We start from the raw sequence: 55,039 nt of genomic DNA on the forward strand, positions 1-55,039 counted from the left end.
CGTTCGCGTACCGAACATGCCGGCGGCGACAAGGGTCAGCGCAGACTCGACAAGCTCGATGTCCTGATTCGCGGTTCGATCCTCAAGCGCGAACAGGTCTTCGTAGCGCTGGCGCTGCGTTTCCAGACCGCGTTGCTTCTTCCGGCAGGGCACGCAGCGCACGCAGTTGGATTCCAGTGGAAACCCCAGCACCTCGTACCAGTACTTCTGCTCGGCGGCGAAGAACAGGAACGAGTCTCGACAGTCGACGCAGCGGCGCCGGCTGTCGAAGTAGTGGGTCACGGCAATCGTCGGCTGGAGCTGGCGCGAGGTGTCCGCGGCGATGGCCGTGTTTGGAACGCGCACCTCGCTGGGGGAGTGCCAGTGCAGGTAGACCTTGCCAGTCCCCGAGTTTTCCTTGGGGTTCAGCCCGGTCAGGCGGGGTTCGTCGCCGTAGCGCGGATGGGGAACGAAGTCATCGCTTTTCTTGCGCGGCATGGAAGGTCGTAAAGGGCCAGGGACGCTGCAGTGTCCACAATGCTGCAAGGCCGCGCAAAGCGCGTCCTTGGCGTTCCACCTCTTTAGGCGCTGAGCCCCAGCCGCGCGCCGTGTCCATCCGGGAGATCCGCCGCCGCCGAGGCGCCGACCGACGGGGCGCGGTCGGCGCGCATCGAGAGTTCCGATGATCCCGATAGACATCGACATATGACACCGGTGGCTATTGGCGAACGTCGGCGAACGTGAGGGATCTCGGGTCCGGGCGTCGAGCGGCCGGGTCGGGGGCATGAACGGTGATGTGACCAAATGTTTCTGCGTGCAGCATGGCGGCGGGGAGAGCGGGCGTGTGTCGCGGCCTGCCTCGCGCAGGGGGCTGCGCATTCCGAGATGTCGAGGCTGGCTGCGCGTGGGTCCTCCGACCTGCGCGGCGTCGGCCTGTGTCGCATCGATCGGGCGGCGCCCCCGGGCCCTTGCTGCGCCGCTGCGTCCGGCGCCTGAACTTCATCGATCGTCTAACGAATTCCGGAGAACTGTCCGCCATGCTTCCACATACGCTCACTGTCGCCCTGCGCCTCGCCATTAGCACCGGCCTGCTGGCCTGCACGCTGACCGCGCCTGCTCTGGCCGCACGCCAGGCTGAATACCTGGACCGCGGTGTGGTCGCCCTGCCTTCTGGTAACGGCATCTTCGTCAGCTGGCGTTTGCTCGGCGACGATCCCAGCGCGATCGGCTTCAACGTCTACCGCAACGGCACCCGCCTGAACGGCTCGCCGATCACGGCCAGTACCAGCTTCTTCGACGCCGCCGGCAGCACCAGCGCGGCCTACACGGTTCGACCGGTGGTGAACGGCGTCGAGCGCGCGGCCAACCCGGCCAAGCCGACCTGGTCCAACCCCTACTGGACGATCAATCTGAGCCGCCCGGCGGCCGGAACGACGCCCAGCGGGGAGGCCTACACCTACTCGCCCAACGATCTCAGCGTGGGCGATCTCGATGGCGACGGGCAGTACGAGGTGGTGGTCAAGTGGGACCCCTCCAATGCCAAGGACAACTCGCAGTCCGGCTACACCGGCAACGTCTTCGTTGACGCCTATCGGATGAACGGAACGCGGCTGTGGCGGATTGATCTCGGCAGGAACATCCGCGCTGGCGCGCACTACACGCAGTTCATCGTCTACGACCTGGACGGCGACGGTAAGGCCGAAGTGGCGATGAAAACCGCACCGGGCACTCGCGATGGCGTGGGTACGGTGCTGGGCGGCAGCAACGCCAACGCCGACTACCGCAACAGCGGCGGCTACGTGCTGACGGGCCCCGAGTATCTGACCGTCTTCAACGGCCAGACCGGCGCGGCGCTGAGCACGGTGGACTATGTGCCCGCGCGCGGCACGGTCAGCAGCTGGGGCGACAGCTACGGCAACCGCGTCGATCGCTTTCTCGCCGGCGTGGCGTATCTGGACGGTGCCCGCCCCAGCCTGATCATGGCTCGCGGCTACTACACCCGCGCCGTCGTTGCCGCCTGGGACTGGCGCGGCGGCAGCCTGAGCCGTCGCTGGACCTTCGACAGCAATGCCAGCGGCAACGGGGCTGCGGCAGGCCAGGGCGCGCACAGCCTGAGCATTGCCGATGTCGACCAGGACGGGCGCGATGAGATCGTCTACGGCGCGGCCACGCTCAACGACAACGGCAGCCTGATGTACTCGACCCGCCTGGGCCACGGCGATGCGCTGCATGTCGGCGACTTCCAGCCGGGTCGGCCGGGCCTTGAAGTGTTCATGATCCACGAGTCGCCGGCGAGCTACGGCAACAACGGCGTGCAGATGCATGACGCCCGCACCGGCCAGATCCTGTGGGGCTTCCAGGGCGGTGGCGACATCGGCCGCGGGGTGATCATGGATATCGACCCGCGCCATCCTGGCGCCGAGAGCTGGGCCAGCGTGGGCGGCATCAACTCGCCGACCGGGCTGGCCATCAGCGCGACCAAGCCGGCCTCCACCAACTTCGCGGTGTGGTGGGACGGCGACCTGCTGCGCGAGCAGCTCAACAACACCATGATCGACAAGTGGGACCACAGCAGCAGCCGCAGCGCGCGACTGCTCAGTGCGCAGGACAGCGGGGCGGCGTCGAACAACAGCACCAAGGCCACACCGGGACTGTCGGCTGACCTGTTCGGCGACTGGCGCGAGGAGGTGATCTGGCGGCACTCGAACAACACCCAGCTGCTGGTGTTCTCGACCACCGCTCCCACCGGCCACCGCCTGCGCACCCTGATGCATGACCTGCAGTACCGCGTGGCCATCGCCTGGCAGAACGTGGGCTACAACCAGCCGCCGCATCCGAGCTTCTTTCTGGGCGACGGGATGACGCAGCCGCCCGCGCCGGCTCTGAGTTTCGTGGGTGTGAATCCGAACGCGGGCCCGGGCTCGGGATCGAGCAGCAGCGCGTCCAGCAGCAGCGCCAGCAGCAGTTCGTCGAGCAGCCTGTCCTCCAGCAGCAGCTCGTCGAGCAGCAGCTCCTCCTCCAGCAGCTCTTCCAGCAGCAGCTCTTCCAGCAGCAGCTCCTCCAGCAGCTCGGCGCCGGCGGCAAGCTGCAGCTACGTGATCACCAACAACTGGGGGGCCGGGTTCACTGGCGCGATCCGCATCACCAATCGCAGCACGCGCGCCATTTCCGGCTGGTCGGTGAGCTGGAGCTATGCGGGCACCACCCGTCTGAGCGGGGCTTGGAACGCCAACTTCAGCGGCAGCAACCCCTACTCGGCCTCGAACCTGAGCTGGAACGCCACCATTGAGCCAGGTCAGACGATGGAGTTCGGCTTCCAGGGCACGCACGGCGCAGCCGAGATTCCCGTGGTGCGCGGCAGCGTGTGCGGCTGAAGGGCGAAGAGCAGCCCGGCCCGCGAGGCCGGGCTGCGGCGGACGGGGGCGACGAAGCAAGCGCCTAGGCGCTTGGCGTGTCGTGAAGCGGTAGCGGCCTGCGCCGTACTGCCGACTCCAGAAACGCCAAGGAAGGGAGCTTTCGACACGCTGCTAGCGGAAGACGAAAAGAAGAAGGCCGCGCAAGCGCGGCCTCCAGGTTCAACCGGACGTCGCGGCGATCTCAGCCGCGCGTCTCGCCCATGAACGGAATCAGCTGCTTCCACTTCGACTGTTCACGCGGGAAGCCGCCGCTGAAGTAGGCGTGGTTCGGGTGGTTCAGCTGCAACACGCGGCGGGCGTCGGCTTCGAGCGTGGTCTGGCCGAGCTGACGATAACTTTCGGCCATCACGGCGACCGCATCACCTGAGAATTCCGACTGCGGGAAGTTCTCCAGGATGTACTCGGCGCGGTTGATCGCACCGACGTAGGCGCGACGCTTCAGGTAGTACGTGGCCACGTTGATCTCGTAGCGGGCCAGCTGGTTGCGCAGATAGATCATGCGCTGGCGGCCGTCTGCCGCGTAGCGGCTGTTCGGGTAGCGCTGGATGAGTTCGGCGAAGTCGTCGAATGCCTGGCGGGGCGCGCCCTGGTCCCGGCGAGTCATGTCGAGGCCGCCGATACGCGACAGGAAGCCCTTCTCGCGATCGAAGTTGATCAGCCCGCGCAGGTAATAGGCGTACTCGATGTGCTCGTGGGTGGGGTAGGTGCGGATGAAGCGGCCTACCGCCGAGGTGGCCTCCTCGGGCTGGTTCGAGCGATACATCGAGTAGGCCAACTCGATCTGCGCCTGTTCGGTGTAGGGGCCGAACGGGAAGCGTGCGATCAGGCGCTTGAAGTGTCGCTGCGCGCGCGCCTGATTGCCGTTCTCAAGCGCCTGCTTGCCCTCAGCGTAGAGCTGATCGACGGGAAGAGTTTCAAGGGGGTCGTCCTTGCCGAAACGGCCGCAGGCCGAAAGCATGAGCAAGGCGAGACACAGGAGGATCAGACGGGACAGTCCGGAATGCCGAATCATTGCGGAGCGCGTTCCTGTTCGAGGAGAGGGTCAGTCGGGCATCATAGCAGCCCGCTTCTGGCGACGGCCCCGATCTGCAAGTTCGGGGTCGGCGTGGGGCGATCACTAAAGCGCGGAACCGATGAACCAATCAGGAACACCCGCTGCCGAGCCCGGCTGCGAAATCCGCGAGCTGCAGCTGCCGGTCCAGTCTGCCGGCCTGCGCTTCGACCAGGCGCTGGCCGAAGCGCTGCCCGAGTTTTCGCGCTCGCGGCTTGCCAACTGGATCAAATCGGGCGATGCCCTGATCGACGGCAAGCCCGGCCGACCCAAGGATGCCGTCAACGGCGGTGAGCACGTGCAGCTGCGGATCCGGCTGGAGACGGTCGAGCGGTCAGCGCCTGAAGCCATCGAGCTCGATCTGCTGTATGTCGACGCAGACGTGCTGGTGGTCAACAAGCCGGCCGGCCTGGTGGTTCATCCGGGCGCTGGCAATCCGGCCGGGACCCTGGTCAATGCGCTGCTGCATTTCGATTCCGAGCTGGCAGCGCTGCCGCGGGCCGGCATCATCCATCGGCTGGACAAGGACACCAGCGGCGCGCTGGTGGTGGCGCGTACGCCGCAGGCGCACAACAGCTTGGTCGAACAGCTGGCGGCACGTGCGATCCAGCGCCAGTACGAATGTGTTGCCTACGGCGTGCTGGTGGCCGGCGGCACGGTCAATGCCGCGCTGGATCGGCATCCGGTGGATCGGCTGCGGCGCGCGGTGGTGGAAAGCGGCAAGCCTGCGGTGACCCACTATCGGGTGCGCCAGCGCTACCGCGCGCACTCCTTGCTGCAGGTCAACCTGGAGACCGGGCGCACCCATCAGATCCGCGTGCACATGGCCTATGTGCGGTATCCGCTGCTCGGCGACCCGCTTTACAGCGGCGGCTTGAAGCTGCCGAAGGCGGCCAGCCCGGAGTTCATCGAAGTGCTGCGCGGCTTTCGTCGGCAGGCCCTGCACGCCGAGCGCATCGCCTTCGCGCATCCGCGGACTGGCGAACCGGTCGAAGTGCTGGCACCGCGGCCGGCCGATTTCGAAGCGCTCATCCAGGCCTTGGCGGACGATCTCGCCGCGGCGCGCTGAGATGTGCTGCCTACGCGACTTGAAGCAGGGCTGGCCATGATCGATCCTCAGATCGGCCTGCCGTTGCAGCGCGCGCTCGATGCGCAGGCGCGCGCATCGGTGCGGTTGGACCCGGACTGGCCCGCGCCGCCGAATGTGCGCGCGTTCAGCACCCTGCGGCGCGGGCTGTCGGTCGGGATCTCGCACCCGCCCTTTGACGACTTCAATCTGGGCGCGCACTGCGGCGATGAGCCCGCCGCGGTGGCCGCCAATCGCGCCGCGCTGGGCTGGGTCGGCGCGCTGCCGAGTTCGCCCTGCTGGCTGCGGCAGGTACATGGCACCCGGGTCTGGCGCTTCGATGCGCCCGCCGTCACGGAGATCGAAGCAGATGCAGCGGTTACGTCGACACCGGGCGTGGTGTTGGCGGTGCTGACCGCCGACTGCCTGCCGGTGTTGTTCTGCGCTGAGGACGGCAGCGAGGTCGGTGCGGCGCATGCCGGTTGGCGTGGACTGTGCAGCGGCGTGCTTGAGAACACGGTGGCCGCGCTGCGAACCCCTGTCTCCCAACTCCTCGCCTGGCTGGGCCCGGCTGCGGGTCCACGCGCCTACGAGGTCGGCACCGAGGTGCGGCAGGCTTTTGTCGATGTCGATCACGCTGCGGCCAATGCCTTCATCGCGACTCGACCCGGCCATTGGCTGTGCGATCTGTATGCCTTGGCGCGCCAGCGTCTTGCTGCGGTCGGCGTTGATCGTGTCTTCGGCGGTGAGCGCTGCACGTTGAGCGAGCCGCTCGCGTTCTTTTCGCATCGCCGCGAGGGCCGTAGCGGACGGATGGCGGCAGTGATCTCGATCGCGGATTCCGACTCGCCTTGGCGTTGTACTCGACGCCCGCGATAGCAAGTTGCTGAGCGCGTTTTCGAGAGCTCCGGCGCAAGACGCGCCTGAAGACCGCAGCGAAACCTGGCGGCTGAACCGGAGCCAACGCGGAGCGCAAGTTAGCGCCGCGCTAACGCAGCCATCGCATGCGATGCCTAAGCTCGTCGACTGCTTCCATCCTGGCGAGATCGCATGCTCCCTTGCTTCAAGTTCTCACGTCTGCTGACGGGCCTCCCCATCCTGCTGCTCGCCATGGTTGCACGCGCAGCCGAGCCCGCTGTTCCGACGCCCTCGCCGCAAACGGATGAAACGGTCCGCCAGCTTGATACCGTCGAGGTGATCGCGAAGATCACCGGGCCTGGCCTGTGGCAGGTCCGCAAGGATGACAAGGTGCTGTGGATTCTCGGCACCCAGTCACCGCTGCCGCGGCGCTTCGAATGGGAATCTGAAGAACTGGTCGAGCGACTTGCCGAATCGCAGCTGTTGATAGCGCCGCCGTCCGTGAAGTTTGAAGGCGTCGGCGCAATCCGCGGGCTGTTCCTGCTGCCCAGCTTGTTCAAGGCCCGGCGCGATCCGGAAGGTCCCAGCCTGGAAGAGTCGGTCGGGCCCGAGCTGTATGCGCAGTGGCAGGTGCTGAAGCAGCGCTACTTTCCGCGCAAACGAAAGACCGACACCTGGCGGCCGATGATCGCGGCACTCGAGCTCTACTCCGAGGCCATCGAGGACGCGCGCATGACCGGCTCCGGCCCGGTCTGGAAGGCGGTGCGCAAGGCGGCGCGCAGGCTGCGCCTGCCGATCGAAGAACCCGCGGTCACCCTGCGAATCGAGGACCCGCGCGGGGCGATTCGCAGCTTCGCCGAGAACCGGCTGGACGACATGGCGTGCTTCCGCCTGACCATCGAGCGGTTGGAAAGCGACATCGCCCTGATGCGCGAGCGTGCCGACGCTTGGGCGGTCGGCGACGTCGAGAGCCTGCGCGCGCTGCCCTTGAGCGATCAGAACGAAGCCTGCCGCGAGGCCTTCCTGCAGGCCGCTGTCAGCAAGGAACAGGGCTTCGACAACTTGCCCGAGCGCGTCCGCGATGCGTGGTTGGAGACGGCGCAGAAGGCGCTGGAAGAGCATCGCTCCAGCGTCGCGGTGCTGCCGATCAGCGTGCTGATCGACCCCAGCAAGGGTGTCGTCGCCGAGCTGCGTGCGCTGGGGTTCGAGGTGACCGAGCCCGAGTAGGCCGTGCAGTGTTCGCGCCCACTGATCGGGCGGGTTGGCGCTGCGCGTTCGGCTCCTGAGCTGTCGGCTGCTGCGGAGCCGATATTGGGGGGAGCGGTTTGCCGGAAGTGAGCGCGGCACTTACTGCGGGCCTTGCACCTGAGCACGCACAGCTTGGACAACAAGCGGGTCGCCGCATCCTTCGCCGCGCGGGCGAAGGATGCGGTGTAGCCCGCTCTTGAGCGGGAAACTCAGCCGCGGCGTGAAGCCTGCTTGCGGTCATTCTCGGTGCGGTGCTTCTTGCGCAGACGGATCTGCACCGGAGTGATCTCGACCAGTTCGTCGTCGTCGATGAATTCCAGCGCCTGCTCCAGCGACAGTTTGATCGGCGGGATCAGGCCTTCGTCGTGATCCTTACCGGAGGCGCGGAAGTTGGTCAGCTGTTTGCCGCGCAGGGCATTGACGGTGAGGTCGTTATCCTTCGAATGGATGCCGACGATCTGGCCTTCGTAGATCTCCTCGCCCGGATCCAGGAACAGACGGCCGCGCTCCTGCATGGCGATCTGCGCGTAGGCCGGCGAGGGGCCAGTGCCGTTGGAGATCAGCACACCGTTCTGGCGCTGACCGATCGAGCCTTCGCCCTTCGGACCATAGTGATCGAACACGTGGAACAGCAGGCCGGTGCCGGCCGTGATCGTGCGGAACTCGGTCTGGAAGCCGATCAGGCCACGCGCCGGGATCATGAAATCAAGACGCACGCGGCCCTTGCCGTCGGGCTCCATGTTCTGCAGCAGGGCGCGACGCTCACCGAGGCGCGCCATCACGCCACCCTGGTACTGCTCTTCGAGGTCGACCACCAGGCTTTCGATCGGCTCCATCATCTGGCCGTCGATCTCGCGGATGATCACTTCCGGGCGCGACACAGCCAGCTCGTAGCCCTCGCGACGCATGGTTTCGATCAGGATCGACAGGTGCAGCTCGCCGCGGCCGGACACCTTGAATTTGTCGGCGTCCTCGGTGTCTTCGACCTTCAGTGCAACGTTGTGCTGGGTCTCACGGATCAGGCGGTCGCGCAGCTGACGGCTGGTCAGGAACTTGCCGCCGGAGCGTTCTTTGACACCGGCGAACGGCGAGTCATTGACCTGGAAGGTCATGCTGATCGTCGGTTCATCGACGGTGAGCACCTCAAGCTGCTCGGGGCTGCCCAGCTCGCAGACGGTCTCGGAAATGCCGAGACCCTCGATACCGGAGATGGCGATGATATCGCCGGCCTGCGCTTCTTTGACTTCGTGCCGCTCCAAGCCGTGGAAGCCCAGTACCTGCAGCACCTTGGCGTTGCGGTTCTTGCCCTCGCGGTCGACCACGGTGACCTGCATGTTGGTGCGGACTTTGCCACGCTGGATGCGGCCGACGCCGATGATGCCGACGTAGCTGTTGTAGTCGAGGCTGGTGACGCGCATCTGGAACGGGCCGTCGATGTTCACCGGCGGCGGCGCCACGTGTTTGATGATCGCTTCGAACAGCGGGATCATGTCGCCGCCGCGAACGTCGTCGGTCAGGCCGGCGTAACCGTTCAGGCCCGAGGCGTAGACCACCGGGAAATCCAGCTGTTCGTCGGTCGCGCCGAGGCGATCGAACAGATCGAAGGTCTGGTTCAGCACCCAGTCCGGACGCGCGCCGGGGCGATCGACCTTGTTGATCACCACGATCGGCTTGAAGCCCATCGCGAACGCCTTCTGGGTGACGAAGCGGGTCTGCGGCATCGGGCCGTCCATCGCGTCGACCAAGATCAGCACCGAGTCGACCATCGACAGCACGCGCTCGACCTCACCGCCGAAGTCGGCATGGCCCGGGGTGTCGACGATGTTGATGCGGAATTCTTCGCCCTGCGGCGACTTCCAGCGGATCGCGGTGTTCTTCGAGAGGATGGTGATGCCACGCTCCTTCTCGAGGTCGTTGCTGTCCATCATCCGCTCGGTGGTCACCGTGCGTTCGCTGAACGTGCCCGACTGCTTCAGCAGCTGGTCGACGAGGGTGGTCTTGCCGTGGTCGACGTGGGCGACGATGGCGATGTTGCGCAGATTCTGGATCATGAGGGCACGGCTCGAAGCGATCCGCGCAGTCGGCGGTTCGCGGGGTGGGTCGGAAGACGATGGACGGATGGCTTCGTCGATGAAGCACGCCGCAGGTCGGGCAAGGGCTGGGCCGGACGCTTGGCCCGGGCCCCGGATCACATCACCCGGAGTTGACGCAGCGCGGCATTATACCGGGCTTGCGCCCGCAAGCCAGTTCGGCTTGCGGGGTTTGCCGTATCCTTGCCGGCTTCGCCCCTGGAGTAGATCCCCATGTCCGAACTGACTGCACACTTCGACACCTCGAAAGGCCTGATCCGCGTGCGTTTGCGCGCCGACAAGGCACCGTTGACCGTCGCCAACTTCGTCAACCTCGCCCAGCGCGGGTTCTACAACGGCCTGTCCTTCCATCGCGTGATCAAGGACTTCATGATCCAGGGCGGCTGCCCACTCGGCACCGGCACCGGTGGCCCCGGCTATCGCTTCGAGGATGAATGCAGCCCGGAGCTGCGCCATGAACGCGGCGTCCTGTCGATGGCCAATGCCGGCCCCGGCACCAATGGCAGCCAGTTCTTCATCACCCATGTGCCCTGCGGCTGGCTCGACGGCAAGCACACCGTGTTCGGTGCGGTGGTCAGCGCCGACGATCAGAAGGTTGTCGATGCGATCGCCGGCGGCGATGCGCTGAACAGCATCACCATCGAGGGCGATGCCACGGCTCTGCTGGCCGCGCAGGCCGAGCGGATCAGCCAGTGGAATGCCGTGCTGGACGCGCGCCGGCCCTGAAGCTGGGCCGAAGCCATTGGCTTCGGCCAGAGCATCCCCGCCGCCGATGATGCACGCCTGTGCATCGTCGGCGGCTCGCTGATGCGAGCGTCCGATTCTGTAGGTTGCAGCGCTGCGCGGCGTGCCCGCATGAGCGGGGTGCCAACCTGTGGATGGATAGCGCGTCCAAGCTCGGGTGCCCACTCAACGCAGCGGCGACTGCGAGCTCGCGATGGGCGCGTTTTCCGGTGCAGAAGGATGGTGGGTCGTGATGGATTCGAACCATCGACCTACGGATTAAAAGTCCGCAGCTCTACCGCTGAGCTAACGACCCGGATTTGAATTCCGGCGATGCGTGGATGCTGCCGGCTGGAACCATGGAGGTTCGTTGATCGGTGCCCGCAGAGCTGCGGGGGCGCGCAGTTTAGTCAGTGCGCCGGGCTTGCACAAGCTGCGATGTGTGCAGCGCCAGTGAGTGTTCAGCCCACATAGTTCGTGGGGTCGGGCACTCCGGCCGCGACGAAGCCCGCGGTACGCAGCCGGCACGCGTCGCAGTGTCCACAGGCGCGACCGTCTGCATCGGCCTGATAGCAGGACACGGTGCTGCCGAAGTCAACGCCGAGCTCGATGCCGCGACGCACGATGTCGGCCTTGCTCAGGTCGATCAGCGGCGCACGCACACGCAGGCGGTTGCCCTCGACAGCCGCCTTCGTGGCCAGGTTGCCCAGCCGTTCGAACGCCTCGATAAAGGCGGGGCGGCAGTCGGGATAGCCGGAGTAGTCGACCGCGTTGACACCACAGAAGATCTCCTGTGCGCCCAGCACTTCCGCCCAGCCCAGCGCGACCGACAGCATGATGGTGTTGCGCGCTGGCACATAGGTGATCGGAATCCCCTCACCGCCGTGCTCGGGCACATCGATGTCGGCGGTAAGCGCGGAGCCGCCGATGCTGCGCAAGTCAATGGTCACTGTCTTGTGCACCTTCGCGCCGAGATCGCGCGCGACACGTGCCGCAGCGATCAGCTCCGAGGTGTGACGTTGGCCGTAGGCGACGCTGAGCGCATAGGTCTCGAACCCCTCGGCGCGGGCGATGGCCAGCACGGTGGCGGAGTCCATGCCGCCTGACAGGAGCACGACTGCCTTCGCTGGATTCATTGGACGGGTTGCTCCTGTCGGCAATTGGGAAAGGGTAGTCGGGAATCGTAGGGCGGTGAGCCCGCGGGTCAAACCGGAGACGGGGATCCGGCCAAGTGCCGACACTCGGGGCGTGCCTCTAGCGATTCCCCATTCCCGACTCTCGATTCTCGGCGCAGGGGCGCTCAGCGCCCCTGCGCCTCGCCCCACAGCTGCTTGTGCAGCTGCATCTGGAAGCGGATCGGCAGGCGCTCGGCCAGCAGCCATTCGGCCAGATCCCCAGGTTGAACCTGGCCGAAGCTGGGCGAGACCAGCACTTCGCAGCGATCGTGCAGGACGTGTTCGCGCACGCAGGCGATGGCCCATTCGAAATCGGCGCGGTCGCAGATCACAAACTTGATCTGGTCCTGCGGGGTCAGCAGGGCGAGGTTCTCCCAGCGGTTGCGGGCAAGCTCGCCTGAACCTGGGGTCTTCAGATCGATGACCCGATGTACGCGGGCATCCACGGCGGATACATCCAGCGCGCCGGAAGTCTCAAGCGAGACCGAGTAGCCGGCGTTGCACAGCTGCTCCAGCAGGGCGATGCAGCGCTTCTGGGCCAGCGGCTCGCCGCCGGTCACACAGACGTGGCGGGCGCCGTGGCGAGCGACCTCAGCGAGGATCGCATCGATCGACCACCAGTCGCCGCCGTGGAAGGCGTAGGCGGTATCGCAGTAACCGCAGCGCAGAGGGCAACCGGTCAAACGCACAAACACGGTCGGCCAGCCGACGCTGCGCGACTCGCCCTGCAGAGACAGGAAGATCTCGGTGAGGCGCAGGCGATCGCCGTTGGCAACGGGATTCGGGATTGGGGATTCGGGATTCGTCAAAGCGGTGCACCTAGGGTGGAGCGACCGAGGCGCCCACACCGAACAGAACCTGTTCGTTGAGTGGCTCGAAACTGAGAGTCAACACATTAAGGGCCGCGACAAGGTGATCTCAGAGGCCGGTGAACCGGGAAGGTCAACTCCGCGCCCAGTACGTCAGCCCTAAGACCGACTCACCGATTCTCCATTCCCGATTCCCAATTCCCGGCTTCTCAGCTCCGGTCTTCCAGCCGCATCGCCCGCAGCCGGCCCTGGGCCAGACGAGCGACCGTGGTGTCGGGGTATTGCTGGGTCACCCGGTTGAGGGTGGCTTCGGCCTCGTCCCACTGCCGCAGCTCGTACTGGCAGTAGCCAAGTTTCAGCAGGGCGTCGGGCGATTTGATGCTGTCCGGGAACTCGCGCAGCAGCCGCTGGAAGGCGTCGAGTGCGATGCCGTAGTTCTGGGTCACGTAGTAGGACTCGCCCAGCCAGTACTGCGCATTCGGCGCGTACTCACCGCTGGGGTACTGCTGCAGAAAGCTCTGGAAGCGACGCGCGGCCTCGGCGTAGCGACCTTCCTTCAGCTCGTCAAACGCGGCGTCATAGCTGCGGCGCTCGTCTTCCGGGTTGCCGGGGACGTTCTCGATCACCGCTGCAGACCTGTCGCTGCCGCCCAGGGCTGCGGTCCCGACCAGGCCTTCAACCGGCGCGCGCACATCGGGTTCTTCGAATTCGGCCACGGGTGTCGCGGTGTCGCCGCTCGGTGCTTGGGCGGGCTGCAGTTCGGGCAGGGGCTCAGCGCTGAAACCATCGGCCGAGGTGGCCGCGGGTGGGGGAGGGGCTGCGGATGCGGGTCCGCCGCTGGAGGCGCCCCCTTCAATACGGTTGATTCGGCTGTCCAGATCGATGTACTGGTCGCGATTGCGCTTGGACAATCCCTCGATCTCGAAAGCCTGTTGCTCGATCATGCCGCGCAGGCTGGCGATTTCGGCCTGCAGCTCGCTGATCTGGTTGAGCAACTGGATGTTGGCCTGGGCGCTGTCGCCACCGGCCTGCTGTTGTTCCAGCCGCGCCACCCGGTCCGCCAGGCTTAGACGCGAGCCTTGGGCGGACACAGGCGAAGCAGCGGCGACCGCGAGGGTCACCGCTGCCAGACAGCCTGCAATTAGGCTGCGAGTGCGCATCAGCGAGCGGTGTACACGATCTCGACGCGGCGGTTCTGCGACCACGACGCATCGTCGGAACCGGCAGCCACCGGACGCTCTTCGCCGTAGCTGACCACGGTCAGCTGGCTGGCCGAACCACCGTTCGACAGCACGGCGCCGTTCACGGCATTGCCGCGACGCTCGCCCAGGCCCAGGTTGTACTCGCGCGAACCGCGCTCGTCAGCGTGACCTTCCAGGGTGATGCGGGCCGACGGACGGTCGCTCAGGTACTTGGCGTGGCAGGCCAGGATCGAGGCGAATTCCGGCTTGATCTCGGTCATGTCGAAATCGAAGTAAACAACGCGCTTGACCAGGCAGGGGTCACGGTCCAGATCGTCCGGGCCGAACTTGCCGTCGGTGGTCGTGTCGGTCTGGGCGGTCGTCGGCGGGGTGACGGGGTCAGCGGTCGGCTGAATGACTTCTTTCTTGGCGCAGGCGGCGAGGGCAGCCATGGTGGCAGCGGCGATCAGCAGGCGGGTCATCGTGTTCATGGGAAGCTAGGTCCTTGGGGGTTGCGATCGGATGCAGTCTTTATGGGTGAAGCGAATGAGCCCATCCTCTAAGCAGGAACTCCGAAGCACACGCTTTCCAGCGCTTGGCCTCGACTGCATGACGTTCCCGACGCAACGCGCCGGTAGGCCTGCCCCGCCGCCTTGCCATCTTGCGATGACCGGGCTGATCCGCACGACATCCTGTCGCGCGGGCGGGCACCCACAAGCAGGTGCCCTCAGGTGAAACACACTCGACCCTTTCGGGTCAGCGCTGCCGATACGGCGACCAGGCGGGCTCCCGGACGTCACCATCAGCTAAAACCAGCCGCTGCCGAACGCGCGCATCGGCTGACACGGAGTACAGCACTCCGCGTCGACCCTCGCGGGCGGCGTAAAGCAACATGCTTCCATTCGGGGCGAAACTCGGCGACTCGTCCAGGTTGCCGACCGAGACCAGATTCTGCTGGCCGGGGCCGCCAATGCTGCGGTCCAAAACCGCGATACGATAAACATTTCCTTGGCCCTGCGCCATAGCGATCTTCTTGCCCTCGCAGCAGACAGTCGGGCGGGCGTTGTAATCGCCGAGGAAACTGATGCGGCGGGCGTCGCCTCCGGTGGCCGGCACTTCGTAAATCTGCGGCTTGCCGGCGCGGTCGGAGGTAAAGAAGATCGAATTGCCGTCCGGCGCCCACACCGGCTCGGTGTCGATGCCCCAGTGGCGGGTGAGCTGGCTGAGCTGCTTGCTGCCCAGGTCCATCACGTAGATTTCCGGGTTGCCGGAGCGCGACAGGGTCAGTGCGAGTTTGTTGCCATCGGGTGAGAAACTGGGCGCGCCATTGATGCCGCGGTGGCTGGCGACCAGCTCGCGTGCGCCGCTGCCGATGTCCTGGATGTAGATCGAAGAATTGCCGCGCTCGAAGCTGACATAGGCCAGACGACGGCCGTCCGGCGCCCAGGCCGGCGACAGCAGCGGCTCACGCGAGCGCACCACCGCCTGCGGGTTGAAGCCGTCGGCATCGGCAACGATCAGGGTGTACTGCATCTCGCGGCCGAGGCCGGTGGCGGTCACGTAGGCGATGCGGGTCCAGAACGCGCCGCGGGTGCCCATGATGCGTTCGTAGATCTGATCCGACACCTGGTGTGCAAGGTCGCGCAGGCTGCCGGAGCGGCCGGTCAGCGCCAGGCGCAGCATCGGCTCCTGCTTGGCGACATCCATCAGTTCGAATTCGACCCGATAGCCGCCGTCGCCGCCATCGAGCAGGCGACCGACCACCAGGAAATCCTGCCTCAGCAGTCGCCAGGTCGCGTAGTTGACGTCCGCCGAACGAATCGGCTTCTCAACCACATCGCGTTCGGCCAGCGCGCGGAACGAACCGGAGCGGTTCAAGTTGCCGCGGATGATCGCGGCCATGTCGGTGTCGGGCAGGCTGCCGGCGCCGAGGTACTCGAATGGGACGATGGCGATCGGCAGGGCGGAGGCGTTGCCATCGACGATATCGATTTCAAGCCGACTGTTCTGGGCCACCGCATCGCGCAAACCGAGGGTGGTAGCGAGCAAAAGGATCAGGGCGAGAAAACGGATTTTCGACAGGGGCATGGGCAAGCCTGTGAGCGGGCGGCGCGCAACTGCAGTCGCCGCAAGGGTGCGGCGGAAGTCATGAGCGCGTGAGGCGCGAACATTACACCACGCGTGGCCGCCAAGCTGAACGCAAACACAGTTGGTAGGCGCGGGGCGGCATTGAAAACCCGCTACTGGCCGTCGTGGCGGAAGGTGAAGCGGATCTGCCGCTGGAATACGCTCTGGAATCCGTCGTAGGGCAGCGGCTGCGCCTTCATGACCGCCGCTTCAATCGAGCGACGGGTCAGCTCATCGGCGTTGCACGGCGAGGCCACGCTGGCGCTGATCACCTCCCCGCCCGGGATCTGCACGATGTCGATGGTGCAGCGGATGCCTGGCTGGGCGGTGTCGGGACGCAGCCAGTTTCGCTGCACCACCTGCTGTATCGCGATCTGATAGCGCCCGAGCAGACTCTCATCAGTACCGCGATTGCCCACCTCATTGACGTTCTGGGTCGCCTGCTGGGTCTGCTCGCTGTTGCCGGGCCTTGTCTGCGCGTTGCGCAGATCATCGAGCTGCTGGAGTTTCTCGCGCTCGATCTGCAGCTGGCGGTCAGCGGCTTCGCGCTGCTGGCGGATCTTGTCAAGTTCAGCCTCGCGCTCGCGGTCCTGCTGCTCGCGCAGGCGCTGCAGGCGCTGGGCTTCCTGTTCGGCCTGCTGCTCCAGCAGGATCTGCTCCTGACGTTGCTTCTCGCGCTGCTCTTCTGCGGCCTGCTCCAGCGCGGACTGCGCATTCCGCGCAGCGCGCTCCTGATCCTCGGTATCCGGCTGCTCGACCGGCGCCTGCGGGGTCGGCTGCGGCGGCGCCTCTGCGGTCTGCGGGCTCGGCGTAGGCGTCGGCTGCGGCGCGGGTGCGGTCACCCGCTCAGCCTGTGGTGCGGGCCTTCGCGGGGTGCTGGTGGTCGGCTGCGCGCCGCCCATCACCAAGGTCGCCATGATCGGTTCGCCGCGCACGGAAGGCGACTCCGCCGGCGTGTGCCACAGCGCGCCGACAAACAGCAGCGCGAACAGCGCCAGATGCAGACCAGCGGCCAGCGTCAGCGAGATCAGCTTGTCCTGCTGGGTTTCCATGGAAGTGCGCGGGTCCAAGGGGTCAGTCAGCCGAGGGCTTGCTCATCAGGCCGACCTTGCTCACGCCGGCCTCCTGCAGCAGCACCATGCCTTGATAGACGGTGCCGTAGTCGGTGCGGCGGTCGCCGGCCACCATCACCTGCACCTCGGGGTTCTGGCGCACAAAGGCCCCGACCTTGGCGACCAGGCCTTCGGCATCGATCTCTTCGGCGGTGGCGCCCTGCAGGGTCAGGAAATAGCGCCCGTCCTCGCTGACTTCGACGACCACCGGGTCCTTCTGCGTTTCGACCGGGCGCGCATTCGACTCCGGCAGCTCGATCTCGACGCCCAGGTTCAACAGCGGCGCGGTGACCATGAAGATGATCAGCAGCACCAGCATCACGTCGATATAGGGCACGACGTTGATTTCGTTCTTCAGCTTGCGCTTCTTGCGGGCTCGCATCTGCGGCTCTCCTGCGGCGACCGGGGATCAGTCGTCGATGTGGGCGTGGCGCTGCAGGATCGAGGAGAACTCCTCGGCGAAGGTTTCGTAGCGGGTGTGGATGCGCTCGACCCGTGTGGCGTAGCGGTTGTACGCCCATACCGCGGGAATCGCCGCGAACAGGCCCATGGCGGTGGCGATCAGCGCCTCGGAGATACCGGGCGCCACAGTGGCAATCGTGGCCTCCTTGACATTGGCGAGGCTGGCAAAGCTGATCATGATGCCCCACACGGTGCCGAGCAGGCCCACGTAGGGCGAGATCGAGCCGACATTGGCCAGGTATTCGAGGTTGTGTTCGAGGCCATCGATCTCACGCGACAGCGCGGTCCGCATCGCCCGCTGCGCACCTTCCAGCTGGGTGCGGTTGTCCATGCCCTTCTTCGAACGCATCCGCGCGAATTCGCGGAAGCCGGCTTCGAAGATCGACTCCAGGCCCGAGGAGCGGCCGTCCTGGCCGTTGATCTCGCGGAACAGCACGCTCATGTCGGCGCCCGACCAGAACCGCTCCTCGAACTCGTCGGCGCCCTTGGCGGCGCGGTCGAGCACGCGCTTCTTGATCAGGATGATCGCCCAGGACGAAATCGAGGCGATCAGCAGCAGCAGCATCACCGCCTGCACCGGCAGGCTGGCTTCGAGGATCAGCTCGAGTATGTTCAGGTCGTTGGACATCGCGCGCTTACTCCGAAGCGTTGAACAGTGAATGGATTTCTACGGTGTGCAGCAGGTCGTCGGGCAGCGGCCGCGGCTTGAAACTCGTGGCGGTGATGCACACAGCCCGGACTTCGGCGCGCAGTACCAGTTCCTCGCCGCGCCAGATGCCCTGTGCGAACACCAGGCTGGCGCCGCGCCGCTCGGTCAGCGAGGTGCGCACGTTCAGCTCGTCGTCGAGCCGGGCCGCGCGCAGGAAATCGAGCTGCATCGAGCGGATCGCGAACAGCAGGTCGCGGTCACGCGACAGCGCCTGCTGGTGGATGCCCAGTGCGCGCAGCCACTCGCTGCGGCCGCGCTCCAGGAATCGCACATAGCTGGCGTGGTAGACCACCCCGCCAGCGTCGGTATCTTCCCAGTAAACCCGTACCGGCCAACTGAATTCGCGTTGAATGTCACCGCTGCTGGACGAATGCATCATTCGCCCGCGAACAGATCGGGCGGCGGGCCGCCCTGGGGTTTCAGGCCCAGCATCTTCCAGGTGCGGTTGGTCGCCATCCGTCCGCGCGCGGTGCGCACCAGATAGCCCTGCTGGATCAGATAGGGTTCGACCACGTCTTCGATGGTGCCGCGATCTTCCGACAGCGCGGCGGCGAGCGATTCGACGCCAACCGGCCCGCCGTCGAAGTTCTCCACAATCACCTTCAGCAGCCGGCGGTCGAGTTCGTCGAAGCCCTCGGCATCGACCTTGACCATCAACATCGCCGCGTGCGCGGCCTCCAGCGTGATCACGCCTTCGGCGCGGACCTGGGCGAAATCGCGGGCGCGGCGCAGCAGGCGGTTGGCGATGCGCGGCGTGCCGCGCGATCTGCGCGCGATCTCGGCCGCGCCCTCGGGCGCGCACTGGATGTTCATGATGCGCGCCGAGCGCCGCACGATCGCCGTGAGTTCTTCCGGCGAATAGAACTCCAGCCGCTGCACGATGCCGAAGCGGTCGCGCAGCGGGCTGGTCAGCAGGCCCGCGCGCGTGGTCGCGCCGATCAGGGTGAAGGGCGGCAGGTCGAGCTTGATAGAACGCGCGGCCGGGCCTTCGCCGATCATGATGTCGATCTGGTAGTCCTCCATCGCTGGATAGAGGATCTCCTCGACCACCGGCGACAGCCGGTGGATCTCGTCGATAAACAGCACATCGTGCGGCTGCAGGTTGGTCAGCAGCGCGGCGAGGTCACCGGCGCGCTCGATCACCGGGCCCGAGGTCTGGCGCAGGCTCACCCCGAGCTCGTTGGCGATCACGTGGCTGAGCGTGGTCTTGCCCAAGCCCGGCGGACCGAAGATCAGCACATGATCCATCGCCTCGCCGCGCTTCTTCGCCGCCTCGATGTAGATCTTCATCTGCTCCCGCACCGGCAGCTGCCCGAGATAGTCATCGAGCACGCGCGGGCGAATCGAAGCCTCAAGCCGGGCTTCGTCGAGGGATTCCTCGGGGGAGACAATTCTTTCGGTCACTGCTTTGGAGCCGGGATTCGGGATTGGGGATTCGCGGCCGGCGGGGTGCAGGCTGAGGACGTGTACGCAGCGCGGCAGTTTACGGGGTTGGGGGGAACTACGGAGCGGTGCGTGACGGACTCGCGGCGGCGGCCGACAGCGCGAGGCTTTTTGCTTTAGCCCCTCTCCCCGTGGGAGAGGGGCTCACATTGCAGCTCCGGCTGCCGCACAAGCTCAAGAAACCGCTCACCCCGCCAAAGCAGTGCGAAGCCTCCGCGCTCCTCCCGCCACAGCGGCAGTTGCGCCGGAAACGAATCCCGAATCCCCACTCCCGGATCGCAGCCCTCAAGTCCTCAACGCCGACTTCAGCGCCTTGCGAATGATCGCCTCCGCCGTATCGCCTTCCTCGCGCGCCTTCTCGGCCATGCGCTGGGCTTCCACGCCTTTGTAGCCTAGCTGCTGCAGGGCGACGATCGCTTCGCTCAAGGGGTCCGCCGGCACCGGGGCGCCGCTCGTTGGAACGAAGTTGACGCCGCTGCCGCCAAAGCCCGCAGCCTTGTCGCGCAGTTCCACCAGCATGCGTTCGGCGGTCTTCTTGCCGATGCCGGGGATGCGGGTCAACGCGGTGACATCGCCCGCCTGCAGCAGGCGGGCGAACTCGTCGACTGACACGCCCGACAGCACCGCCAGCGCGATTTTCGCGCCGATGCCGGTGACCTTCTGCAGGTCGCGGAACAGGCGGCGCTCGGCGTCTTTCAGGAACCCGTACAGCGAGACCGAATCTTCCTTCTGCGCGTAATGGGTGAACAGACTGACCTCGCGGCCCAGCTCCGGCAGATCGTAGAAGGTGCTCATCGGCGCCTCCAGTTCGTAGCCGACGCCGTGCACGTCGATCACGATCTGTGGCGGGGCTTTGTGGATCAGGGTGCCGCGAAGTCGGCCGATCATCGTCTGCTGCCTCGACGTCGAATGAGCTGGGACGCCGCCACGCCGGTACGTTCGGCGAGGGTGCGCGTGTGTGCGTGGGTGATGGCCACGGCCAGCGCATCGGCCGAATCGGCCTGCAGCTTGCCGTCCAGGCTGAGCAGAATGCCGACCATATGCTGGACCTGGGTCTTGTCGGCGGCGCCGCGGCCGACCACGGCGGCCTTGATCTGCATCGGCGAGTACTCGTGCACGCCGATGTCGCGCGCCACCACCGCGCAGATCGCCGCACCGCGCGCTTGGCCAAGCTTCAGCGCTGAATCCGGATTGCGCGACAGAAACACCCGCTCGATCGCGACCTCATCCGGCGCGAAGCGATCAATCAGCCCCCACAGGCCATCAAGAATGCCGCGCAGGCGCTTCGGAAACTCGGTCTCCAGGCCGATATGCAGGGCCTCGTGGTGCACATGCACGCAGCGGCCGATCGCATCGGCGTCGACGATGCCCACGCCGGTGCGGACCGAGCCGGGGTCGATGCCGAGGATGCGGGTCACTCGATCATCTCCGCGCGCTCCCATTTGGACGAGGCAGCCCGTCGCGTCCATGCTCCGCCTCCAAAGACGGCTGAGCCTTCAACGCCCTCCGAGATGCTCAAGCTGTAGTCGAAGCAATCAGCGGTGGCTTGGATCTGCATCGAGGGCAGGGCATGCAACGGAATCGGCACGAAATCCGCGAGTTCGACCACATCCGCGATGTGGTGCACCCTGAGCGAACCTTCGTCCTCTGCGTAGCGCAGCTCGACTTCCCATCCGGGAGGCACGCGAGGCGTGGTGATCAACTGTGCGCATTCCCAGTGCAATTCGATTTCCCCGATGTGGGCCGGGGCGACGATTGGCGGGGCCGGAACCCTCGCAAGATTGAGCCCTCGCGCATCCAGTGCTTGAGCCTGCAGGCCTGAGAGGCTCAGAAACAAACCAGCGATCCAGGCACGTTTGACCCATCGTGCCCGCGAAGGCGGGCGGCAAGCATCCAGAGCGTCTGGGACAACGGCTTCGCGGAAACGAGATAGGGCGAAGCTCGATGATGCTGCGAATTGGCGGAAGGCCAGCACTGGCGATCTCTACTGCGTGAACGGCGGCCAGTATATCGACGCGCAGTCGCTGCCCAGCCTTCCGCACTGGTCGTTTCCCGACGCGCCGCGCATCGTTGCATTCCGCGCATCCCCGGAGTCCGCAATGTCGACCACCCCGCTTCCCCGCCGCCGCCTCGCCGAAAGCCTCGAAGTCACCGCGCTTGGCTTCGGCGCGATGGGCATGTCCGACTTCTACGGGCCGTCCGATCGCGCCAGCAATCTCGCCGTGCTGCATCGCGTGCTCGACCTCGGCGTCAACTTCATCGACAGCGCCGACATGTATGGCTGCGGTGCGAACGAGCGCTTGCTTGCCGAGGTGTTGAAGACGCGCCGCGACGAGGTCGTGCTGGCGACCAAGTTCGGCAACGTGCGCGCGCCCGATGGCCGCGTGGTCGGCATCTGCGGCCGCCCCGAATACGTCTACGTGGCCTGCGAGGCCAGCCTGGCGCGGCTGGGCGTGGACTGCATTGATCTGTACTACCAGCACCGCGTTGATCCCGGCGTGCCAATCGAGGAGACCGTCGGCGCGATGCAGCGCCTGGTCGAGGCCGGCAAGGTGCGGCATCTGGGGCTGTCAGAGGCCAGCGCGGAAACCCTGCGTCGAGCTTCGAAAGTGGCGCCGATCGCCGTCCTGCAGACCGAGTACTCGCTGTGGTCGCGCGATGTCGAGGCCGAAGTGCTGCCGGCCTGCCGCGAGCTCGGCATCGGCTTTGTGCCTTACAGCCCGCTCGGGCGCGGATTTCTCACCGGCGCGATCGCCAGCGCCGAGCAACTTGATGCGGATGACCGACGCCGCGCGCATCCGCGCTTCCAGGCCAAGCACGCGGCGGCCAATCAGGCGCTGGTGGAAAGGTTGCGCGGCTGGGCGGTCGAGATCGACTGCACGCCGGCCCAGCTGGCCTTGGCCTGGCTGCTGCACCAAGGCCGGGACATCGTGCCAATTCCGGGCACACGCTCGATCGCGCGGCTGGAGGAGAACCTTGCCGCGGCGCACCTCGCCCTGCCGGCCGAATTGGCGGCGCGCATGCGTGCGGAACTGGATGCCATAGCGATCAGCGGCGGGCGCTATCCGCCCGAAGGCATGGCACTGGTCAATCGTTGATCCGGGCGGCGCTGGTTCCGAGTAACCCCGGTTCGCGGTGATTGAGCGCGCTTCGCGGCAGCGGCAAGCGCTGCTACGAAGGGCCATCCGACCTGCGATCGAACCGCCCGTGCAGGAGAAACTGTGCCGCCTGCCGCGCCACCTCGCGCGAGTAGATCAGGCCGGTGTGGCTGACCCGCAGCTGCAGATGATCAGCCAGCCCCTCGGCACGGGTTTCAGCGACGCTGACGGTGCCGTCATGCGGCCCCTCGAAGCGCGTGAACCAGCGGCCGAAACCCAGCTGCAGGGTGCCGGCGATCATGCCGATCTGGAAGCCTTCGGGCAGCGGCAGTGCACCCTGTCGCAGCAGATGCACCGACTTGCCCAGCACCCGGCCAAGCGGCCCGCGCGCAGCCACGCCAGCTGCGGTGCTGCTGCCGGTCAGCGGCGAGCCGAGACAGAGAATGCGGCCGATCGGCAGTTCCGGATACGCGCGCGCGCACTCGATCGAGAGCAGCCCGCCGAGGCTGTGGCCGAGCAGATGCACCGGGCCGTCACCGGGCAGGGCGCGAATCGCGCGTTCCAGCCGGACGATCTGCTCGCGCGGCGACGACAGCACGCTGGCGTAGTCAAGGCTGTGCGCCTGCAGGCTCGCTGCACGCAGACGGGCGCGCAGCGGGGCAAGCGTGAAGCCACGCAGCCACAGGCCGTGCAGTAGCAATACGCGGCTCATGTCAGCGCTGCGGCAGGTCGACCTTGACGTGCAGTTCCTTCAACTGCGCCGCCGGGATCGCCGACGGCGCGGCGGTCAGCAGGCACTGCGCGCTGGCGGTCTTGGGGAACGCGATCACGTCGCGGATCGACTCGGTGCCGGCGATCAACGCGGCGATGCGGTCGATGCCGAACGCGATACCGCCATGCGGCGGCGCGCCGTGGTTCAGCGCCTCCAGCAGAAAGCCGAACTTGATCTGGGCTTCTTCGGCCTCGATGCCCAGCAGCTCGAACACTGCCGCCTGCATGTCGGTGCGATGGATACGGATCGAGCCGCCGCCGATCTCGTTGCCGTTCAGCACCATGTCGTAGCCGCGGCTGACCGCGATCCTGGCGTTGGCGCGCAGGTCGGCGATGTCGTCCACCGCCGGCGCGGTGAAAGGGTGGTGCAGGGCGACGTAACGGCCGCCGTCTTCGTCCCATTCGAACATCGGGAAGTCGGTGACCCACAGCGGTCTCCATGCGTTCTCGACCCGGCCCAGATCGCGGCCGAGCTTGAGGCGCAGCGCGCCCATGAAGTCGCTGACCGTCTTGTAGGTGCCGGCGCCGAAGAACAGCAGGTCGCCGGTCTGGGCATTCGTGAGCTGCAGGATCGCAGCGATGGCTTCGTCGGACAGGAACTTCGCGATCGGCGAGTTGATGCCCTCGCGGCCCTTCGCGAGATCGTCGACGCGCATCCAGGCCAGGCCCTTGGCGCCGTAGCGGGCGACGAAGGCGGCGTAGTCGTCGATCTGCTTGCGCGACAGCTGCGCCTGTGGAGCGCGCAGGGCGACCACGCGGCCGTCAGCGTGCTCGGCCCACTCGGCGAATACCTTGAACTCGCAGCCGCGCACGGCCTCAGCGATGTCGATCAGCTCCAGATCGATGCGCAGGTCGGGCTTGTCCGAGCCGTAGCGGCGCATGGCCTCGGCGTAGGTGATGCGCGGGAACGATTCGGCCAGCTCGATTCCGTCAACCTCGCGCAGCACGCGGCGGATCATGTCCTCGACGAAGTCCTGCACATCGCGCTCGCGCACGAAGGCGAACTCCATGTCGAGCTGGGTGAACTCGGGTTGGCGGTCGGCGCGCAGGTCTTCATCGCGGAAGCAGCGCGCGATCTGGTAGTAGCGGTCGAAGCCGGCCACCATCAGCAGCTGCTTGAACAGCTGTGGCGACTGCGGCAGGGCGAAGAACTGACCCGGGTGCACGCGCGAGGGCACCAGATAGTCGCGCGCGCCTTCCGGCGTGGCCTTGGTCAGGATCGGCGTTTCGATGTCCTGGAAGCCGGCGGCATCCAGATGCCGCCGCAGCGACTGCACCAGCTTGATGCGGGTGCGCATCATCCGTTGCATCTCCGGGCGGCGCAGGTCGAGGTGGCGGTACTTCAGGCGCGAATCCTCACCCGGATTCTCATGCCCGTAGAACGGCAGCTTGCCGGCCTTGTTGAGCCGCTCGATCGAGCTGGCGACGATCTCGACGCGGCCGCTGCGGATCCGCTCGTTGACGCTGTGACGCGCGCGCACGGTGCCGACCACCTGGAGGACATCCTCATAGCCGAGGCTGGCCGCGATCTCGAACAGTGCGGCCTGGTCGGGCTCGACCACCACCTGCACCACGCCTTCGTGATCACGCAGATCGATGAAGCAGACGCCGCCAAGATTGCGGGCGACATCGGTCCAGCCACACAGGGTGACGGTCTGGCCGAGCAGGCTCTCGTCGACGAGACCACAGAAATGAGTGCGCATGCAGACTCCGGGTGGCGCGTTACGCCACCAATACAGGGGAAGGATTCGGGCATTCGGGCGACGCGCAAGGCTGCGCGTGGCCCGAGAGGTCGCATAGGGTAGGGCGCGCCCGGTCGGGCCGCAAACGGCGGTCGTTTGCACCTGCAGGGCATGCCGCAAACGGCGGCCGTTCAAACCTGCAGGGCATGGCGCTGCCCCTCACGACGATGCGCTTCGGTCCGCTCAGCTGCGCCGACGCCCGGAGCCCTGCAGTGATTCAACTGCTGAAGAAGCTGCTGCTCACCGCGCTGATCGTCGCGCAACTGCGAGCAACCGTTCGGGCTTCGGGGGTCGAGGCGATCCTCGATTGCGCTAGCACAGCTTTTGCGACGATTCGCAGGCTCCAGTGGGCGCTCGGCCATGGATCGCTGGATTGTGGACCGCGAAGGCGGCTAGGCGGCTCGGACAAGCAAAGCCCGGCAGGCTGCTAGGATTCCGCGCCCTGCATCGACCCTGTGGATAGCACCGGATGCCCAGTCCTCAACTAGACGCTGCGCTTGCGCTGCACCGCGGCGGCCGGGCGGCCGAAGCCGAAGCGGCTTACCGGGCCTGCATTGCCAGCGCCGAGGCCGCGGCGCAGCCGCTGTTGGCGGTCTTGCTCCTGCAGCAGTCGCGCTTTGCGGAGGCCGTCGCGATCCTGCAGCCGCTGCAGCAGCAGGCGCCGAACGATCCGGATCTGGCGGTAAACCTCTCACTGGCCCTGCGCCGCAGCGGCCGCGTCGATGAAGCACTTGAACTTGCCCGACACGCCTGCGAGTTGGCGCCGGGGCGGGTTTCCGCGTGGAATGCGTCGGGCTTGGCCGCGCTGGCCGCCGAAAATTCGGCCGGCGCGCTCGCGGCCTTCGAGACGGGCCTTCGAATCGAACCAGGCAACAGTGTGCTGGGCCTGCATCGCGCGCAATGCCTGCAGCGCCTTGGCCGTTCGCGTGAGGCCTTGCCGGCGTTCCAGCGCTTGGTGGAGGTGCAGCCGGATTGGCTCGAAGCCTGGCGTGGTCTGGGCAACGCTCAGGCCGCGCTGGGTGAGGTCGCGTCAGCGCTTGCGAGCCGAGCGCGTGCGCTGCAGCTGGTGCCCGCCGACCGCGAACTGGCGCTGGAGTACGCCATCAGCCTGCTGCAGGCCGGTGATGCTGCACAGGCCGCGAATCGCATCGAGGCGCTGCTGGAGCAGGATCGCGACGACGCCCAGATCTGGTCATGGCTCGGCCGCGCCCGCATCAAGTCGGGTGAGCTCGATGCCGCGCGGCAGGCCTTCGCAGAGGCCCGCAGCCGTGACCCGCAGGACGCCGTGATCGCCCATTTCCACGCGGCGACCACCGGGCAACTGCCCGTTGAGGTGGAGAGCGACTTCATCCGACGCCTGTTTGACGGCTTCGCCGACCGCTTCGAGCGGACCCTGGTGGACCAGCTGGCCTATGCCACTCCGCGGCGGCTGGCCGAATTCATTCGCGAACGGGTCGGCGAGGGTTTTACAACGGTGCTCGACCTCGGCTGCGGCACCGGCTTGATGGCAGTCGAATTGGCCGCGAACGGCCGCTGCATCGACGGCATCGACCTGTCGCCGCGGATGCTGGAAGCGGCGCGCGCCAAGGGACTTTACACACGGCTGGACGAGGCCGAGGTTCTGCAGTTCCTCAGCGATTCAGACCGGCAGTGGGAACTGATCGTCGCCGCCGATGTGTTTGTGTACATCGCCGATCTGGCCCCGATATTCGTCGCGGCGTTCGAGCGGCTGCCTGCGGGCGGCGCATTCGCGTTCTCGATCGAGCTCAGCGCAGGGCGCTCGACCGAACTGCCGCCTGAGACCGGCCGCTATCGCCACTCTCCCGAGCAGGTGCGGCAGCAGCTTGAGGTCTGCGGTTTCAGCGAGATCATCGAGCAACGGGTGGAGATTCGGCTGGAGCAGGACCAGCCGGTCGCGGGCGTGTTGATGCTCGCCCAGCGGCCTGCGTGAAAACCCCGCGGCCTCGTCCCGTGTCGCGGTGGAGCAGGACGACTGTTGCGGTATGCCTGCTCCCCAGCTGGGAGCAGGCTGTCACCGTGACCGGAGATCCGAACCTCGTTCGTGCGACTCAGATGAGCCGCCAGGCCACTGACGGGCAGCTCATGCGTGATAGGTCGGGGCTGCATCCGGGCCTCATCCGCCAAACAGCTTCGCGTGCACTGTGCTTTCAGCTGGAGGGCGCGCCTGCGTCACCCGGCAGCGCCGGATGGCCCCAGGGGGCCGGCGGGTTGGCGACTGGCGCGCTCAGATCGAACTCGACCTGGAACAGGCGCCCGCCCGGGCGCGACAGTTCGTACAGATAGCGTTTGCCGGGTTCGATCTCGATCGCCCAGGTATTGGTGGTCGACACGGCACGGCCCTGTGCCTCGAACAGCGCGATGCTGGAGGGGTCGACCGGAAACTCCTGGCGTAGCGCAGTGCCGGCATCGGCGGTATCGCCGCCGTACTGGGTCATGGCGTCTTCGCTGCCGTCTGCATGGCGATGATCGTGTTTCAGCCGGAGACCGCTGTCGGTGCGGGTGATGATCCAGGTGCGCGAGTGATCGTCGCCGACGTGGAAGGGCACCTTGATCGCGTCGTCGCTGCATTCGCGCACATGCATCACCAGCGCCTTGCCTTCGAAAGGATCATTGGGTTCGGCCGGAGTGTTGGCGACGATCTGGCCAGCAAAGGCCTGACCACAGTGCTGACGCAGCGCATCCAGAAACGCGGACTGCGGCGCGGTCTCGGCGCTGCTGTCGACGCTTGGCGTCGATGGCGCCTCGGTGACCGGTGCCGCCGGTGCGGGGGTGGGTGTGGGCGCCGCTGGCGTGGGAGCAGTCTCGCTGCCGCAGGCGCCCAGCAGCAGGGCGAGGGGCAGGGTGAGCAGCGGGTGTCGCGTCGAGGTCGTATTCATGCGCTCGACCCTAACAAAGATCGCGCCGTGGGTCATCGGCCCGGGACGGCGTCGGCTTCCGGGCGATGCGCCAGGAGCTGGTGCCCGTACCCCTAAAGCAGCGGCGGGCTCAGGCCTGCAGCCTGCCCGCCGCTTGCGTCGCCCAGCCTCGCGTCCGTCACCGGCGCGAGTGGCTGGAGCAGCCTTACTTCGCCTTCTTGGCAGCCTTCTCGGCTTTCTTTTCTTTCGGCGTTTTCAGCGGCTGCTTCTTGGTCTCTTTCTTCTTGTCCAGTCCCTTCGACATCGCGCTCTCCAGCTCGGGTTGATTGCCGCGCGGCTGCGTCGGCGCTGCGAGTTTACGCCGGCCGGCGGTGCCGTCGTCGAGTGGTCGTGCTTCAGCTGCTGGTGCTGCTGGAGCCGGGTGTCGGCGTGCTGGCGGGTGCTGCCGCAGGGCTGCTGGTTTCAGCCGGCTTGGCGGGTGCTGCGCCTTCGCCTCCGCCGGCATTGGCGCCACCGCCTTCAGCCAGGTTGCGCTTCTTGTCGCCGTCCTTTTTGAAATCGGTTTCGTACCAGCCACCGCCGGCCAGACGGAAGCTCGGGGCGCTGATCTGGCGGCGCACCTGTTCGGCTCCACAGGCGGGGCAGACGGTGGGATCGGCGTCGGCAAGTTTCTGCAGCCGCTCGAAGCTGTGGCCGCAGGCGCTGCATTCGAATCCGTAGATGGGCATGGGTGGCTCCGATGGGATGGTCAGTGCGATGGGGCAGGTGGGGGTGCGGCGATGCGGGTTTCAAGCGGGTTGAGAGGTCGGAACTCATGCAGTGACCACGCTGGTGACTGCGCGGCGGCCTCCGTCGGCGAAATCGCTGCAGTGCGCGGCGTCCATTGGTCAGATTGCGCCTGCAAGCGCGCTCGCGTCAGGCCTCAAGCTGCTCATGCAGGCCCAGCCATTCTTCTTCCAGCGACTCACGCTCGGCGCGCAGGCTGCCCTGGGTCTGCACGAGTCTGGCGACTTCGGCCTTGTCGCTGGCGTACAGGCTGGGATCGGCCAAGCGCAGGTCGAGCGCGACCAATTCCTTGCTGACCCTTTCCAGTTTGGTCTCGACCGTCTTCAACCGGTTGCGCAGCGGACGCTCGCGTTCGCGCTGTTCGGCCGCGCTGCGGCGCCGATCGGCGCGGGATTCGCCGTTCGGTGCGGCGACTCCGATGCTGCTGACGCTGATGTTGGAGACGCCCTTGCGCAGCCAGGCCGCGTAGTCATCAAGGTCGCCGTCGAAGGGCGCGACCACGCCGTCGGCAACGCGCCAATAGCTGTCGCAGACCAGGCCGAGCAGATGACGGTCGTGCGAGACCAGCACCAGTGCACCGGGGTATTCGGCCAGCGCATCGGCCAGTGCCTCGCGCATGTCGAGGTCGAGGTGATTGGTCGGTTCGTCGAGCAGCAGCAGGTTCGGCTTGGTGTAGGCGATCAGGGCCAGGGCGAGCCGCGCGCGTTCGCCGCCCGAGAAACCGTCCACCGGCTCGAACACCCGCTCTCCGGCAAAGTTCCAACCACCGAGATAGGTCCGCAGCACCGACTCACCCACTCTCGGCGCGATCTCGGCCAGATGCTGCATCGGGCTGTGCCCGGCGTGCAGTTGTTCGACCGTGTGCTGGCTGAAATAGCCGATATTGAGATCGAGGTGGGCGATGCGCTCACCGCGCAGCGGCGCGATCTCGGCCGCCAGCGTTTTCACCAGGGTCGATTTGCCGGCGCCGTTGCGGCCGAGCATGCCGATCCGGTCGCCCGGCTCCATGCTGAACTTCACGCCGCTGAGGATGGTGGTGGTGCCGTAGCCGGCTTCGACCTGATCCAGCCGCAGCAGCGGCGTGGGCAGCTTGGTCGGCTGCGGGAAGTCGAACTCGAAGCCGCGTTCGGCGCGCACCGCCTCGGTGCCGGCCAGCTTTTCCAGTCGCTTCATGCGCGACTGCGCCTGCTTGGCCTTGCTGGCCTTGGCTTTGAATCGGTCGACGAATGCCTGCAGGCGCGCGCGCTCGGCTTGTTCACGCACATGCGCAATCTGTTGCTGGCGCAGATGCTCGGCGCGCTGGCGCTCGAAGCTGGAGTAGTCGCCGCTGTACAGGCGGCCGGCGCCGCCGTGCAGGTGCAGGGTGTGGGTGGCGATGCCGTCGAGGAACTCACGGTCATGCGAGATCACCAGCACAGTGCCCTCGAAGCGCTTCAGCCATTCCTCCAGCCACAGCACGGCATCGAGATCGAGGTGGTTGGTCGGTTCGTCCAGCAGCAGTAGTTCGGCCGGCGTCATCAGGGTCCGCGCCAGATTCAGCCGCACCCGCCAGCCGCCCGAGAAGCTGGCGACCGGGCGCTCATGCGTATCAGCCGGAAAGCCCAGGCCATGCAGCAGGCGGCCGGCGCGGGCGCGGGCGTCATAGCCGGCCAGGTCTTCGATGCGCTGGTGGGCGGTGGCGGCGGCTTCGTGATCACCGGCCGCTTCGGCCTGCGCTGCGGCGGTCAGCGCGGCGTGCACTTCGCGATCGCCGCCGAGCACGAATTCGATTGCCGGGTCGGGCAGGGACGGTGTCTCCTGCGCGACTGCCGCCATGCGCAGACCGCCCGGGCGCTGGATGTCGCCGGCGTCCGGTTCAAGTTCGCCCCCGATCGCGGCGAACAAGGTCGATTTGCCGCAGCCGTTGCGGCCGATCACACCGACTCGCCAGCCGGCGTGCAGGGCCATGTCCAGGCCAGACACCAGCAGACGTTCACCGCGGCGCAGGGCGAGATTGCGGAAGGCGATCATGATTCGGCGGGTCCACGCTGGAGGTGCGACAAACGCCCGCAGGCGTCGCGCGGGCAAACAGGAGTATCGGGTGGCCGCAGCTTGCGCTGCAGCTTCAAGCCAACAAACAAAAAGGGCCGCAGCTTGCGCTGCAGCCCTTCCGGTAGATGGCTCCCGAGGCCCGACTCGAACGGGCGACCCTCTGATTAACAGTCAGATGCTCTAACCGGCTGAGCTACTCGGGAACAGAGCCGCGCATTGTAATCAGTCTTTCGCCGCGGTCAAGCCCGCGTGCGAAATCAGGTGCAGCGGCCGCTAGCGTCTGCTGCGACGGTCTTGCGCAGGCGCCCGCTATTGTTCAGCACCAGGGTTCCCAGCGCCTGTCCGCTTTCGCTGCACAGGCGCAGGGTCAGGTTGCTGGCGCCGCTGCCGCCGTTGGGGCGGAACACCGCCTGCGGGCGCGAAGCGCTGCTGCGTACGCGCAGGCCGCTGGGCTGGCGTTCGACTCGCTGCGGTGCTTCGTCGGCATCGCGCCGACCATTGCGGTTGCGGTCGACGTAGATCATCCAGCCGCTGTCCCAGACGCCACCGGTCTGACAGTTCAGCCCGTCGCTGCTCGGACAAATCACTGCCTGGGCGTGCGTGCTTACCGCCAGGCTGCGCGCGTAATGGAAGCCGGCCATCAAGTGATTCTGGGTGGCCACCAGCCGCTGACGTTCCATCAGGGCGTTGAAGCTGGGAACTGCCAGCCCGAGGAGTACGGCCGTCACAGCCACTACCATCATCAGCTCGATCAGGGTGAATCCCCTGCACGAGGGATAGTTCAAAAAAATACGCATATCGGGAGACTCCGTAGGTCGGCGGCGACGGCCGCACTCGACCCGGTCAGTGTCCTGTTCGACGCAGGCGGCGGAAATCGGAGCACCGCGTGGATTGGGGTAAGAGATTTCTCAGTCCGGCCGCAGATAAGGGCTGCGTGATGCCGCCGTGCTTGGCAGCGGCCGTCGACGGCACTCGCCAATCTTCGGGCCACTCAGTAAGCCCTCACCCGCCCGGCGCAGCCCCATCCCTATACTTGCCGGATGGAACGTCCCGCTGCCGCCAATATCCCGTTCGAGCTGATCTCGCCCTATCAACCCGCTGGCGATCAGCCACAGGCGATTGCCCAACTGGTCGAGGGCTTCGAGGCCGGGCTCGCGCATCAGACCCTGCTCGGCGTGACCGGCTCGGGCAAGACCTACACCATCGCCAACGTGGTCGCGCAGATCCAGAAGCCAACCCTGGTGCTGGCACCGAACAAGACGCTGGCGGCCCAACTCTACGGTGAGTTCAAGCAGTTCTTCCCGCACAACGCAGTCGAGTACTTCGTCAGCTACTACGACTACTACCAGCCCGAGGCCTATGTCGTATCCAGCGACACCTTCATCGAGAAGGACAGCGCGATCAACGAGCACATCGAACAGATGCGGCTGTCGGCCACCAAGGCCCTGCTGGAGCGGCGCGACGCGCTGATCGTCGCCTCGGTGTCGGCGATCTACGGCCTGGGCGACCCCAACGAATACTTCCAGATGGTGCTGCACATGGTGCGCGGTGAGCGCATCGACCAGCGCGAGCTGATCCGTCGCCTGACCGAGCTGCAGTACAGCCGCAACGAGTTCGACCTGCGGCGCGGCACCTACCGCGTGCGCGGTGAAGTCATTGATGTGCACCCTGCCGAAAGCGACAGCGAGGCGGTGCGGATCGAGCTGTTCGATGGTGAGATCGAGCAGATCTCGGTGTTCGACCCGCTGACCGGCGAGATCCAGCAGCGCGTGCCGCGCTACACGATCTACCCGAAGACCCACTACGTCACCACCCGCCGCACCGTGCTGGAGGCGATCGACGCCATCAAGATCGAGGCCAAGGACCGGCTGGAGTGGTTCTACGCCAACAACCGCCTGCTTGAGGCGCAGCGCCTGCAGCAGCGCACCCAGTTCGACGTCGAGATGATGGCCGAGATTGGTTTCTGCCAGGGCATCGAGAACTACTCGCGGCATCTGACCGGACGCATGCCGGGCGAGGCGCCGCCCTGCCTGTTCGACTACCTGCCGCCGGACGCGCTGCTGGTGGTTGACGAATCGCATGTGACGGTTCCGCAGATTGGCGGCATGTACAAGGGCGACCGTTCGCGCAAGGAGACCCTCGTTGAGTACGGCTTCCGCCTGCCGAGTGCGCTCGACAATCGGCCGCTGAAATTTGAGGAATGGGAGCGCCGCGCGCCGCGCAGCATCTTCGTGTCGGCCACGCCGGCCAAGTACGAGCTGGAGAAATCCGCCGGCCAGATCGCCGAGCTGGTGGTGCGTCCGACCGGCCTGGTCGATCCCGAGGTCGAGATCCGCCCGGTCCGCACCCAGGTCGATGACCTGCTGTCGGAGATCACCGAGCGCACCGGCTGGGGCGACCGCGTACTGGTCACCACCCTGACCAAACGCATGGCCGAGAACCTCACCGAGTACCTTGGCGAGCACGGGGTGAAGGTGCGCTACCTGCATTCGGACGTCGACACCGTCGAGCGCATGGAGATCATCCGCGACCTGCGCCTGGGCGTATTCGACGTACTGGTCGGCATCAACCTGCTGCGCGAGGGCCTGGACATGCCCGAGGTCTCGCTGGTGGCGATCCTCGATGCCGACAAGGAAGGCTTTCTGCGCTCGACCTCATCGCTGATCCAGACTATCGGCCGCGCCGCCCGCAATGTGCGCGGCAAGGCGATTCTCTACGCCGACCGCATCACCGGCTCGATGGAGCAGGCGATCGGCGAAACCACCCGCCGCCGCGAGCGCCAGGTCACCTACAACGAAGCGCACGGCATCACCCCGCAGACGATTGTTTCCCGCATCAACGATGTGATGGAAGGCGCACGCAGCGAGCCGGAGGCCAAGAAAGGCCGCGGCCGTGTGGCCGCCAGTGAGCGCCGGGTGGCCGAGCAGCGCGACGACTACCGGCAGATGAACCCGGATCAGCTCGGCGCCGTCCTGAAAAAGCTCGAGAACCTGATGTACAAGCACGCCAAGGATCTGGAGTTCGAAGAGGCCGGCAAGATTCGCGATGAGATCCGGCGGATCAAGTCTGAGGGGTTGGTGGGGTAGGTGCGAGGTTGGAGAGTCCGGATTGGGACTTGTCGATCGCTACATTGGCGGCATGAACCCCTCGCGTTGAGCCGCGGGATCTAGGTTGCGGGCTAGGTGTCGCCTGGGCGCCGCCTGGGCGCGCGGGCTTCCGAGCGAGGCCCTTGGATGCCATGGACCGCACATAGCGAGCCGCCCGACCCTGGCCGGCTCTGAATCCCGAATCCCGAATCCCGAATCCCGAATCCCGAATCCCGGCGCCAGCCAAGTCGAATCCAGCCCCAACCCCTGCCACCCACCGCCCGTCGCGCGAGCGGCTGGCATACTCCGCCACCCCACCGTAGTCGGCTTGCCCAGTGATCTCTGCCGCTGAATTCGACGCCCTCGCCGCCGAGGGCTACAACCGTATCCCACTGGTGCGCGAGCTGCTGTCCGACCTCGACACGCCGCTGTCGGTGTATCTGAAGCTGGCCGACGGGCCCTACGCCTATCTGTTCGAGTCGGTGCAGGGCGGCGAGACCTGGGCGCGCTACTCGATCATCGGTCTGCCGGCCAAGCGGGTGTACAGCCTGCGCGGCCACACCCTGTCGATCGAAGACTGCGGGGCCCTGGTCGAAACGCGCGAGCTGGCCGACCCGCTGGCCGAGATCGAAGCCCTGCGCGCGAGCTTCAAGGTGCCGCAGCTGCCCGGCCTGCCGGCATTCACCGGCGGACTGGTCGGTTACTTCGGTTTCGAAACCATCGCCTACATCGAGCCGCGCTTCGCCGCCGCCGACAAGCCCGACATGCTCGGCACTCCCGACGTGCTGCTGATGCAGAGCGAAGAGGTGGCGGTGTTCGACAATCTGCACGGCAAGCTCTACCTGCTGGTGCATGTCGACCCCGCCGAGCCGCAGGCCTACGCCCGTGGCCTGCGCCGGCTGGATGCGCTGACACACCGTCTGCGTATGGGCGCGCCGAGCTATCCGGAGGTGCTGGATCCATCGACGGTGTCGGAATCGGACTTCATTTCCGGCTTTACAAAGGAAGGCTTCATCGCCGCCGCCGAGCAGTGCAAGGACTACATCCGCGCCGGCGACATCTTCCAGGTGGTGCTGTCGCAGCGAATGTCGATCCCGTTCCGCGCGCGGCCGGTGGATGTCTACCGCGCCCTGCGCGCGCTGAACCCGTCCCCGTACATGTATTTCCTCGACCTTGGCGCGACCCAGATCGTGGGTTCATCGCCGGAGATTCTGGTGCGGCTGGAGCATGGGCGGATCACGGTGCGGCCGATCGCCGGCACCCGTCCGCGCGGCGCCACACACGACGAGGACATCGCGCTGGAGGCCGAGCTGTTGGCCGACCCCAAGGAGCGCGCCGAGCATCTGATGCTGATCGACCTCGGCCGCAATGACGTCGGCCGGGTCTCGCGGACTGGCAGCGTCAGCGTGCCGGACCAGTTCCTGATCGAGCGCTACTCGCACGTGATGCACATCGTCAGCCAGGTCGAAGGTGAGCTGGCCGATGGACTGGATTTCAGCGATGTGCTGCGGGCGACGTTTCCGGCCGGAACCGTCAGCGGCGCGCCGAAAATCCGCGCGCTGGAAATCATCCAGGCGCTGGAGCCGGTCAAGCGCAATATCTATTCGGGTGCGGTCGGCTATCTGGGCTGGCATGGCGATGCCGATACCGCGATCGCCATACGGACGGCTGTGATCCAGGACGGTCGCCTGCATGTGCAGGCCGGCGCCGGCATCGTGTTCGATTCCGATCCTGAGAAAGAGTGGGAAGAAACCCTCAACAAAGGTCGTGCTCTGTTCCGCGCGGTGGCGAGGGCGGCTGGCGGTTTGTAGAAGCGAGTCGGCTTCAGGTCGAGGCGCAGTGCATCAACGCGTGGGGCCAGAACAGCGTCCGCTTGGATGTCGCCTCGAATGTGCATCCCTGGGCTTGCGGAAACCGGAGCTTCCCGAAGGATGTGCCGTGCAATCCCGAATCCCGGCGCGCCGGAGGCGCGTCTCAGATCGTCACCCGCCCATGCACCCGAGCGATCCGCGGCCGAACGCTCCAGCGCTTCTCACCCTCGGCGCGTTCGAACAATTTGTAGCTGGGCAGGGCGCCACCGTGCAGGTGCAGGGTGATGGCCCAGTTCTGGCTGGACAGGTTGCGGCAGCGATGGGCGAGTCTTTCGGTGCGCTCGAACCACAGCGCATCGCTTTCGCCCAGCCAGTGAATGTTTCGCTGTGACGGCGGCTCGCCTTCTGCGCCGATGGCGTATTCCTGCACTTCCAGCGAGCCATGCACCACCAGCTCCATGCCGTAGTCACCGCTCATTGAATTGACGGGGGTGATGTGGCCGGGCGGCCAGATCAACAGGCTGGCGCTGAAGGCGGGCCGCTTGGAGTCGGCGATCAGCAGCCGGGTGAAGCCGCGCTTGGCGCGCCCGCGCAGGCCATTGAGCTGTTCATCGAACCTGCCGTCTGAACCCAGATGCACCACCGCACCCAGTTCGCGCGCAAGCCAGGCCAAATCGGGCTGCGGGCCGCGGATGCCGTCTTCGACAACGCTGCGCAGCAGCGAGATCAGTCGGGGTGTGCGTGCCATGAGGCGCTCCTTGCGCATGACCGGCAGCCAGCAAACCATGACCTGCGTTAAGCCTCCGATAAGCGGACCTGCAGTTGAAGTTTGTTTACTTCAGGCGTCGCTGGTGAAGGCCATCAGCCGCAAAACGCAGCACGCCCGCGCGAAGGCGGGCGTGCTGCGAGTCGAATCGGTCGCATGTACTTGCGATCAGGCCGCCTGGCCCAGCTCGCGGGCGGTGCGTCGCGCCAGCGCGGCGGACTCAAGATCCGCGGGGTCGAAGTCGTCGACGCCGATCACGTCTTCGATCAGCACGCGGACTTCCTTCAGCAGGTTGACCTCTTCGGTGCTCAGCACGCCCTTCAAGCGTGCCTCCTGAAGTTGCTCGTCGGCGTCCAGAGCGGTGATCTCGCCGGCCTTGATGGCCTTGATCAGCTTGCGCTCGACCGGCTCGGCGGCGATCACTCGCGGCAGCGCCGCATTCACCCGACCTGCCGGGTTGTTCTCGCATGGCGTGGTGAACACGCCTTCGCACAGACGGTCACGGGTGTCCGAAGGCGTCATCAGCAGGCTGGCGGCGCGATGGCCAAGGCGATCCGACGGCGCCTGCGCGCGGCGTCCCCACGGAAACACGAGCAGCCACAGCAGCCAGCCGACCGGGCGGATCGGGAAGTTGCGCAGAGCGCCCGACAGCGCGAGCTCCATGCGGTGGTTCAGGTCGAACATCGCCCAGGCCAGCAGCGGCTGGTCGCCGGCCGGACGGTCGCGGTCTTCGTAGCGCTTCAGGATCGCCGAGCCGATGTAGAGCAGGCTGAGCACGTCGCCAAGGCGTCCCGACAGGCTTTCCTTGAACTTCAGCTTGCCACCCAGGGTGAGCATCGAGGTGTCGGCGACCAGGGCCAGATTGGCCGAGTAGCGATTCATCCGGCGGTAGAAGCGGCGGGTGTAGTGGTCGCCCGGCACCATGCCGATGCGCGCGCCGGTCAGGCCCAATATCAGGCTGCGCGCTGCGTTGGAGATCGCGAAGCCGATATGGCCGAACAGGCTGCGATCGAACTCCTTCAGCCGCGTGGCCGGGTCCGGATGCTGGGCGGCCTGCATTTCCTTCAACACCCACGGATGGCAGCGGATTGCGCCCTGGCCGAAGATCATCATGCTGCGGGTGAGGATGTTGGCGCCCTCAACCGTGATCGAAATCGGCGAACCCTGCCAAGCGCGGCCGAGGTAGTTGCGTGGGCCAAGGATGATGCCCTTGCCGCCGTGTACGTCCATCGCGTCCTTGATGACGTCGCGATAGGTCTCGGTGGCGTGGTACTTGGCGATTGCCGACGGCACGGACGGCTTCTCACCGCGGTCGACTGCAGCCGCGGTCGCCTCCGACAGCGCGCTGATTGCATAGGTGTGGCCGGCAATCCGCGCCAGCGCTTCCTCGACGCCTTCGAAGCGGCCGATCGGCAGGCCGAACTGCTTGCGGATGCGCGCGTAGGCGCCGGTGACCAGGGCCGACATCTTGACTCCCGCGGTGCCGGCGGAGGGCAGCGAGATCGCGCGGCCCACCGACAGACACTCGACCAGCATCCGCCAACCTTCGCCGATCATCGCCTCGCCACCGATCAGCGCCGACAGCGGCAGGAACACGTCCTTGCCGCGCACCGGGCCGTTCTGGAACGGCACGTTCAGCGGGAAATGGCGGCGACCGATTTCCAGCCCCGGAGTGTTGCGCGGGATCAGTGCCAGAGTGATGCCGCGGTCACTGACATCGCTGAGCAGCCCGTTGGGATCGTGCAGGCGGAAGGCCAAGCCAACCACCGAGGCGACCGGTGCGAGGGTGATGTAGCGCTTGTCGAAAGTGAGTTTGACGCCGACCACCTTGACGCCCTCCCACTCACCCTCGCAGACGATGCCGTAGTCGGGCAGGGAGGTGGCATCCGAGCCGGCGGACGGGCCAGTCAGCGCGAAGCAGGGGATCTCGCGGCCGTCGGCTAGCCGCGGCAGGTAGTGGTTCTTCTGCTCGTCGGTGCCGTAGTGCAGCAGCAGCTCAGCCGGGCCCAGCGAGTTCGGTACGGCGACCGTCGAGCCGAGCGTAGCCGAGGCCGAGTTCAGCTTCTGCAGCACCCGCGAGTGCGCCAGCGCCGAGAAGCCGAGGCCGCCGTACTCTCGCGGGATGATCATGCCGAAGAAGCGGTTCTTCTTGAGGTACTCCCACACGTTCGGCGCAAGGTCAGCGCGCTCGTGGCTGACTTCCCAGTCGTTGTTCATCTTGCAGACCTCTTCGCAGGGTCCGTTGATGAAGGCCTGTTCCTCAGCGCTTAGCTCGGGCTTGGGTTGGGCCAGCAAATGTCTCCACTGAGGCAGGCCTGAGAACAGCTCGCCTTCCCAGCCCACGGTGCCGGCTTCCAGTGCAGTCTTCTCGGTGTCCGAGAGCTGCGGCAGCATGCGGGTGTAGATCTTCAGCAGGGGCGCGGTCAGCTTGTGCCGACGGGTGGGCGTGTGCAGCAGGGGCGCTGCCACGCCGGCCAACAGCAGGGCAGCAATCACAGTCGCGATCACGTTCGCCTGCGCGAACAGGGCCAGCACCAGCGCCGCGGCGCTGATTGCGACCCAGATCTTCAGGTTGGTGCGGAAGTAGGCCGCGGCCAGGCCGGCAGCGAACATGGCGAGAAAGGGCAGCAGGATGCTCATGGCTTTGCTCCGTGGTGTTGCGGCGCGGACCTCGCCGGCGGTCGGTGGGCCACTGGCGAGGCTACGCAAAAGATCGTGAGGGCGTAATCGAATTGGAGGTGGGGTCGTCGCCCGGAAGTCGGGCGTCCGTACTTCGAAGTATGTTCGGCCGCGCCGCCGGAATCAATACGCGCCCGTATGGATTGGGTGAAATGCTGCAGTGCGTTGATTCGGATGCGGAAATCACGTCATAGGGGGGTAAGCGGTGGATTTGCAAGGTTCGGGCCGCCCGGTACACTCCGCCGATGAATGTTGCCGCCAAGAAAGTTGACAAGGCGCCGCGTCTGAGCGCGGCCGACTGGGCCCAGGGTGCCCTCGACCTGATCGCCGAACAGGGCGTGGCAGCGGTGGCAGTGGAACCGCTGGCGCGTCGGCTGGGGGTGACCAAGGGCAGTTTCTACTGGCATTTCCCGTCGCGGGAAGCGCTCCTGCGCGCCGCGCTTGAACGCTGGGAGCAGCGCGAGCTTGAGGAGGTCTTCGCCCAGCTCGAAGGTATCGAGGACCCTCGTATTCGGTTGGAGCAGTTGTTCCGACTGGTCGGCACCCAGACCGCCTCGCACTCGATCTATTCCGAGTTGCTGAAGGCCATGGATCACGTGGTCGTGCAGCCGGTAATGCAGCGTGTGTCGGCGCGGCGACTTGACTGGCTGACCTTGGCCTATCGGCAGGTCGGATTGCCACGCACCGAGGCCCAGCATCGGGCGCGGCTGACGTACGCGGCCTATGTCGGATTCCTGCAGCTTTCCCTGCAGCTCGGCCAGCCGCGGCTGCGCCACGAGGAGTTCGACGAGTACCTTGGTCACGTGATTTCGACCCTGATTCCTGTCTGAGCTGGCGTCTGCCTCGGTCGGCTTCCCCGTGAGCCCGGCCCTGCTTCGGCGCTTGCCTCGCTGAGCGTGCCCGCGTCGCATTCGGCTGGGCAGCTTCGCCTGCGGCCGAACAATCCAGCGCAAGTCTGCGCCCGACAGCCGCCCATCGCGGCACTTTGGCCCGGGTCGATAAACGCTCGGGCTGCGTGCATCAGTGCAGCAGCGGCGCCAATGTCACCGGTTACCCACATTTCTGATCGGGACAGTGGACTGCTATTGGACTTGTCCTGGGCGCGGTCGGTCGCTAAGGTCGGCCCCCGCAGCCCGGCCACTGACCGGAGGTCGCCACGACGGCGACCCGGCGGCCGCTCCAGGAGTTTCAAATGTCGACGACTCTGTCAGCGCTCAGCCAATGGGTTGAGCAGGTCGCCCAGCTCACCCAGCCCGACGCCATCCACTGGTGCGACGGCAGCGAAGCCGAACGCCAGCGGCTGAATGCAGCGATGCTGGACAGCGGCGATCTGCTGGCGCTGAACCCCGATACCCACCCCGACTGCTACCTGCATCGGTCGAGTCCGTCCGACGTGGCCCGTGTCGAGCATCTGACCTTCGTCTGCACGACCGAGCGCGCGGACGCGGGCAGCAATAACTACTGGATGGCGCCCGCCGAGGCCCACGCCAAGATGGACGCACTGTTCGCCGGCTGCATGCGCGGGCGCACTCTGTACGTGGTGCCGTACTGCATGGGCCCGATCGACTCGCCGCTCTCGCGCTGCGGAGTTGAGATCACCGACAGCCCGTACGTGGTCGTCAACATGGGTCTGATGACGCGCATGGGTGCGCCGGCGCTGCAGCGGATCGAGCGCGAGGGGCACTTCGTCAAAGGCCTGCATTCGACCGGCGAACTCGATCCCGAGCGCCGGTTCATCATGCATTTCCCCGAAGAACTCTCGATCCAGTCGTTCGGTTCCGGCTACGGTGGCAACGCGCTTCTGGGCAAGAAGTGCCATGCCCTACGCATCGCCAGCTATCAGGCGCGGAGCGAGGGCTGGCTGGCTGAGCACATGTTGATTCTCGGCATCCAGACGCCAGCCGGCAACACCCACTACGTCGCGGCCGCATTTCCATCCGCCTGTGGCAAGACCAACCTGGCGATGCTGATTCCCCCCGAGGGCTACCAGCGCGAGGGTTGGAGAATCTTCACCGTCGGTGATGACATCGCCTGGATGCAGCCTGGCGCCGATGGCCGGCTGTTTGCGATCAACCCCGAGGCCGGATTTTTTGGTGTGGCGCCGGGAACCAGCGCCAAGACCAATCCGAACGCGCTGGCGATGCTCAACCGCAGCGCGATCTTTACCAACACAGGCCTGGACGTGGAGGGGCAGCCCTGGTGGGAAGGCTTGCCTGGCGTGCCCGCGGTCGACTGGCAGGGCCGCACTTTCGACCCGGCCAACGGCCCGGCCGCGCACCCCAATTCGCGCTTCACCGTCAGCGCTCGACAGTGTCCGAGCTGGTCGGCCGAGTCCGAGAATCCGGTGGGTGTGCCGATCTCGGCGATCATCTTCGGCGGCCGCCGCGCCAGCCTGGTTCCGCTGGTGATGGAGGCCGAGGATTGGACCCACGGAGTGCTGATGGGCGCTTCGATGGCCTCCGAAACCACCGCGGCTGCCACCGGTGCAGTCGGCGTGGTGCGTCGCGATCCGATGGCCATGAAGCCCTTCTGCGGCTACAACTTCGGCGACTACTTCGAGCATTGGCTGAGCTTCGGCGATGCTGCCGCCCAGCTTCCCAAAGTTTTCCACGTCAACTGGTTCCGCAAAGGCAGTGACGGCAGATTCCTGTGGCCGGGATTCGGCGACAACATGCGTGTACTGGAGTGGATTGTCGGGCGCTGCGAAGGGTGCGCTGCGGCCATCGACACTCCCGTTGGTCGGTTGCCTGCCACCGGAGCCCTGCGTCTGGAAGGCCTAGACCTGTCGGCGTCGACCCTGGATCAGTTGCTGGCGATCGACCACGCCGCCTGGAACGCCGAGCTGGGCGAAGTCGGCGGGTTCCTGGGTGAGTTCGGTGCGCGAGCGCCGGCAGCCCTGCTCGATGAACTGGAGCGCCGTCGCGATCTGTTGAAGGCGCGTGCTGCGGCCTGATCGACCGTCATCAGCTGCGCCAAAAGGCAAAGGCCGACGCATCCGCGTCGGCCTTTACTTTGGTAAGTGCGGCGGTCTCGATGGGGGAACGCGACTGCGCTCAGAGATCCTGGTGGTAGCGGACGTAGGGAACACGCGCGCTGGATTCTTCAACGGCTGGTGGTAGTTCGCGCAGCGGCCAGTCACTGGTGTTGCCGCGATTCCAGTACTGCGTGGCGCCGACCGTCAGCTCGCCGCGCCAGGGTGTACGCCAGGACACCCCGAGATCAAGACTGTTCAGCAGGCCGGGGCTGCCCTGGAGTTCGATGATGCGTCCGGTCAGTGCGCCGCTGAATGCACCGGCGCCAGCGGATAGCCGCAGGGCGTCGCTGTCGATGACAGGCAAAGGCTGCGCCCACAGGCTGGTGGCCGGCTGGTCGCCGCGCAGGCTTTGTGCTTCAAGCCGCAACCAACCGTTTTCGCCAATGTCGAGCGTGCCGCCAAGCTGGGCCACGCGGGCCTGCAGAGTGACGCCGGGAACGGTGATCTGCAGCGGTGAAAGATCCATCAGACCGGGCAGGCCGATCAGGTTGCCACGCGCAGAATCGAACCGCTGCGGTTGTTCGACGCTCAGCCAAGAGAGCCCGAAGCTCAGATCGAGCCCGGCCCGGTCGATGAACCAGGCGCCGTTCAACCCGGCGCCTCGGCCGTAACCGGGCAGACGGCTGCCATCAAGCTCAAGCCGGGCCAACATGCACTGCTGGTGCAGCCCTAGTGCGCCGGCACCGCCGCGATCGCACAACAGCGCCAAACCAGGCTGAAGCGGAGTCAGCGAAAGTGCCTCCATACCGACGCGTGGCGCGGCTGTACTCGGGCTGGTGACACGACGCCGCAACGAAGTTCCGACGCCAGCGCCCAGCAGCCTATCCAGCAGCCCAGGGGCCGCGACTGCGGCCTCGTCACGCAGCAGCAACTCAGAGGCTGCGGAATCGGCAGGATTCAATGCCTGGTCGGCCCGAGCGCTCGGAGCCACACTGAAGCCGGCCAGAAGGCCTGCAGCTAACAATGTGTGGTGAGAGCGAGCAGTCACGTTGGCGTTTCCATGGCTCTTAACGTTCGGTTGCAGTGTGATCCTGAACGGGCAGGTGCTGCAACTGGAAGATGTCGATGCATCAACCTTGATGGATTGCCCCGTGACCGCGCAGGGGGGATCAAGTTCACGCCGCCGGAGTTTAACGCCTGGCTAACATTGCGCAAAGGCGCTGATGGAGATCTGACGGCGGGTGATGTCTTCGGACACATGCAGACCCGCATCTCGCCGCTGCATGCTGACAGCCGATGTGATGGGGATCGCGATGACCAAAGTGCCCGTCGCGTGCATTCGAGGCGGTTTCGCACCAGCCTTTCTCATTCCCGCTTGAACTGCGCATAATCGCGGCGTGTCGGCTGAACGCTATGGCTGTCAGCAGCTGGAGCCGGCAACACAACCTCCGTTTCGCCGATCTGGCTGGAGCGGCTTCCGTGCCTACCTTGGCGCGATCTTGATCGGGTGTTTTCGGCACGGCGCATGGGCAGTTGGAACAAGGGCGATGTTGGAGCAACCGCGCCTGCGTTTGGCGAAGTTTCCCGCGTGTGTGCGCTGACAAGCCATCGTCCCGAGCAGCTTCTGCTGCAGTGTGTCGAGCCGCTGCGCCTGGGTCATCAAGGCCTGGATGCGCGGCTATGGCTGGACGATGCCACCGGTTCGCGGCCGATTGCTGAGTTGCTCGCCGGGCCTCTGCCTGGGCTTGAGCCTGAGCCTGGTTCAACAGCTTCGACCCCTGGCTCCGCCGCCTGCGTGGTTGACCTGGGTGACGGAGCAGCGGTGCGGGTCGAGCTGCGCTGGCGCATCGGTGATGCACTGACCGAGCTTGAGCGGAATGCCCTGGAGCAAGCGCTGCGGGATCGCGTGGTGGCGGCGCTTGAGGTCGAGCGACTGCAGCTCGCCTTGGGGCGCCTGGCCGCGGCAGAGCGCCTCCAGCGGGCGCTGTATTCGATCGCCGACCAGGCCAGCGACCAAGGTGATCTGAGCGAGTTGATCGCCGGCGTCCATGCCATTCTGGGTGGGCTGATGTACGCCGAGAATTTCTACATCGCCCTGGTTGATCGCGAGAACGAAGTCTTTCGGTTTCCTTACTTTCGCGATTGCGTGGACACTCAGGGGCCGCCGATTGGTCGGGCGATCCCGCTGGCGGACTATCGAGGCTCGCTGACGGAGTACGTCATCCGCAGCGGTCAACCTCTGATGGGGCCATCGCCGGAGCTACTGAAGCAGGTCGGCCTGCTTGAGCAAAACGACAGTTTTGGGCCGCAGTCGGTGGATTGGCTGGGCGTGCCCTTGATCCGGGCAGGCGAGCTGTTCGGTGTAGTGGTTGTGCAGAGCTACGACTTGCAGCATCGCTACAGCGACAGCGACCGCGCGCTGCTGACCTATGTCGCCCAGCATATTGCGACCGCGCTGGAACGCAAGCTGGCCCACGAGGATCTGGAACGACGCGTTGCCGTTCGCACGGATGAGCTGAGGGTCGCCAACCTGGCTCTGCGCGCCGAGATCGAAGAGCGCCATCGCGCCGATCGGCTGCAGGCCGCGCTGTTCCGAATTGCCGAGCTGGGCTCCTCGGGCGGCAGCATTGAGGATTTCTTCGCTGCGGTGCACAGCGTGGTGTCGGAGCTGCTGTTCGCGTCCAACTTTTACATCGCCCTGCATGACGGCGCCAACGGCGCGCTCGATTTCCCCTATTCGGTGGATCAGTTCGACCGTGATCGGCCCAAGCGCAGGCTGGGCCGAGGCATGACCGAGTACGTGCTGCGCACCGGCCGCCCCATGCTTGCCGACCGCGCGGCTATCGATGAGCTGGTGCGTCAAGGCCAGGTCGAGAGCAGCGGCACGCAGGCACACATCTGGCTCGGCGTGCCCCTGATCTGCGCGCATTCGACGGTGGGCGTGCTGGCCGTACAGAGCTATGGCGACGAACGCAGCTACGAGCGCCGCGACCAGGAGCTGCTGACTTTCGTGTCCTATCACGTGGCGAACGCACTAGAACGCAAGCGCGCAACCGACTCGCTGCGGCAGGCTTATGCCGAGCTGGAGCGGCGCGTGGAGCAGCGTACCGAAGCCTTGTTCGAGGCCAATCGCGACCTGCGCCAGCAGATCACCGAGCGCGAACGGATCGAGTGGCAGCTGAAGCATGCCGCCCTGCACGATGCGCTGACCGGTCTGCCCAATCGCGCCTATCTGATGACGCGGCTTGGGGAAGCGCTGGCCCGCTATTTGGTTTCCTCCACCGATTGCTTCGCCGTGCTGTTTCTCGATCTCGACCGCTTCAAGGTTGTAAACGATTCGGTGGGCCATCTGGTCGGCGACGAACTGCTGAAGGAGGCCGGCGCGCGCATCGCCGCGAGTGTCGGTCGCCGCGGCACCATCGCGCGACTCGGTGGCGACGAGTTCGCGATCCTCATCGAGGGCGTCGAAGCCGAAGTGCAGGCCACCGAAGCCGCGGCGCGGATCATCGAGGCGATGGAGCTGCCGATTCGAGCCGGCGGCAAGGAGCTCTACAGCTCGGTCAGCATCGGCATCGCGATGGCGCAGCCGCACTACCGCAGCCCGGCCGAGCTGCTGCGCGATGCCGATGTCGCCCTGTACCGCGCCAAGGCCAATGGGCGGCGGCGCTTCGAGCTGTTCGACGAGGAGCTACGACGCGAGGCGCTGCTGCAGCTGGAGCTGGAAGGCAATCTGCGGCGCGCGCTGGTGCGCAGCGAGTTCGAGCCGGTGTTCCAGCCGATCCTGTGTCTGCACACCGATCAGATCGTTGGCTACGAAGCCCTGCTGCGCTGGCGACATCCGCAGCGCGGCTTGCTGGCGCCGGTCGATTTCCTGAACCAAGCGGAGGAGTCTGGCCTCCTTGAGGCGATCGACTGGCAGATGTATGAACTGGTTTTCGCTCAGGCTTGGCAGCTGCTGGCCCAGGGCGGTTACGTGAGCATCAATGTGGGCGCCCGCCATCTGCGGTCGGCCAGTTTCGTGCCCGAGCTGATGCGCATGCTGAGCCGCTACGAGCTGCCGCCGCAGCGTCTGCGGATCGAGGTCACCGAACGTAGCCTGTTCGAGCAGCCCGAACTCGCGCGCAGGCTGTTGGCAGAGTTGCGCGAGTTGGGGGTTTCGTTGGCGCTGGATGATTTCGGCACCGGCTATTCCTCATTGAGCTACCTGCATCAGTTTCCGCTGCAGGTGTTGAAGATCGACCGCAGTTTCGTCGAAGCGATTGACCAGCCCGAGCCCGGCAATGCGGTAGCGGTGCTGCGCGCGGTCTGTGCCCTCGGGCAGTCGCTGGGCATGGAAGTGGTCGCCGAAGGCATCGAGAGTTTCGACCAACTGCACAAGGTGCGGGAGCTGGGATGCCGTTATGGTCAAGGCTATCTGCTCGGCCTGCCCAAGCCGGTCGGACAACTGATCGCGGCCGACGAGCATGAGCCGACCGCGGTTGCCGAAGGTTGACCACGTCGAGATAGGCGGAAACGTCTGCCGGGCGCACTTGCATTCCCAGCCGGGGCCAACTGCGCTAGTTTGCGATGCTGCATTGCACACGGCGAACTTCTGATGTCCTCGAATCCCCTGCCCGAAGCTGAAGCCCTCGAACCCGAAACCCTTCGCGAAGTCGATCTGCCGCAAAGCGATCAAGCGCTGCGCGAGGACGTCAAGCGGCTGGGCTCGCTGGTCGGAGAAGTCATCGCGGATCAGGAAGGCGAGGCCTTCTTCGAACGGGTGGAAGCGCTGCGCCGGCTGGCGATCCTGCGTCGTGAGCAGGGCGAGTCACTGCAGTCGCTCGCGACCGCCGTCGATGGCCTGCCGCTGGATCAAGCCGAAGGATTGGTGCGAGCCTTCGCCACCTACTTCGGCGTGGTGAACCTGGCCGAGCGCATCCATCGCATCCGTCGTCGCCGCGATTATCAGAAGCGTGAGGCGGCACCGCAGCCCGGCAGCCTGCTGGCGGTGGTCAGCGAACTCAAGGACAGCGGGCTTGGCTTCGACGAACTGCTCGCCCTGTTGAAACGCCTGCACATCGAGCCGGTGTTCACCGCGCATCCCACCGAGGCGATGCGGCGCGCCCTGCTCGACAAGGAGGCCGATGTCGTCCGCTGCCTGATCGATGACCTCGACCGCGCTCGCACACCGGGTGAGCGGCGGGTGGATCTGGCGCGGATGCGGATGGCACTCACCTCCGGCTGGCAGACCGCGGAGAACGTGATCGAAAAGCCGACCGTGGCCGACGAATTGGAGCATGTCAGCTACTACCTCGGGCACGTGCTTTATCTGATCCTGCCCGCCTTCCACGAACTGCTGGCGGAAGCGGTCGAGACCGTCTATGGACGCACCTTGCCTGCACTGCCGCCGGTACTGCGGTTCGGCTCTTGGGTCGGCGGTGACATGGATGGCAATCCGAATGTGGGCGCCGACACCGTGGCCGCGAGCATGGCCTCGCAGCGCAGCCTGATCATCGGCAATTATCGCGGCGACCTCGTGCATCTGGCCAACCTGTTGACCCAATCCAGCGGTCGCGTCGGGGTCGATCCGCGCGTGGCCAAACGCATCGACGACTACCGCGCGAGGCTCGGCGATGCCGCGCAACGACTGCGCTCGCGGCATGACGACATGCCCTACCGGCAGTTGTTGAACCTGATGGTGCTGCGGCTGGAGGCGACCGAAGCCGAGGCGGCCGAGGCCTATCGCAGTCCGGCCGAGTTGCTGGACGATCTGAATCTGATCGCGCATTCGCTGAAGAGCCAACGCGGCGAGCACGCCGGGTTGTTCGCGTTGCGCCGGCTGCTGCGGCGGGTCGAAGCCTTCGGCTTCCATCTGGCAACCCTCGACCAGCGGCAGGATTCGCGCGTGCACGATGGTGCGCTGGCGGTGTTGCTGGACGATCCCGACTGGTCCGAACGCTCAGCGGATGAGCGTGGCCGGCGGCTGGCGACCCTGCTGGCGGGCCCTCTTGCTGAACGCAGCACGGAAGATCCCTCTGCCCAGCGCGTGCTCGACGTATTCGCGACGCTGGCTCGGCTGCGTCCGCGCTATGGCAGTGATGCGTTTGGCCCCTACATCGTCAGCATGAGCCGGAGCGCGGCGGATGCGTTGGCGGTGCTGGTGCTGGCGCGTATGAGCGGCCATGTCGATGCCCAGGGGCGAGTGCCGCTGGACGTCGCGCCGCTGTTCGAAACCGTCGACGACCTTGCCGCGGCACCGGCGGTGGTCGCGGCCCTGCTCGATGACCCGCTGTACCGGGGTCACGTCAAGGCGCGTTCTGAACGTCAGGTGGTGATGCTTGGGTATTCCGACAGCGCCAAGGATGCCGGCCTAGCCGCCTCACGCTGGGCCATCCAGCGCGCGCAGATCGCACTGACCGCCTTGGGCGCCGAACGCGGTGTGCGCATCCAGTTCTTCCATGGCCGTGGTGGTTCGGCCAGCCGCGGTGGCGGCAAGACCGAGCGTGCGGTGATCGCGGCGCCGCGCGGCAGCGTCGACGCCTATCTGCGGCTGACCGAGCAAGGCGAGGTTATTCACCGCAAATACGGCATCCGCGCCCTGGCGCTGCGCAACCTTGAGCAAATGGCCGGGGCTGTGCTGCGTGCAACCGCACGGCCACGCCCGCCGGAGCCGCGCGAAGGTGTCTGGCGCGAGATCATGTCCGGCATCGCTGGTGAATCGCGCCGCGTCTATCGAGCCTTGGTACACGAAGACCCCGGCTTTGTGCCGTACTTCCGGGCGGCAACGCCGATTGATGTGATTGAGCGGCTCAAGCTCGGCTCCCGCCCGGCCAAGCGCGCCGCCGGCGGCCAGGCCGGCGTGGAATCCTTGCGCGCAATTCCTTGGGTGTTCGCGTGGTCGCAGAACCGCTGCGGCTTGACCGCTTGGTACGGCGTAGGCAGCGGCCTGCAGGCCGCCATCGATGCGCATGGCCTTGAGGCCGTCGCCGAGATGGCAAGCGACTGGCCGTTCTTCGCCTCGCTGGTGGACGACGTCGAGATGGTGCTGGCCAAGACCGAGCTCGATATCTTTGAGCGCTACTCGTGGTTGGCCGGCGACAGCCATCGCGAGTTCTTCCCGCGCATCGCCACCGAGTTCGAGCGCACCGTCGCGGCGGTGCTGGCGTTGAAGTCCAGCCGCGAGCTGCTCGAAGGCGATCGACGCCTGCGACTGTCGATCCGCCTGCGCAACCCGTATGTGGACCCGATCAGCCTGCTGCAGATTGATCTGCTCAGGCGCTGGCGAACGGCGGGTCGCCCGGAAGACGGGCTGTTTCACGCCCTGGTCGCCACCGTCAACGGCATCGCGGCGGGCGTGCAGAACACCGGTTGAGAGTCTGTGGCTGCCTGGCTGCCTGGCTGCCTGGCCGCCTCGACGGCCAGCGCAGCCGCAGCGGCGTTTACGGTTCCAATGCCTGCCGAAGGTCCTCGATCAGGTCGTCCGCATGCTCAAGGCCAACCGAAACACGTAGCAGGCCGGGTGGTGAGACCGGCTTCGGCTCTTCCACGGAGGCGCGATGTTCGATCAGCGACTCGCAGCCGCCCAGCGATGTTGCGCACTGGAACAAGCGGGTCTTGGCGCAGACCGCGAGGGCGGCCTCGCGACCGGCGCCAAGCTCGAAGCTGAGCATGCCGCCCGGGCGGCTCATCTGCCGCTGCGCGAGCGCGTAGCCGGCGTGGCTGCGAAGGCCGGGGTAGTGCACCACCGACACCGCGGGGTGCGCGTCGAGCGCGGCGGCGAGCCGTTCGGCATTGGCGCAATGCATCGCCATTCGCGCCGGCAGCGAGCGCAGCCCGCGCAGAATCAGCCAGGCGTTGAACGGGCTGGCGCTGGCGCCGAGCAGCTTGCGGATCTCGAACACCTGCGCGCTCAAGGCAGTTTCGCGCGCGAAGCACAGCAAGCCGCCCATCACGTCGGAATGGCCGCCCATGTACTTGGTGGCCGAATGCAGCACCACATCGGCACCGAGCGCGATCGGCTGCTGCAGCACCGGTGTGGCGAAGGTGCTGTCGACCACCAGCAATGCCTTCGAAGCGTGCGCGATCTCGGCGCAGACGCCGATGTCGACTACCTGCAGCAAGGGGTTGGACGGTGTTTCAATCCACACCGCTGCGGTGGAAGCCGACATCGCCGCACGCAGCGCGGCGGGATCGCCGGCATCCACGAACACCGCCGTCAGTCCCCAGCGCGGCAGCCAGTCTTCAGCCAGCACGCGGATACCGTGGTAGAGGTCGCGTTGAAACACCACCTGGCCACCGGCAGGCAGGGCTTGGAGCAGGGCGGCTGCCGCGGCCATGCCGGTCGATAGCAACAGGCTGCGCTCGGCGCCATCCAGGGCCGAGGCCGCCGCTTCAAGCCGGGCCTGGGTCGGGTTGTCGTAGCGCTGATACAGATAGCCGTGGTCCTGGCTGCCATCGGGCGCATGCAGGAAGGTGGTGGCCAACTGCAGCGGTGGCGACAACGCACCGGATTCGGGATCGGCGTCGGCGCCAATGTGGACGGCACGGGTTTCAAGGCGCATCGGCGGTTCCGGTGGTCGGCGATAGATTTGGCGGCAGTCTCAGCCGTGCGCGTGGAGCATGCAATGGTCGAAGGTCAGCGCCTGGCCTGCTCTGCGATACTGCGTGGCCCTCTTTGCGCCGCGATCCGAGTGATTCTCTGATGTCCGACCTCGCCGATACCCTGCTTGCCACTGCCCGCCGCCGCTACCTGCCGATCTACCGCCCGCGCGAGCTGATCCTCGATCGCGGCGAGGGCTCGCGGGTGTGGGACACGGCTGGCCGTGACTACATCGATCTTGCGGCCGGCATCGCGGTGAACGCCCTCGGCCATGCTCATCCCCAACTCCGCGAAGCCTTGATCGAACAGAGCGGCAAGCTTTGGCACACCAGCAATGTCTTCTACAGTGCGCCGCCGGTGCTGCTGGCCGATGAGCTGGCGGAGGCTTCAGGGTTCGCCGAGCGCGTGTTCCTGTGCAATTCGGGCGCGGAAGCCAACGAGGCTGCGATCAAGCTGGCCCGCCGGCATGCCGCTGCACGCGGGCGCGGTCCTGACCAGCGCGTGATCGTGACCTTTCGAGGGTCGTTTCACGGCCGAACGCTGGCGACCCTCACCGCAACCGCGCAGCCCAAGTACCAGGAAGGTTTCGAACCGCTGCCCGGCGGGTTCCGCTACGTCGATTTCAACAGCGTGGAAGGCTTCGACGCGGCCTTCGATGCTGACGTCTGTGCGGTTCTGGTCGAGCCGATCCAGGGCGAGGGCGGGGTCATGCCGGTCGCACCCGGGTTCCTGCAGCACCTGCGTCGGCGCTGTGACGAAACCGGCGCCCTGCTCATGCTGGATGAAATCCAGTGCGGCATGGGCCGCAGCGGCCGCTTGTTCGCCTCCAACTGGGATGAGGTGCAGCCCGACACGATCAGCCTGGCCAAGGCCCTGGGCGGCGGGTTTCCGATCGGCGCTTTGCTGGTCGGCGCGCGGGCAGCCGAGACGATGGGCTTCGGCAGTCATGGCACCACCTTTGGCGGCAACCCCTTGGCGGCAGCGGTGGCTCGCGTGGCTCTCCGAATTCTCAATTCGCCGGAGCTGCTGGCCAATGTCGAGCAGCGCGGTGCCCAGCTGTTGGCGGGGCTCGCCTCGATCAATGCCGAGCTCGATCTGTTCAGCGAAGTGCGTGGGCGCGGCCTGATGCAGGGTGCCGTACTGCACGCGCGCTACGCGGCGCGTGCGGGCGAGGTGCTGGATGCCGCCGCAGGTCATGGCCTGCTGATGTTGCAGGCGGGCGTCGGTGTGCTGCGTTTCGTGCCGGCACTGAACATCCGCGAGGATGAGCTGGCCGAAGGCCTGCTGCGACTGCAGCGTGCTCTGCGCAGCGTGTTCGTCTGAAGCGAATGGCTCGCGAGCGGCATCCAGCCGCCCGCGAGCCGACCACTCTATTCAACCCGCGCGAGCCTCGACAAAAGCTTCGGCGGCGGCCGCCACGGTGGCGGCGATATCCGCATCCGAATGCGCGGCGGAAATGAAGCCAGCCTCGTAGGCGGACGGTGCGAAGTACACGCCGCGCTTCAGCAGGCCGTGGAAGAAGCGATTGAAGGCAGGAACGTCGCAGGTCGTCGCCTGCGCGAAGCTCTCCACCTTCTGGTCGGTGAAGAACAGGCCGAACATGCCGGGCACGCGATTCGTGGTCACCGCGACCCCGGCCTTCGCAGCCGCGGCTTCGAGTCCATCGCACAGCAGGTCCGTCTTGCGCATCAGATCAACGTGGAAACCCGGCGCCTGGATCAGCTCGAGTGTCGCGAGGCCTGCGGCCATCGCGACCGGATTGCCCGACAGCGTGCCGGCCTGGTAAATCGGGCCGGAAGGCGCGATCTGCGCCATGATCTCGCGCCGACCACCGTAGGCCCCGACCGGCATCCCGCCGCCGATGATCTTGCCGAAGGTCGACAGATCAGGCTGCACGCCATACAGGGCCTGCGCGCCGCCGACGTCGACGCGAAATCCCGTCATGACCTCATCGAAGATCATCAGCGCGCCGTAGCGCGTGCAAAGCTCGCGAAGATGCTGCAGGTAGCCGGGCTTGGGCAGAATGCAGTTCATGTTGCCGGCAACTGGCTCGATGATCAGGCCGGCGATGTCGTGGCCATTCTGATCGAATAGCGTAGTGGCGCCTTCGAAATCGTTGTAGGACAGGGTCAGGGTCAGATCGGCTAGGCCGCTGGGTACACCCGGCGACGTCGGCACGCCGAAAGTGAGCATCCCGGAGCCTGCTTTCACTAGAAAGGCATCGCCATGGCCGTGATAGCAGCCCTCGAACTTCACGATCCGCGAGCGACCGGTGTGGCCGCGCGCCAGGCGGATCGCCGACATCGTGGCCTCGGTGCCGGAGTTGACCATGCGCGTCATCTCCAGCGATGGCACCAACCGCGACAGCGTTTCCGCCATGGTGACTTCAAGCGGGTTGGGCACGCCGAAGCTCAGCCCGTTCTGGGCGGTGCGGGTTACCGCCTCAAGAACGCTCGGGTGCGCGTGGCCGGCGATCATCGGGCCCCAGGAGCCTATGTAGTCGATATAGCGAGTGCCTTCGACGTCCCACAGATAGGCGCCCTGAGCGCGGGTGGCGAAGAAGGGTTCGCCACCGACGGATCGGAATGCGCGCACTGGCGAGTTCACACCGCCGGGCATCAGCAGCTGAGCGCGCGCGAACAGCGCGTGATTGTTGGACATCGATGACTCCTTATAGATCGGGAAAAGCGTTGCGCAGCGCGCGCACGGCAGAAGCCGGATCGGGCGCTTCGTAGACAAAACTGATAACCGCGAGCAGATCGGCACCGGCGGCCACCAGCTGGGGAGCGATCAACGCATCGATGCCACCGATAGCGACTCGCGGAACCAACAGCGGGGAGGCATTGGTCAGAAGCGCAGGTGATGCGCGCGCAGCGCCGGGTTTGGTTGCTGAGGTCGCGAAGGCGCCGAAGGCGATGTAGTCGGCTCCGCGTTGAACCGCAGCGCGGGCGCGCTCAGGATCGGCATAGCAGGAGGCACCGATGAGGGCGTGCGCTCCAAGCGCCGCGCGCGCCAACTCGAGCGGCACGTCGTCACCACCCAGATGTACGCCATCAGCGCCGATCACCCGGGCGAGCTCGATGTGATCATTGATGAGTAGCGGCACCTTAAACTCGCGCGCCAACCTGTGCAGTCGCTCGGCCTGATAAAGAAGGAGCGGGGCATCTGCGGACTTGTTGCGGTACTGCAACAGGGCGATGCCCGCTGCCAGTGCTGCAGCGGTCCGCGCCAGCAGTCGCTCGGTATCTTCACAATCCGGGGTGATCAAGTAGACGCCGCGCAGACGTTCGGCCATGGACTGCGTCGCTGTTCGCGGGCGGATAAGGCGTGGAAGAATAGCAGGCCCTTCCAAGCAAGCTCTCCTGACATGTCAATCGCCCAGTCGCGCCCCGTCGGATCCCGTCATTGGATGTGTGTGGTCTGCGGATTCATCTACAGCGAAGCCACTGGCCTGCCCGAGGAGGGCATCGAAGCGGGAACCGCCTGGGACGATGTGCCCGAGACATGGCTGTGCCCGGACTGCGGCGTTACCAAGGCGGACTTCGAAATGGTTCAGATCGACGCCTAGCGTTCTGCGCGGGGGGCAATCGGAGCCAGGACAGTCAGCTGCCGCGGCCTGAGCATCTCTTCCGCGCGAGTTCATCGAACGCCCGCGTTCGTGGTGCGACCGAAGAGATCTAGCAGCCGGCAGACGATCAGCGGCTGCCAGTCTGCGGCACGTCCGGCGAAAACTCGATCGTGTCGCCACGAGCGACGCCCAGATCAGCAGCGACCCCAGCGTTGAGCTCAAGTACGTAAAGCGCGGGACCGGCGCTTGGATAGCTGGGGCATAGCGCGCTCTTGCAGGGCGGAACATCGCGGGAGACCGACACCAGACGGCGCTCCCGGTCGAAGTAGAGAATGTCCAGCGGGATGAGCGTGTTTTTCATCCAGAAGGCCTGCGGCGCCTCACGCTCAAACAGGAACAGCATTCCGCGGTCGCTCCCGAGCGCCTCGCGCTGCATCAGGCCGCGTTGCCGGGCGGGCTCGGTGTCCGCCAGTTCAACGTGGAAGCGCTGACCCTTGAGCTCAACCCAGGGGCCGGGTTGAGCGCCGCAGCTTCCGACAGCGACGCTCAGGGCAAGGGCGAGGAGTACTTGGCGAGGCATGGGGTCGTCTCATGGGGGAAGTGCTTATAAGGTACAGCTCGGCAACGCGAGCGGCAGGTTTGAAGATTCTTCGCCCACCCCTCTTTACAGGTGGAAAAGGAGCTGTATACTGGGCGGCTCGCACAGACGCTTAGCCAGACCGGCGACGCGGAAGTCGGCAGAAAAAAAGTTTCGGTTGAGGTGTTGACGGAAACGAAATCTGCTGTAAGATGTGCGGCTCCCCGGGGCGAAACGCTCCACCGGC

General features: G+C 66.2%; 45 protein-coding genes and 2 tRNA genes (1 of these 47 running past the window's edge). 16 read left to right on the top strand and 31 right to left on the bottom strand.

Features of this window, described 5'->3' with window-relative positions; genetic code table 11:
* On the bottom strand, window positions 1-477 hold the 5' portion of the coding sequence (locus ACIQ7H_RS03905; RefSeq protein ID WP_395788594.1) for a zinc-ribbon domain containing protein. Its footprint begins 99 nt before the window's first position; only the first 477 of its 576 coding nucleotides appear in the window; the start codon lies at window positions 475-477; its stop codon lies off the left edge, out of view.
* A 539-nt stretch (window positions 478-1,016) separates the two neighbouring features.
* On the opposite strand from ACIQ7H_RS03905, the gene ACIQ7H_RS03910 reads away from it, so the two are divergent.
* On the top strand, window positions 1,017-3,353 hold the full coding sequence (locus tag ACIQ7H_RS03910) for a cellulose binding domain-containing protein (protein ID WP_395788596.1): 2,337 nt from the start codon (window positions 1,017-1,019) through the stop codon (window positions 3,351-3,353).
* Window positions 3,354-3,576: 223 nt separating this feature from the next.
* Here the strand turns inward: ACIQ7H_RS03910 and ACIQ7H_RS03915 are convergent, their stop codons facing one another.
* The gene (locus ACIQ7H_RS03915; protein ID WP_395788598.1) at window positions 3,577-4,407 is read right to left on the bottom strand and encodes an outer membrane protein assembly factor BamD; all 831 of its coding nucleotides are present in this window, start codon (window positions 4,405-4,407) and stop codon (window positions 3,577-3,579) included.
* Window positions 4,408-4,528: 121 nt separating this feature from the next.
* Here ACIQ7H_RS03915 and rluD point away from each other — a divergent pair, with 121 nt between their 5' ends.
* The 3 genes from rluD to ACIQ7H_RS03930 all read left to right on the top strand — a co-directional run bounded on the left by rluD (window position 4,529) and on the right by ACIQ7H_RS03930 (window position 7,597).
* Window positions 4,529-5,515 (top strand): 23S rRNA pseudouridine(1911/1915/1917) synthase RluD, encoded by a 987-nt coding sequence (gene rluD / locus ACIQ7H_RS03920; protein WP_395788600.1) that lies wholly within the window; start codon window positions 4,529-4,531, stop codon window positions 5,513-5,515.
* Between the two features lie 36 nt (window positions 5,516-5,551).
* Window positions 5,552-6,391 (top strand): peptidoglycan editing factor PgeF, encoded by an 840-nt coding sequence (pgeF, locus tag ACIQ7H_RS03925; protein ID WP_395788602.1) that lies wholly within the window; start codon window positions 5,552-5,554, stop codon window positions 6,389-6,391.
* Window positions 6,392-6,562: 171 nt separating this feature from the next.
* Complete coding sequence (locus tag ACIQ7H_RS03930) at window positions 6,563-7,597, top strand: TraB/GumN family protein (RefSeq protein WP_395788604.1); 1,035 nt, start codon at window positions 6,563-6,565, stop codon at window positions 7,595-7,597.
* Between the two features lie 230 nt (window positions 7,598-7,827).
* Here ACIQ7H_RS03930 and typA read toward each other — a convergent pair whose 3' ends face one another.
* Window positions 7,828-9,669, bottom strand: a complete 1,842-nt coding sequence (gene typA / locus ACIQ7H_RS03935; protein ID WP_395788606.1) for a translational GTPase TypA — start codon at window positions 9,667-9,669, stop codon at window positions 7,828-7,830.
* Window positions 9,670-9,921: 252 nt separating this feature from the next.
* Here typA and ACIQ7H_RS03940 point away from each other — a divergent pair, with 252 nt between their 5' ends.
* Entirely contained in the window at window positions 9,922-10,434 is a 513-nt protein-coding gene (locus ACIQ7H_RS03940) for a peptidylprolyl isomerase (RefSeq protein ID WP_395788608.1), read from the top strand.
* 238 nt (window positions 10,435-10,672) lie between these two features.
* On the opposite strand, the gene ACIQ7H_RS03945 is transcribed toward ACIQ7H_RS03940, so the two are convergent.
* The 14 genes from ACIQ7H_RS03945 to ACIQ7H_RS04010 all read right to left on the bottom strand — a co-directional run bounded on the left by ACIQ7H_RS03945 (window position 10,673) and on the right by ACIQ7H_RS04010 (window position 21,424).
* A tRNA-Lys gene (locus ACIQ7H_RS03945) sits at window positions 10,673-10,747 on the bottom strand.
* Window positions 10,748-10,892: 145 nt separating this feature from the next.
* Window positions 10,893-11,567: a 7-cyano-7-deazaguanine synthase QueC gene (gene queC / locus ACIQ7H_RS03950; RefSeq protein WP_395788610.1), complete on the bottom strand. Its 675-nt coding sequence runs from the start codon at window positions 11,565-11,567 to the stop codon at window positions 10,893-10,895.
* Between the two features lie 164 nt (window positions 11,568-11,731).
* The gene (queE, locus tag ACIQ7H_RS03955) at window positions 11,732-12,415 is read right to left on the bottom strand and encodes a 7-carboxy-7-deazaguanine synthase QueE (protein ID WP_395788612.1); all 684 of its coding nucleotides are present in this window, start codon (window positions 12,413-12,415) and stop codon (window positions 11,732-11,734) included.
* Window positions 12,416-12,624: 209 nt separating this feature from the next.
* Window positions 12,625-13,575 carry a tol-pal system protein YbgF gene (gene ybgF, locus ACIQ7H_RS03960; RefSeq protein WP_395788614.1) on the bottom strand — a complete coding sequence of 317 codons (951 nt, stop codon included), beginning with the start codon at window positions 13,573-13,575 and terminating at the stop codon, window positions 12,625-12,627.
* Window positions 13,575-14,087 carry a peptidoglycan-associated lipoprotein Pal gene (pal, locus tag ACIQ7H_RS03965; RefSeq protein ID WP_395788616.1) on the bottom strand — a complete coding sequence of 171 codons (513 nt, stop codon included), beginning with the start codon at window positions 14,085-14,087 and terminating at the stop codon, window positions 13,575-13,577. Before pal ends, ybgF begins: the two co-directional genes overlap by 1 nt.
* Window positions 14,088-14,352: 265 nt before the next feature.
* Window positions 14,353-15,684 (bottom strand): Tol-Pal system beta propeller repeat protein TolB, encoded by a 1,332-nt coding sequence (tolB, locus tag ACIQ7H_RS03970; RefSeq protein WP_395788617.1) that lies wholly within the window; start codon window positions 15,682-15,684, stop codon window positions 14,353-14,355.
* A 152-nt stretch (window positions 15,685-15,836) separates the two neighbouring features.
* Complete coding sequence (locus ACIQ7H_RS03975) at window positions 15,837-16,775, bottom strand: cell envelope integrity protein TolA (protein WP_395788618.1); 939 nt, start codon at window positions 16,773-16,775, stop codon at window positions 15,837-15,839.
* A gap of 22 nt (window positions 16,776-16,797) precedes the next feature.
* On the bottom strand, window positions 16,798-17,217 hold the full coding sequence (gene tolR / locus ACIQ7H_RS03980; protein WP_395788620.1) for a protein TolR: 420 nt from the start codon (window positions 17,215-17,217) through the stop codon (window positions 16,798-16,800).
* A gap of 27 nt (window positions 17,218-17,244) precedes the next feature.
* Window positions 17,245-17,925, bottom strand: a complete 681-nt coding sequence (gene tolQ, locus ACIQ7H_RS03985) for a protein TolQ (protein WP_395788622.1) — start codon at window positions 17,923-17,925, stop codon at window positions 17,245-17,247.
* A 7-nt stretch (window positions 17,926-17,932) separates the two neighbouring features.
* Window positions 17,933-18,385 (bottom strand): tol-pal system-associated acyl-CoA thioesterase, encoded by a 453-nt coding sequence (gene ybgC, locus ACIQ7H_RS03990; RefSeq protein ID WP_395788624.1) that lies wholly within the window; start codon window positions 18,383-18,385, stop codon window positions 17,933-17,935.
* A complete protein-coding gene (gene ruvB / locus ACIQ7H_RS03995) occupies window positions 18,382-19,410 on the bottom strand; it encodes a Holliday junction branch migration DNA helicase RuvB (protein ID WP_395788626.1) in 1,029 nt (342 codons plus the stop codon). The genes ybgC and ruvB overlap by 4 nt, the downstream gene beginning before the upstream one ends.
* 324 nt (window positions 19,411-19,734) lie before the next feature.
* Window positions 19,735-20,337 (bottom strand): Holliday junction branch migration protein RuvA, encoded by a 603-nt coding sequence (ruvA, locus tag ACIQ7H_RS04000; RefSeq protein ID WP_395788628.1) that lies wholly within the window; start codon window positions 20,335-20,337, stop codon window positions 19,735-19,737.
* Window positions 20,334-20,867, bottom strand: coding sequence for a crossover junction endodeoxyribonuclease RuvC (gene ruvC / locus ACIQ7H_RS04005; RefSeq protein WP_395788630.1), 534 nt, complete (start codon window positions 20,865-20,867; stop codon window positions 20,334-20,336). The genes ruvA and ruvC overlap by 4 nt, the downstream gene beginning before the upstream one ends.
* Window positions 20,864-21,424 carry a hypothetical protein gene (locus ACIQ7H_RS04010; protein ID WP_395788632.1) on the bottom strand — a complete coding sequence of 187 codons (561 nt, stop codon included), beginning with the start codon at window positions 21,422-21,424 and terminating at the stop codon, window positions 20,864-20,866. The genes ruvC and ACIQ7H_RS04010 overlap by 4 nt, the downstream gene beginning before the upstream one ends.
* 124 nt (window positions 21,425-21,548) lie before the next feature.
* On the opposite strand from ACIQ7H_RS04010, the gene ACIQ7H_RS04015 reads away from it, so the two are divergent.
* Window positions 21,549-22,547, top strand: a complete 999-nt coding sequence (locus ACIQ7H_RS04015; protein WP_395788635.1) for an aldo/keto reductase — start codon at window positions 21,549-21,551, stop codon at window positions 22,545-22,547.
* Window positions 22,548-22,620: 73 nt separating this feature from the next.
* Here ACIQ7H_RS04015 and ACIQ7H_RS04020 read toward each other — a convergent pair whose 3' ends face one another.
* Together ACIQ7H_RS04020 and aspS are read right to left on the bottom strand one after the other, a co-directional pair.
* Window positions 22,621-23,259 (bottom strand): alpha/beta fold hydrolase, encoded by a 639-nt coding sequence (locus ACIQ7H_RS04020; RefSeq protein ID WP_395788637.1) that lies wholly within the window; start codon window positions 23,257-23,259, stop codon window positions 22,621-22,623.
* A gap of 1 nt (window position 23,260) precedes the next feature.
* A complete protein-coding gene (gene aspS, locus ACIQ7H_RS04025; protein WP_395788639.1) occupies window positions 23,261-25,021 on the bottom strand; it encodes an aspartate--tRNA ligase in 1,761 nt (586 codons plus the stop codon).
* Window positions 25,022-25,272: 251 nt separating this feature from the next.
* Here aspS and ACIQ7H_RS04030 point away from each other — a divergent pair, with 251 nt between their 5' ends.
* Entirely contained in the window at window positions 25,273-25,491 is a 219-nt protein-coding gene (locus ACIQ7H_RS04030) for a hypothetical protein (protein WP_395788641.1), read from the top strand.
* Between the two features lie 38 nt (window positions 25,492-25,529).
* Entirely contained in the window at window positions 25,530-27,011 is a 1,482-nt protein-coding gene (locus ACIQ7H_RS04035) for a tetratricopeptide repeat protein (protein WP_395788643.1), read from the top strand.
* Between the two features lie 217 nt (window positions 27,012-27,228).
* Here ACIQ7H_RS04035 and ACIQ7H_RS04040 read toward each other — a convergent pair whose 3' ends face one another.
* The 5 genes from ACIQ7H_RS04040 to ACIQ7H_RS04060 all read right to left on the bottom strand — a co-directional run bounded on the left by ACIQ7H_RS04040 (window position 27,229) and on the right by ACIQ7H_RS04060 (window position 31,550).
* A complete protein-coding gene (locus tag ACIQ7H_RS04040; RefSeq protein WP_395788645.1) occupies window positions 27,229-27,957 on the bottom strand; it encodes a hypothetical protein in 729 nt (242 codons plus the stop codon).
* Window positions 27,958-28,331: 374 nt separating this feature from the next.
* Complete coding sequence (locus ACIQ7H_RS04045; RefSeq protein WP_395788647.1) at window positions 28,332-28,664, bottom strand: FmdB family zinc ribbon protein; 333 nt, start codon at window positions 28,662-28,664, stop codon at window positions 28,332-28,334.
* A 187-nt stretch (window positions 28,665-28,851) separates the two neighbouring features.
* The gene (locus ACIQ7H_RS04050) at window positions 28,852-30,732 is read right to left on the bottom strand and encodes an ABC-F family ATP-binding cassette domain-containing protein (RefSeq protein ID WP_395788649.1); all 1,881 of its coding nucleotides are present in this window, start codon (window positions 30,730-30,732) and stop codon (window positions 28,852-28,854) included.
* A gap of 147 nt (window positions 30,733-30,879) precedes the next feature.
* Window positions 30,880-30,956, bottom strand: a tRNA-Asn gene (locus ACIQ7H_RS04055).
* A gap of 54 nt (window positions 30,957-31,010) precedes the next feature.
* Window positions 31,011-31,550 (bottom strand): GspH/FimT family pseudopilin, encoded by a 540-nt coding sequence (locus ACIQ7H_RS04060; RefSeq protein WP_395788651.1) that lies wholly within the window; start codon window positions 31,548-31,550, stop codon window positions 31,011-31,013.
* A gap of 243 nt (window positions 31,551-31,793) precedes the next feature.
* Here ACIQ7H_RS04060 and uvrB point away from each other — a divergent pair, with 243 nt between their 5' ends.
* The gene (gene uvrB, locus ACIQ7H_RS04065) at window positions 31,794-33,839 is read left to right on the top strand and encodes an excinuclease ABC subunit UvrB (RefSeq protein ID WP_395788653.1); all 2,046 of its coding nucleotides are present in this window, start codon (window positions 31,794-31,796) and stop codon (window positions 33,837-33,839) included.
* 335 nt (window positions 33,840-34,174) lie between these two features.
* Window positions 34,175-35,650: an anthranilate synthase component I gene (gene trpE / locus ACIQ7H_RS04070; RefSeq protein WP_395788655.1), complete on the top strand. Its 1,476-nt coding sequence runs from the start codon at window positions 34,175-34,177 to the stop codon at window positions 35,648-35,650.
* A 163-nt stretch (window positions 35,651-35,813) separates the two neighbouring features.
* On the opposite strand, the gene ACIQ7H_RS04075 is transcribed toward trpE, so the two are convergent.
* Complete coding sequence (locus ACIQ7H_RS04075) at window positions 35,814-36,398, bottom strand: hypothetical protein (protein ID WP_395788657.1); 585 nt, start codon at window positions 36,396-36,398, stop codon at window positions 35,814-35,816.
* Window positions 36,399-36,584: 186 nt separating this feature from the next.
* Window positions 36,585-39,056, bottom strand: a complete 2,472-nt coding sequence (locus ACIQ7H_RS04080; RefSeq protein ID WP_395788659.1) for an acyl-CoA dehydrogenase — start codon at window positions 39,054-39,056, stop codon at window positions 36,585-36,587.
* A gap of 284 nt (window positions 39,057-39,340) precedes the next feature.
* Here ACIQ7H_RS04080 and ACIQ7H_RS04085 point away from each other — a divergent pair, with 284 nt between their 5' ends.
* Window positions 39,341-39,925: a TetR/AcrR family transcriptional regulator gene (locus ACIQ7H_RS04085; protein ID WP_395788661.1), complete on the top strand. Its 585-nt coding sequence runs from the start codon at window positions 39,341-39,343 to the stop codon at window positions 39,923-39,925.
* Between the two features lie 362 nt (window positions 39,926-40,287).
* Window positions 40,288-42,048: a phosphoenolpyruvate carboxykinase (GTP) gene (locus ACIQ7H_RS04090; protein WP_395788663.1), complete on the top strand. Its 1,761-nt coding sequence runs from the start codon at window positions 40,288-40,290 to the stop codon at window positions 42,046-42,048.
* Between the two features lie 100 nt (window positions 42,049-42,148).
* On the opposite strand, the gene ACIQ7H_RS04095 is transcribed toward ACIQ7H_RS04090, so the two are convergent.
* Window positions 42,149-42,781: a hypothetical protein gene (locus tag ACIQ7H_RS04095; protein WP_395788665.1), complete on the bottom strand. Its 633-nt coding sequence runs from the start codon at window positions 42,779-42,781 to the stop codon at window positions 42,149-42,151.
* Window positions 42,782-43,657: 876 nt separating this feature from the next.
* On the opposite strand from ACIQ7H_RS04095, the gene ACIQ7H_RS04100 reads away from it, so the two are divergent.
* Together ACIQ7H_RS04100 and ppc are read left to right on the top strand one after the other, a co-directional pair.
* Window positions 43,658-46,561 (top strand): EAL domain-containing protein, encoded by a 2,904-nt coding sequence (locus ACIQ7H_RS04100; protein ID WP_395788667.1) that lies wholly within the window; start codon window positions 43,658-43,660, stop codon window positions 46,559-46,561.
* Between the two features lie 102 nt (window positions 46,562-46,663).
* Window positions 46,664-49,420 (top strand): phosphoenolpyruvate carboxylase, encoded by a 2,757-nt coding sequence (gene ppc, locus ACIQ7H_RS04105; RefSeq protein WP_395788669.1) that lies wholly within the window; start codon window positions 46,664-46,666, stop codon window positions 49,418-49,420.
* 67 nt (window positions 49,421-49,487) lie between these two features.
* On the opposite strand, the gene ACIQ7H_RS04110 is transcribed toward ppc, so the two are convergent.
* Window positions 49,488-50,609 (bottom strand): trans-sulfuration enzyme family protein, encoded by a 1,122-nt coding sequence (locus ACIQ7H_RS04110; RefSeq protein WP_395788671.1) that lies wholly within the window; start codon window positions 50,607-50,609, stop codon window positions 49,488-49,490.
* Between the two features lie 140 nt (window positions 50,610-50,749).
* On the opposite strand from ACIQ7H_RS04110, the gene ACIQ7H_RS04115 reads away from it, so the two are divergent.
* Window positions 50,750-51,970, top strand: coding sequence for an acetylornithine/succinylornithine family transaminase (locus ACIQ7H_RS04115; protein ID WP_395788673.1), 1,221 nt, complete (start codon window positions 50,750-50,752; stop codon window positions 51,968-51,970).
* Window positions 51,971-52,021: 51 nt separating this feature from the next.
* On the opposite strand, the gene hemL is transcribed toward ACIQ7H_RS04115, so the two are convergent.
* Window positions 52,022-53,308 (bottom strand): glutamate-1-semialdehyde 2,1-aminomutase, encoded by a 1,287-nt coding sequence (hemL, locus tag ACIQ7H_RS04120; protein WP_395788675.1) that lies wholly within the window; start codon window positions 53,306-53,308, stop codon window positions 52,022-52,024.
* 10 nt (window positions 53,309-53,318) lie between these two features.
* The gene (thiE, locus tag ACIQ7H_RS04125; protein WP_395788677.1) at window positions 53,319-53,942 is read right to left on the bottom strand and encodes a thiamine phosphate synthase; all 624 of its coding nucleotides are present in this window, start codon (window positions 53,940-53,942) and stop codon (window positions 53,319-53,321) included.
* Between the two features lie 72 nt (window positions 53,943-54,014).
* On the opposite strand from thiE, the gene ACIQ7H_RS04130 reads away from it, so the two are divergent.
* Complete coding sequence (locus ACIQ7H_RS04130) at window positions 54,015-54,215, top strand: rubredoxin (RefSeq protein ID WP_395788679.1); 201 nt, start codon at window positions 54,015-54,017, stop codon at window positions 54,213-54,215.
* 127 nt (window positions 54,216-54,342) lie between these two features.
* On the opposite strand, the gene ACIQ7H_RS04135 is transcribed toward ACIQ7H_RS04130, so the two are convergent.
* A complete protein-coding gene (locus ACIQ7H_RS04135) occupies window positions 54,343-54,795 on the bottom strand; it encodes a DUF192 domain-containing protein (protein ID WP_395788681.1) in 453 nt (150 codons plus the stop codon).
* Window positions 54,796-55,039 lie beyond the last annotated feature (244 nt).

The sequence above is a fragment of the Aquimonas sp. genome (assembly GCF_044377145.1).
In the GTDB taxonomy this organism is placed as follows: Bacteria; Pseudomonadota; Gammaproteobacteria; order Xanthomonadales; family Xanthomonadaceae; genus Aquimonas.

Coding starts and splice junctions, on each gene's coding strand:
- ACIQ7H_RS03910 (WP_395788596.1), top strand. CDS start 1,017: ATGCTTCCACATACGCTCACTGTCGCCCTGCGCCTCGCCATTAGCACC.
- ACIQ7H_RS03915 (WP_395788598.1), bottom strand. CDS start 4,407: ATGATTCGGCATTCCGGACTGTCCCGTCTGATCCTCCTGTGTCTCGCC.
- rluD (WP_395788600.1), top strand. CDS start 4,529: ATGAACCAATCAGGAACACCCGCTGCCGAGCCCGGCTGCGAAATCCGC.
- pgeF (WP_395788602.1), top strand. CDS start 5,552: ATGATCGATCCTCAGATCGGCCTGCCGTTGCAGCGCGCGCTCGATGCG.
- ACIQ7H_RS03930 (WP_395788604.1), top strand. CDS start 6,563: ATGCTCCCTTGCTTCAAGTTCTCACGTCTGCTGACGGGCCTCCCCATC.
- typA (WP_395788606.1), bottom strand. CDS start 9,669: ATGATCCAGAATCTGCGCAACATCGCCATCGTCGCCCACGTCGACCAC.
- ACIQ7H_RS03940 (WP_395788608.1), top strand. CDS start 9,922: ATGTCCGAACTGACTGCACACTTCGACACCTCGAAAGGCCTGATCCGC.
- queC (WP_395788610.1), bottom strand. CDS start 11,567: ATGAATCCAGCGAAGGCAGTCGTGCTCCTGTCAGGCGGCATGGACTCC.
- ybgF (WP_395788614.1), bottom strand. CDS start 13,575: ATGCGCACTCGCAGCCTAATTGCAGGCTGTCTGGCAGCGGTGACCCTC.
- pal (WP_395788616.1), bottom strand. CDS start 14,087: ATGAACACGATGACCCGCCTGCTGATCGCCGCTGCCACCATGGCTGCC.
- tolB (WP_395788617.1), bottom strand. CDS start 15,684: ATGCCCCTGTCGAAAATCCGTTTTCTCGCCCTGATCCTTTTGCTCGCT.
- ACIQ7H_RS03975 (WP_395788618.1), bottom strand. CDS start 16,775: ATGGAAACCCAGCAGGACAAGCTGATCTCGCTGACGCTGGCCGCTGGT.
- tolR (WP_395788620.1), bottom strand. CDS start 17,217: ATGCGAGCCCGCAAGAAGCGCAAGCTGAAGAACGAAATCAACGTCGTG.
- tolQ (WP_395788622.1), bottom strand. CDS start 17,925: ATGTCCAACGACCTGAACATACTCGAGCTGATCCTCGAAGCCAGCCTG.
- ybgC (WP_395788624.1), bottom strand. CDS start 18,385: ATGATGCATTCGTCCAGCAGCGGTGACATTCAACGCGAATTCAGTTGG.
- ruvA (WP_395788628.1), bottom strand. CDS start 20,337: ATGATCGGCCGACTTCGCGGCACCCTGATCCACAAAGCCCCGCCACAG.
- ACIQ7H_RS04015 (WP_395788635.1), top strand. CDS start 21,549: ATGTCGACCACCCCGCTTCCCCGCCGCCGCCTCGCCGAAAGCCTCGAA.
- ACIQ7H_RS04020 (WP_395788637.1), bottom strand. CDS start 23,259: ATGAGCCGCGTATTGCTACTGCACGGCCTGTGGCTGCGTGGCTTCACG.
- aspS (WP_395788639.1), bottom strand. CDS start 25,021: ATGCGCACTCATTTCTGTGGTCTCGTCGACGAGAGCCTGCTCGGCCAG.
- ACIQ7H_RS04035 (WP_395788643.1), top strand. CDS start 25,530: ATGCCCAGTCCTCAACTAGACGCTGCGCTTGCGCTGCACCGCGGCGGC.
- ACIQ7H_RS04040 (WP_395788645.1), bottom strand. CDS start 27,957: ATGAATACGACCTCGACGCGACACCCGCTGCTCACCCTGCCCCTCGCC.
- ACIQ7H_RS04045 (WP_395788647.1), bottom strand. CDS start 28,664: ATGCCCATCTACGGATTCGAATGCAGCGCCTGCGGCCACAGCTTCGAG.
- ACIQ7H_RS04050 (WP_395788649.1), bottom strand. CDS start 30,732: ATGATCGCCTTCCGCAATCTCGCCCTGCGCCGCGGTGAACGTCTGCTG.
- ACIQ7H_RS04060 (WP_395788651.1), bottom strand. CDS start 31,550: ATGCGTATTTTTTTGAACTATCCCTCGTGCAGGGGATTCACCCTGATC.
- uvrB (WP_395788653.1), top strand. CDS start 31,794: ATGGAACGTCCCGCTGCCGCCAATATCCCGTTCGAGCTGATCTCGCCC.
- ACIQ7H_RS04075 (WP_395788657.1), bottom strand. CDS start 36,398: ATGGCACGCACACCCCGACTGATCTCGCTGCTGCGCAGCGTTGTCGAA.
- ACIQ7H_RS04080 (WP_395788659.1), bottom strand. CDS start 39,056: ATGAGCATCCTGCTGCCCTTTCTCGCCATGTTCGCTGCCGGCCTGGCC.
- ACIQ7H_RS04085 (WP_395788661.1), top strand. CDS start 39,341: ATGAATGTTGCCGCCAAGAAAGTTGACAAGGCGCCGCGTCTGAGCGCG.
- ACIQ7H_RS04090 (WP_395788663.1), top strand. CDS start 40,288: ATGTCGACGACTCTGTCAGCGCTCAGCCAATGGGTTGAGCAGGTCGCC.
- ACIQ7H_RS04095 (WP_395788665.1), bottom strand. CDS start 42,781: ATGTTGGCCCGGCTTGAGCTTGATGGCAGCCGTCTGCCCGGTTACGGC.
- ppc (WP_395788669.1), top strand. CDS start 46,664: ATGTCCTCGAATCCCCTGCCCGAAGCTGAAGCCCTCGAACCCGAAACC.
- ACIQ7H_RS04110 (WP_395788671.1), bottom strand. CDS start 50,609: ATGCGCCTTGAAACCCGTGCCGTCCACATTGGCGCCGACGCCGATCCC.
- ACIQ7H_RS04115 (WP_395788673.1), top strand. CDS start 50,750: ATGTCCGACCTCGCCGATACCCTGCTTGCCACTGCCCGCCGCCGCTAC.
- hemL (WP_395788675.1), bottom strand. CDS start 53,308: ATGTCCAACAATCACGCGCTGTTCGCGCGCGCTCAGCTGCTGATGCCC.
- thiE (WP_395788677.1), bottom strand. CDS start 53,942: ATGGCCGAACGTCTGCGCGGCGTCTACTTGATCACCCCGGATTGTGAA.
- ACIQ7H_RS04130 (WP_395788679.1), top strand. CDS start 54,015: ATGTCAATCGCCCAGTCGCGCCCCGTCGGATCCCGTCATTGGATGTGT.
- ACIQ7H_RS04135 (WP_395788681.1), bottom strand. CDS start 54,795: ATGCCTCGCCAAGTACTCCTCGCCCTTGCCCTGAGCGTCGCTGTCGGA.